The following is a 47,141-nucleotide window of genomic DNA, read 5'->3' on the forward strand; positions in this document are numbered from 1 at the left end:
TGTTAACTTCATTTCGTACTTCTGGAACTAAATCCTCAATATATCTTTTTATATTTAAGGCAGTACCTTCTCCTGTTATACAAACAGTTACTATGGTTTTAGGCAGCTTTTTAATATACTTTGTACCTTGCATTTTTCCTACATAGTTTTTGTTGTCAGATACTGCATTAATTATTTCATCTAAAGTATTTTCTTCAATACAAGCTCTTCTTACTACTTCTAGCGCTAAAACCGTATCAACTCTACCTATAGTTTTTGTTAAAATTCCTGTTCTTTTAGTTATAATTTCTCCAAATGTAATTAGTGAACCCATATCTATCAGTATAATGCAACCTTTTCCTTCATTAGTCTTCTCAACTAATTCTAAAGTCCTTTCAAGAGCTTTTTCAGGACTCTCATCTAATGCCATCTCTATACCTACTGCGTTATCAACACCTAAAAGTTTATTTGCTACTTCAGCAATTCCGCAAGCAACATGGCCATGTGTAAGTATAATCACTCTAACTCTTCCCGTACTACTATAATTTTCTTTACGAAAGGCACCTAGGTACATTGCTATAAAACCGATTTCATCCTTAGGTATTGCAATTTGTAAATCTGCACTTAATTGATTTGCTATAAGTTCTGCAACTTCATACTCAGTTTTACGCTCTCTTATTATCTTTCCTAATTGAGGATTGTTTATTATTCTTCCACTTTTTATTCTATAATAAGCTTCATTTAAATGAATTGCTAAAGAATAAAAAAGATTTTCTTGAATATTTCCTAGATGTTCTTTTGCAATAACTATTGACTTTTCCACGGTTTCTATAACAGCCTGATCAACTACTCCTTCTAATTCTGTTCTAGACATATAGCTATTTACTTTAAAACTTCTAGCAAATTTTTTTAATTCTATTTCTACTTGTTCTCCAACAATCTCATTTATTTCATCTTTCTTCAAACCTTCTCTTTCAAGCTCAATAAATTTTTTTTCAATAAACTGATATATCTTATTAGGCAGCATATATCTATCTTTTTTATAGAGTATTTTATTAAGATCATCTGGATTTACAACTAAGTCATGACCTATATACTCTTCTATTTCTGGACCTCTTTTTTTAATTTTAAGCAATTCATTTTTCACATGATTGGGTAAGTCAAAAACGTTTACTATAACATTTTTATTCTTATTATACATAGTGTTTAAAAAGCTTCTAGCACAAGCAACTTGAATATCACTTCTAAGTTGACCTATATTACCTGTACAATTATAAAGCATTAAACTTTTAATCACTTCTGACTTTACAACAATATTTCTATTAATCCTTGACGATTCTTTTGAAAAAAATTCTCTGATTATTTCATATCTTTCCGAAAGAGGCCTTTCCTCTAATGATGGTAACTCAATCAACATTGGTATTCTTCTTCTAAAAGTTATCAATAAACTAGATTCTGGAGCTTCGGTAGTGGCTCCTATTAACATTACGTTTACAGTTCTTGTATTCTGAGTCTCTCCAAGTCTTCTAAACTTTCCTCTATCAATTAATGAAAATAGTATTTCTTGTCCTTCTGGCGGTAATCTGTGTATTTCATCTAAAAAAAGTATTCCCTTATCTGCCTTTTCAACTAGCCCCTCCTTGTTAACCTCTGCACCAGTATACGCTCCTTTTACATAACCAAATAACTGTGCTAGCAAGAGATTTGCATTTTCTGCATAATCTGCACAATTAAATACAACAAAAGGTGCATCTTTAGCTTTCACTCCTGACTCTACAGCAAATTTATACATACATTCTGCTAGCTCACTCTTTCCTACCCCGGTTTCACCATAAATTAAAGTGTGCAATCCATTAGGAGGATATAAAATTGCTGCCTTAGCCTGTTCCATTTTAGGTCTTAAGCTTCCTTTTGATCCAATTAGCGTATCAAAAGATTCATGCTCTACCACATCCTCTTTATTGCTTACTTCAACTTCTTCTAAACTTTCTTCTTGAAAACTATCATTATTAAAGTTATCTAATCTTGTATCCTTTAAAAATCTTGATACAATGTTTCTCGATACCTTAAATCCTCTATTATTTAATTCTTCAGCTAAATTTCTTTCTGAAATTCTAGAATTATTTTCTAATATTTTTATAATTTCATCTTGCAATAAACTTTTTCTTCTCTCTCTAGAATCACCTATATTTAGAGACTTTCTTAAACTAATCACCTCACCTCTAGTTATATTTAACATTTTAGAAATTTCTTCATCAGTATAAGGATTTTTTTTGTCTTCTTTTTCGATTATTCTTTTTATTTTTTCCATAAACCTCACCTATTTATTGTGTTAGCAATTATTATACCACAAAACGGCATATTTTGTTCTAGTCTATGCTATAACTTAATATTATACACTAAATATTCCACTATTAATAATGATTATGTTGTTATCCTTCCTCTCTTAAAACACTTTATTCCAACTTATATTTGTTATCTTATCTACATGAATACCAAATGGATTATACAATAGATGAAACTGCACACATCGTAAAATATCTGTTGGTTTATAAAAAAGTTTGATCAAAAGATATGTATAAGCCTTTTATATGCTTATATAAAGAACTAAATTTTATATTGAAAACCACTAGCTATGCAGGTGTGTTCAGAAGAGCTTTAGCGATGAGTATGTAGAAAAAGACCACCTTTTGTTAAAATAGAAGTTTGTTTCGCCGACCAAATCTAATAACAAAAAGAGGTCATCAAAAAAGTAATAAATAGTCAAAAATTCACTTGCTATTTATGTATAAATTCACTAACTAATTGAGCTACATATGTACTTTTAGCAACTGGCAGCATATGCCTAACATTGGGAATCATAATTAATTCTGAATCTTTAATTCCTGAATGCATTTTATGCGAATATTCTGGTAACGTCAAGATATCATCACTGCCTGCCATAATAAGTGTTGGAACATTAATATTACTCATAACATTTTCTAAATCAAGCCTTATATCTATATCAAAATCTTTGATAATTACTTTTGATGGCTCAAAAGTTAAAAAATCCATCAATACATCTAAATTAGAGTAAGAACCAAGGCATTTAATAAGATAAAGCCAATTTACTTTTCGATTTTTAACCATATTATGAATTTTCTGATCTAATTTATCAAATTTAGCACCAGAACTTATAATAACATTTTTTTTAACTGTAGGTATAGACTTAGCTGCAACTCCTAAACATATAGTACCTCCTAAGGAGTGTCCTATTATTGTAACATTATCTAAAGTAGCTACAAATTCTGCAACTGCATCAACATAATCCTCTACCTTAGTGCAATTTCTATTATCTGATTTACCATGATCAGGTAGATCTATTAGATAGCAGTTAAAATCCTTTAATTTTTTAGCTAGTGGTCTTAAAAATTTATGGTTACAACCTGAACCATGAACAAATACTAGATTTTCTTTACTTGATGAATTTTCAATAAGCTCATAATTAATACCATTAATTTTGTTATACAATATATAGTTCCCCCAATACCCTTAAGTTTTATTTTTTAATAATTTTACATTTATATTAATATTTATACAAAATACCACAACAAGTTGTGCCAGCCCCTACAGACCAAAAAATCACATTATCCCCTATGTTAAGCTCATTATTCTCAACTGCTTTTGCATAAGCTAAAATTGGACTAGTGGTACCTGTATATCCAAATTCATTACCAACAAATACAAATTTTTCCATATCTTCTCCCAATTCATTGCATATCTGTTCCATACTTGCTTTAGCAAATTGTGAAACAAAATATTTTTTTATATCTTTTTTAGTAAGGCTATTTCTAAAAAGCAATTCTTCTATAGTAATTTTAGCACTAAAAAATGCACCATCAACATCAAAAGGCGTCCACTTAACTAATTTATCTTTTATTTCCAGTTCATTGTTGTGAATAGTAGAAGATAAACCTTTAGCAGGTAAAACAATTTTATCATGATTACTTGAATTTGTATAAAAATCTGAATCTATGAATCCCCTATCAGTATTTGATATATTTTCCAATATAATCGCACAAGCAGAATCACCAAAATTTGAATAAGGTATAGCTTCATCAAATCTTGAATATCTATTAAACTGGTCAGAACCAGCAATAAGTGCATACTTTATATTTAAGTTATTTCTCATAATTCTGCTAACTTGCTCTAAAGCAACAAGCATACCCACGCAACTAGCATTTATATCATATACTGCTGCTTTTTGACCAGCTCTTATTGAATCGTGAATCTTTATAGCATTACTAGGAGTAATGTATTCAGGTGTTCCCGAAGAAAAAGCTATTAAATTTAATTGAGATGGTTTAATTTTAGTTTTTTCTAAAACTTTGTTAACAGCATTAATACTCATAGTAAGTACTGTTTCATCAGTATCATTTGAAATATATCTACTCTCTCTTCCTGTAACTTTGAGTAAACCACTGATATCTTGACCTTGTTTTTGAAAATGTTCTAGAAAGTAGCTATTGTCTACGCTATTTTCAGGATGATAATAAGACACACCTTTAATAATTGCATTATGAAGTCTCATTTTTGTATACCTCCATCACTTAAAAAATTTAGATTATTAAATATAAAAGTTCTTTAGTTTCATATATTGAAGAATAGCATAATTATATTTTTTTTAGTTTGTTTTATGTTTTAAACTTCTTTTATGTTTTCATTTAATATTTTTGACAAATTACCAATTATATCTTGAACTTCATCCATGGATTTAACAATATTTTCAACTGAAGCTGCTTGTTCTTCTGTAGAAGCACTAACTTCTTCCGTAGATGATGCAGCTTGTTCAGAAATAGATGCTAACTTCTCCATGGATTCTAATAGGTTATCTTTTAACTCCTTTATATTCTTCAGTTCACTATTTAATACATTTATTATATTAATTACATCTTCCGAAGATAGTACAATATTTTTGAAGGAATTTACTGTAATATTTAATTTTTCATTCGATTCTTTTACAATGTTTTTATTATATTTCATAGTATTTTGTGTTTTTTCAATTATATTTATTATCTCAACTAAAATATTGTCTACCTTATGAGTTGAATCTGAGGATTGTTCAGCAAGTTTTCTTATTTCATCTGCTACCACTGCAAAACCACGTCCAGACTCTCCTGCTCTTGCAGCTTCTATAGCAGCATTTAATGCAAGTAAATTAGTCTGTTCTGCAATTCCATTAATTGTCTCTATTATGCTGCCTATTGAATTGGATTTTTCTGATAACTTATTTATTTCTTTAAATACATCTTCTGTAGCTTTTGTATTTTCACCAAATTTATTTGAAAGCTCTTCAATTGATGTCATTCCTAAATCATCATTTTGTTTTAAGTTATTCATACTTTCAACTGTTTTGTTAACTTTATTTTCTGCACTTATAATCTTTTCAGCTAATTCATTAAATATATCTAAGCTTCCTGTTGCTTCCTCTGTTTGAATGATTGAACCAGCAGCAATTTCCTGTGAAGATCTTGCAATTTGATGTGAGATTTCACTAAATTGATCTAATGATTTATAAATATTACCAGATGTACTTTTTAGTGTATTAAATACTTGTCTTACATTTTCCATTATTTTTTCTTGGTAATTAAATAACTGAGATGTTTCTTTTTCTTTTAATTCAACATTTTCAAATAATTTATAAGTTCTACTTGCTATGATAGTAGCTATCGTAGCTGCTAACATGAATTCAAACATAATAAATATCCATATTGGTATATCATCCATTAGTAAAAATTGTTTTGTGTATATTATTGCAAATACTAAATTAAAGGCTATCGTTATAACTGCATTTGCAATTACAACAGTTTTATCATAGTAAGCAATAGATAATATTAGTACAACAAAATAAGCTTGGGTCATTGCACTATAAAGTCCATCACCTGCGTATGCTATAGTTATTGCTCCTGCTATAGGCATAAATGATACATAAAAATATTTTGCATATTCTTTAAGTATTTTTTCGAATATCTTTACAAGCACACCACCTATTGCCATTAAGAAGACTATGGCATCTCTTGAGTTTCCACCTTCAAAAAATCTTACCCAAATAAATCCTAAAAGGGGTATTATAATATTTGCCCAAAACATAACAAAGTTCATTTGTTTTTCTTCACCTTTTAATACATCTAATTTCATAATAATCCTCCTTATATTTAATGTATCTAATGTATCTAATATATCCATATATAAAATTTATGTGAATTTTATATATACGTAGAATATAGTTACCATCCTTATTTTCATATTACATTTTATAGTATTCTACAAAATATTTTGAAATTCCTCTATAAATTGCATTATTATTTTGTTAACTTATATTAATTAATGTTAACATTTTATGTGTTTAATTTACAATTTCCCTTAATTTCCTTTGTTTTCCCCCCTATTAAAAGTATATTGGTTCGAATATTTTTCAATTATATCTGCAACATACCTTCTATTTTTTAATAATATTAAAATAGGTAAAACCTCCAGTGTTATAATAGTTGTCGTAGGAAGTAAAAAAATAAACGCTAAAAAATTACATTTTATGTACATATTAAAACATATACATAAAATGTAATTTTTAAATACTTGCTAGAATGCTTAATATAATGGTTTGTAATCTTTCATTATACTCTCAGCCGTTTTCAACCCATCTACAGCTGCTGATACTATACCACCAGCAAAGCCTGCTCCTTCACCAGCAGGATATAAGCCCTCTACACTAATACTTTGAAGCTTTTCATTTCTAGTTATTCTAACTGGAGCAGATGTTCTTGTCTCTATTCCAGTTAGAACGGTATCCTTTGCTGCAAATCCTTTTATTTTGTTATCAAAATTAATTAAGCCTTCTTTTATGGATTCAGTAATATAACTAGGCAAACACTGTCTTAAGTCTCTAAATTCATAACCCGGTGTATAACTTGGTTTTATGTTACCCAATTTAGAAGATACTCTGTCTTCTAGGAAATCACCAACTAATTGAATTGGTGCCTTATACCCTTCTCCTCCTAGCAAATACGCTAGCCTCTCGTAATGCCTTTGGAATTCCATACCTTTAAGTGGTGAGTTTCCTTCAAAATCTCCTTCTCCTACAGTTACTACTATAGCAGCATTAGCGTTATCTTTATCTCTGCTAAAATAGCTCATACCATTGGTTACAACTCTACCTTCTTCTGAAGCTGCCGCTACAACTTCCCCTCCTGGACACATACAGAAACTATATACAGCCCTTCCAGTGCTTTTGGTTGTATGTGTAAGCCTATAATCTGCTGCCTTAAGTCTTGGGTGCTCTGCATATTTTCCATATTGATTAAAATTAATCATCTTCTGAGAATGTTCAGCTCTTACACCTATAGCAAAAGCTTTAGGTTCCATAAATATATCTCTTTTGTATAACATCTCGTAGGTATCTCTTGAACTGTGCCCTATTGCTAGTATTAATGCTTCACAAGGGATTTCTTCTCCATTTACTATAATTCCTTTTAGCCTTTTATCCTTAACTACTATATCCTCCAGTCTAGAATTAAATCTTATCTCTCCTCCAAGCTCTATTATCTTTTCTCTTATATTTTTTACTACTTCTTTTAGTATGTCTGTTCCTACATGAGGCTTCCCGCTATACACAATTTCCTCAGGTGCTCCACTTTTTACAAGCTCATCTAGTACATAATCACATCTAATATCTTTTATTCTGGTTGTAAGTTTCCCATCAGAAAAGGTTCCAGCTCCACCTTCCCCAAATTGTACATTGGATTCAACATTTAGCTCTCCTGTATTCCAGAATTTATTTATTGTATTAGTTCTATCCTCAACTTTTTCTCCTCTTTCAACAATAAGTGGCTTATATCCTCGCTGAGCCATTAAAAGGCCTGCAAACATACCTGCAGGACCCATACCAATTATTACTGGTCTGAACTCCATCTTCTTAGTTCCAAATTTAAATTCCTCTTTAAGCTTTTCTTCTTCCAATCTTACATCTTTATCTTTTACTTTCTGAATAAGCTTTAATTCATTTTCGCATTCTATTTCCACCGTATAGTTATACTTTATACTATCTTTTTTCCTTGCATCTACAGATTCTTTTAATATCTTAAACTTTTTTATATTTTCTACTGGTAACCTTAGTTTTTTACCAACCTTTCTTTTTAAGTCTTCTACATTTTCTTCTATATCTATTACAACATTACTTATTCTAATTGACATTTTTATCCTCCAATAACTTTTTTGCTTATAGTTACTTTAATATTTGTAGGATCTTGTGCAACCTTTGTTACCCCGTCAGGAAGGTTAACAGTTACATTTACAGTATGATCACCTTCGTTTAACGATGATAAATCAACAAAACAAGTTATATCTTCTTGTTTAAGATTATTTATAACCTCTTCTGTTCCAGCAACAGTTATGTTAACTTTACTATTACTTAGACTTACATTATAGTTATCCCCAAGATTCTTTGTCTGTATATCTAGATTAAATTGTTTTTGAGTACCTTTATCAAAATTAATTTTAACTTTAATTATACTGTTATTATTTACAAGAATTACACCTTTAGGAACTATAATTTTAGACTCTACTGTATCTTTATCTACTAGCTTATTTAAATCTATAGGCTCTGTATCTAAACTTGCTATACCAGATATTACATCATCATCTCCAGCAATATCCACATATGCTATAGTAGGAACTATAGCTTTTATTTTTCCACCATTATTTAGAGTTCCCTTTGTTTTTACATTAATTGGCACGCTTTTCGTCTTTTTAATAGGTATTATCACCTCTACAGAATTTGGAACTATATTCACACCCTTTATGATATTCCCAGACTTATCCTCCGCATTAGGAATTAGCATACCGTTTATATCCTTAGACAATCCTGTTATGTCACATTTTACTATAACATCATTTACTGCAGATACTATATCTGCTGGTCCATTTACTTGAACTTCTGTAGTCTTTATAACTGGCTGAAGAGCAAAAAAACCTTGCTTAATCTTTCCATCTAAAGTTACCTTTACTGGAACCACCTTTTGTTTTAAATCTTCCAAAATTATGCTGACCCATAAGTTATCCGTATTTACAATTCTTATATTATTGGGACTCTTTTTAATTTCTACTGGTATTTTATTTTCACCTTTTCTAACTACATAAGCATTTAAATCTGATTGCAGTTGAAAATCTTCTGCTTTTATAGAGTATATATCTAAAGCGTTTCCTCTTATAGTAATACTTACATTTAATGCCTCAATACCTACTGGAACTAGTTTAGCTTGAGTCAGTACATCCTTATTTATAACCTGAACTGGTACAGTTATTTTCCGCTCTCTTATTGGATTCTCCACATTAAAGATATACAGCCATAAAACGAAGGAAGCTATTACACAACAAATTTTGATAATTAATTGTCGGTTTTTAGCCTTTTCTTCCACTCCATCACCCGCTCTCTAAAGGTTAGCTTTTTATGTTGTCTTCTTTTAATTATTCTAATTAAAATATCTTTTAGTCTATCCTTATTATAATTTCTTGTTAAAACTCCATTCACTGCAAGGGATACAATACCTGTTTCTTCTGACACAACTATTATTAATGCATCAGAATTTTCTGAGATACCTATAGCAGCTCTGTGTCTAGTACCAAGCTTTTTATTTAATTCTGTGTTATTAGTCAGAGGTAAAAAACAGCCTGCAGATATTATCCTATCATTTCTTATTACTGCAGCTCCATCATGTAGTGGAGTATTTACTACAAATATATTTTCTAACAATTCTGTGGAAACTAAAGCATCTAGTTTTGTGCCTGTGTTGATTATATCTCCAAGTCCAGTTAACTGTTCTACTATTATTAAAGCACCAGTTCTACTTTTTGATAGATTTTCAATAGAACTGACAATTTCAGTTACCACTCTTTCCATAGTTTCCTCATCTTCTAATATATGTTTATCACTAAATGCACTTCTTCCTAAATGTTCTAATACTCTACGAATTTCCGGTTGAAATATTATAATGAAAGACAGTACACCTATTGTTATCGTTTTTGTTAATATCCAATTAAGCATAGTTAAATTTAAAAAACTACTTACAGGAATAAGTAAAATAATAAGTATTATTCCCTTTAAAAGCTGTTCAGCTCTTGTTTCCTTTATCAACATGTAACTTTTGTAAAAAATATAAGATACCGCTAGTATATCCATTACAGAAGATATACTAATATTTTTTATAGAGTTAACTACTATGTCCAGTATTTCCACCCACTTCACCACCCTGAAAAATAATATCTATTTACAATTATACACTATTTAATATTGTTTATATCAAATGAAAATTTGATTTTATAAATTATTAAAAAATTTTTTATGTTTTGTATTATTTTTTCTTTAACGGGTATAATACCATTAGCCTAAGTTTTATTAAACGCGGGGAAACCAAGATTTTGGGGTGAATCGTTTTATACGTAGGTTATGCCTTTACCGAACCCGTCAGCTAACCCCGTAGGTAAAAGGAGAGGATTATATTGAAAAAAATTATTTTCTTTATAGGTTTTTTATTTACATTTTTATTTTTTTCTACAAATAAGGTAAATGCAAAAGACCCTAATACTGTTGACTCAACCTTGTTCAATCAACAAGACCAAATAGTTCAAGTTTTCAACTATTCTGGTCAGAAAATCTATGTTACTCAGGATGATATTCATTTAATGGCTAAAGTAGTTTATGCTGAAAGTAACTGTGAACCTTTTGAAGGTAAAGTAGCAGTAGCTTCAGTAATTCTAAATCGAGTGAGATATCCTGAGTTTCCTAAAACAATAGAAGGCGTAATAAAACAAAAAGGTGCTTTTTCATGTATAAGAAACGGTAACATAAACGTAACTGCTGATGAGAGTAGCTATAAAGCCGTATTTGAAGCTTTGAAAGGAGAAGACCCTACAGAAAAGGCAGTTTTCTTTTATAACCCAAGGATAGCAACATCTCAATGGATGAAAAACATAAATAAGAAAAATATTAAAACCATTGGAAATCATGTATTCTTTGTAGTTAACTAGACATATCCTTTCTTTAGCTAATATATAGCTAAGCACATATATAAATAACCCTATACACTAAAATTGGTGTATAGGGTTATTTATATTAATTCCAAAAGGTTTCAAATCAAAAATTTTACTTATTCATAGGGATATGTTACCAGTTGTGAAGGCACATTTAAATACTTTTTTAATGAGTCTTAGCTCAGATTTGAGAAAAAAACTTAGAACCTAGATATGTTTCAGCGAAGCGAGTTTATCTAGGTTCTTAGCTTTTTCTCAAATCTGAACTTTAGACTCATAAAAAGTATTTATAGTGCCGAATAACTGGTAACATATCCCGGGGGCATACGTAAAGTTTTGGGTTTATAACCGCTACATTATTCCAAAGAGTTTAAATACAGTACTGCATTTAGTGCTGCGGTTTGCCCTTGCCCTGCCGCTTTTAAATACTGATATGGCTTACTCACACAGTCCCCAGCTGCAAAACATCCCCGAATATTTGTATTCATATTTAAATCTACCTGGATATGTTCATCCTCCATTAATAGTCCTGGCACAAGTTGGCTTGGTGCTACACTATCCTTCAATACAAATATTCCATCTGTAATAATTTCACCATTTTTTAAAATTAATTTTTTAACCCTATCTTCTCCGTGTATTTCTGCTGGTTTATCCTTAACTATTTGTATACTAGTTCTTAAGTCATAAGTTCCATTATACATGGGTATATAATAAAGTTTATCAGTTAGCTCGCTTACATAGTTTGCTTCTTCTTCTGCTTCTTTATTATAACCTATAATTGTTACTATTTTTCCTCTATACAGTGGAGCATCACAAGTAGCACAGTATCCTACGCCTTTTCCTAGAAACTCTTCTTCACCTTTAATAGGTTTTGTGTACTCCATTCCTGTTGCTATAATAACTGCTTTTGCTTCATACATTTTATCGTTTACTGCTAGTGCAAAATATTCTCCCATGGCGTATACATTATTTACTCTTTCATAAGTAATGCTTATATTCATAGAATTTATGTGTTTTTCAAATTGTGCTTTCAGCTCATTACCAGTAACATCGTAAAAACCTAAATAATTATTTACTTTAGGTGCCTTTACAAGCTTGTTGCTTAGGTCTTTATATCCAAATATAATTATATTTTTATTTCTTATTTTTGCATTAATGGCAGCTGCTAATCCCGCTGGACCACTGCCAATTATAGCTATGTCATACCTGTTATTCAAAAATTTTCACACCTCTCATCAATTCTTGTAAATTTTATCCGATGACTACCCGCTCTAATACTCCCATCTTCTCCAAAGTGGGAGTAAAGAGCAACTACGTCCCTGTATTCATTCAACTAAGAATCAGGTGGGGTCAAAACCCCATCTGATTCAAGTTTCACTTTATTTAACTTTACATATATATAAAATGGCAAACTAATACAATACTAATTTGCCATCCTATCTCAATACATTTAGATATGTTTTTCTATCAAGCTCTTAATAGCCTCTTTTGGTCTAAACCCAACTAATGTCTCAGCTACTTTTCCATTTTTAAATACTATAATAGTAGGTATGCTTGACACTTTATACTGTGTTGAAGCTACAGGGTTCTCATCAACATTCAATTTGTAGAAATCTGCTTTGCCTTTAAGTTCATTTGATAGTTCTTCAAATATAGGAGCTAACATTTTACATGGTCCACACCAGGTAGCCCAAAAGTCAACAACTACAGGAGTTGATGAAGCATTAATTATTTCATGAAAACTTGTATCTTTTATTTCTTTCATAATTACTTTTACCTCCAAATATAATTATATGCAACACTATTAATTTTATATAATTTTAATTTATACTATATTATTCTAACAGTCAATTTTTTCATTAATATTATTATAATTTACAAAGAAAGTATATGTATTTAAGCTTTTAATTATTTATAATGCTTTTTACTACTGAATTATTATAAATAGAGTACGGATATAGCTGCACTAGCTTTTCGCCATATACTTTAGCTTTAGATTTATCTGTATTTTTATAAATCGTCACCAAATTATATAATACTTGCTCAGCATAACCACCACTAGGGAAAGCATTAATATACTCAGTATAATATCTTGCAGCGTTTTCCCTGTCTCCTGACAAATCATATGAGGTTCCAAACATATATACTATATGAGAACATAAATAACTCTGACTACCTATACTATATGCTCTCCCGAGATAATCCTTAGCATTTGAATAATTTGCATTATTAAGATAAATGCATCCATTATTATAAAAATAGTTAACGCCTTCATTTTGCAATACTTCATATGCTGTAGACAAAACTACTTTGTCATTGTCAGGTACTTCTTTATCTTTCCAACTCATATATAAATCATATATACCTTCATAGTTTCTACTTTGTACATATTTTTTTAGTGCTTCTGAATTAAAGTTTTGTTTTTCTGTTTTATTTGTTTCTGTTTTGTTATTTTTTTCATTATTATTAGTTGTCTTAACATCAGTTTTACTATTAGCTTTAGTTGCTTCTATATTTTGAGCTTGCTTGTTACTTTTACTAGCTTTAGATATACTTTTACTAATATTATACTTAATACTAGCATATGTATCTCTTATTTTTTTCCTATATATAAAAGTAGTCATAATTAATATAGCAATACAAGCCATGAGCATACAGCTATATGCAATGATCTTAAAATCTATATTTTTTTTGATAACACCGTATTTCTCTAAGGTTCTTCTATTTTCTTTTGCAGTGTCGTTTGTCTTATCTAGTTTTAATACATTTTCTATATGTTTTAATGCCTTATCATATTCCCCTATACTAATATAGCAGGAAGTAATATAATTATTAGTATTTATATAATTATAATCACTTTCCTCACATACTTTTAATAACCTTAATGCTTCATTTATTTTTAATCCCTCTACAAGCTGCACAGCTTGACTATAAATTTTTAATCTTTCTTTATCTTGCTTAGTATCATTTAAGTATTTTTCTGATACGCTATCTTTGTTAATTTGATAGTTCATTTTCCAAAGTTTTTGTGCACCATCTAAATCACCTTTGAGGTAATATAGCAATCCTTTAAGATTAATAGCTGCCGCATTGGTCATATCTATAGAAATACTTTTTTCACATAGCTGTATTGCATCATCTATATATCCATTATTATATTTATCTAAAGCCTTAATGTATATCTTTTTAGATTTATCCATAAATTAAGCTCCTGAGTCAACTTATTAATTACTATAATTAATTGTGAAGATAACTTTACCTTCTGAGTTTTTCACTTGCATCTTATTATTTAAGTTTATATTAAATGAGGACACTGTCCAATTTTCTGTATGCGATTTATTATAGTTGTTATCATCATAAACATTTACTTTTAATTTTAAACTGTCATTATTTTTTTCAACAGACATAATTTCCTGTTTTTTATCTGGTATTTCTAAAACCGTAAACATTTTACCACTATTAACATTAAGTAGATATAAATTTCCACCCTTAGATACAGTTCCATGTGCAGACCCTATTACAACTAATAAATTCTCCCCATCAGCCCATTGTATAAACTTAGGTGAAATTTTTTCGTTATCTTGAATTTTAAAACTAAATATATCTCCACTATTATTTTTTACAAATATCTGACCTACTCCTTCTTCTATGGCTTCAGGTCCTTTACCCTCTACACAGGCACTATATGTTCCAGAAGGACTACTTTTCCACGGTGTATTAAACCTTGCTTTTGATCCTTTTTCAAGCTGCTGCTTTACTATTTTAGGCACATTACTATTATTCATGTTAATAACATTAATTTCATTAGTTCCATTAGTTTCATTTTTTTCTTTATTAGACTCATTAGTAGTAGAATTATTATTACCACTGGTATTTTGTTGTTGAGATGTTGGTTCACTACTACTATTAGAAGTTGTTTTATTCTGAGATGCTGCACATGCAGTTAAAGCTAGAGTCATTATAATTGATATAGAACATAATGCATATACTCTTTTATTCTTAAAGTTTTTCATAATAAATTCCTCCTTAACCTATATAAACTTATCTAAATATTTAACTTAAATTTTATATATATATTTTATATTATATACTAAAATATATGTTTACAGTTGAATTTTTCTCAAATAAAAAACCTGAACCAAGATTTTACTTAGCTCAGGCTTTTGTATACTTTTTAGTTTTCCATTATTAATTGTTTTGCTCTTAACATGGAAGATGCACTCATTGAGAATTCATCTAATCCATATTCAACTAAAGTAGGAATAGCTTTTTCATCTCCAGCCATTTCTCCACACATTCCACACCATTTACCTTCTTTGTGTGCAGCTTCTATTGTCATCTTTATAAGCTTTAAAACTGCTGGATGCATTGGGTTATATAAATATGATATCTTTTCATTCATTCTATCTGCAGCTAAAGTGTATTGTATTAAATCATTTGTTCCTATACTGAAGAAATCAACATGCTTTGCAAGTTCATCAGCATAAACTGCAGCAGCTGGTATTTCTACCATTATTCCTGTTTCTAAATTTTCGTTAAAGTTTTTACCTTCTTTTCTTAGCTCTTCCATACAGGCTTTAAGTATTTCCTTAGCTTGTAGGAACTCTTCTAATGAAGCTATCATAGGGAACATTATCTTAATATTTCCAAAAGCTGATGCTCTAAGTAATGCTCTCAATTGAGTTTTAAATATATCTTCTCTATCAAGACAAAGTCTTATAGCTCTGTATCCTAGGAAAGGATTCATTTCTTCTGGTAATGGTAAATAAGGAAGTTTCTTATCTCCACCTATATCAAGTGTTCTTATAATAACAGGTCTTCCTTCCAATTTTTCAGCAGCATATTTATATGACTCGAACTGTTCTTCTTCACTTGGCATATCATCTCTATCCATGTATAAGAATTCTGTTCTGAAAAGTCCTACACCGTCTCCACCATTTTCTATTACTTGATGAACATCTTCTGGCTTTCCTATGTTTCCAACAACTTCTACACGCTTTCCAGCCTTAGTTACAGTCTTAACACTTATTAATTTCTTTAATTCTTCTCTTTCTTTTTCAAAAGCTTCTTTCTTTGCTTCATAAGCTTTTATTGTTTCTTCATCTGGATTTACTATTGCTATACCTTCAATACCATCTACTATTATAGTATCGCCATTCTTAACAGATGAGGTTATATCTTGTAGTCCAACTACAGCTGGTATTTCTAGAGTTCTAGCCATAATTGCACTATGAGAAGTTCTTCCACCTATGTTAGTTAAGAAAGCTACTACTTTACTTTTATCTAATTGTGCAGTGTCTGATGGTGTTAAATCATGAGCAACAACTACTGTGTTAGCTCCCAATTCATCTGAATCAGCAGATATTTTTCCTGCTAAGTTAGCAAGTATTCTCTTACCAACGTCCTTTACGTCTGCTCCTCTTTCTCTCATATATTCATCTTCCATTGCTGCAAATATTCCTGCATACATTTCTATAACATCTTGAAGAGCTTTTTCAGCATTTATACTGTTGCCTTCTATTCCCATTTCAACTGCACCAGTGAATTCTGGGTCATCTAATAACATTATATGGCTTTCGAAAACAGCAGCTTTGTCTGCTCCCATTTCTCTTGCCGCTTTTTCTTTAATTTGTGATAGCTGTTGTCTAGATGCCTCTACAGCCTGCCCAAATCTTGCCTTTTCACCTTGTATGTCTTCTATTTTCTTTTCTTCAACTTTTACTTCGCTGTCTTCCTTTATTACTACTGTACCTATTGAATATCCTTTTGAAGCTGCTATACCTTTTTTCATCTTATTATATCCTCCTTGAATTTTTTCATTATTAAAAGCTATATTAAAATTAAGCATTATTATCTATATTACATAAATATATTTTAGCAACTTCCATGCCAAAGTATAGATAAAGAAGATAACTTCATATAATTTATTAACTTTATGTTGCACAAAGCTTAATATTTCTAAACAAATTAAATGATTAATTTAAATTTTTATATTTTATAATCTAAAAATAAAATATTTTGTCGAAAGTATATTGATAAAAATTATCAGGGTACTTTTGTTTTTATGTACTGGCTTCTTACATTTTAATTTGTTACACTAGAATTATCAACAAATTTCATGTATTATAGTAATTGATACTTTTTATCATACTATTATTTATATTTGATATTTTTTATCAAACAGAGGTGAATTATGTATACAAATAGTATAATTGTTCCTATTCATAATGGAATTCATACACGAATTGCTGCAACTATAGTTCATAAAGCAACTGAACTTAAACATAAGTATGGTGTTAACCTTTATATTAAAAACTCATCAACTAAAGATCCTTTAGCTATTAGTATGCTAGCTTTGCTTTCTTTAAAAATAAAACAAGGTGAAATAATTGAAGTTTCTTGCAGAGAAGATTCAAATAAAGGCCAACATGCTGTTTTAGAGTTATGTAATCTCATAACTAAAGATATATCTAATAATAACTCTATTTTGTCAAAAATAGATGATATTATAGAAGAAAACACTATTGCATATGAGCAAATAGTTACTAATATTCCCGTAGGTATATTAGTAATAGATGTTAACGGATATATTACTGCAATGAATGATTATGCTCTGAAAATTGTTGGTAAAGAACTAAATGATGTAATAGGACTGTTTGTAAAGGATGTTATTCCAACTTCTGATTTACCTAACATAATTAAGTCAAAGGAACGTAAAGTTGGAGAAACCCAATATATAAATAATCATTTAGTTATTACAAATAGATCTCCTATTTTCTCTAACAATAGAATTATTGGAGCATTGGGAGTATTTCAAGACATATCAGAATTAGTAGGAATAAAAGAATTAAATGAAAAGTTTGAGAAAATACTGGAAGCCTCTCATGATTTAATATGCTTTGTAGATGAAAGAAGAATTATAAGCTATATAAATCCTTCCTACGAGAAATACTTTGGAATAAAAAGCTCTAACATTGTAGGAAAAGACTTATTAGAGGTGTCTCCTAATGGTTTAAGACTAAAAGTATTTAATACAAAAAAACCTGTAGAAAATGTAATAGTTAAAAATTATTTCAATATACTATCTACTGTAGAACCTATTTTTATAGATGGTGTATTTAAAGGCGTTATTTCCATTTCAAAGCCTATTAATGAGTTAAGGGATTTAGTTGAAAAATTGGAGCAATCTGAAGAAAGATTAAACTACTATAAAGAAGAACTTAATAGACATACAAAACTAAGTAGCTCCTTTAATTCAATAATAGGTTGCAGCAGTTCACTTAAGGATTGTCTTATTATAGCAGAAAAAGCATCTAAATCGACTTCTACAGTTCTTATTCGTGGTGAGAGTGGTACTGGTAAAGAGCTTATTGCACAGGCTATCCATAATAGTAGCGATAGGCAGGACAAGCCTTTTGTAAGAGTTAACTGTGCTGCTATTCCAGAAAATTTACTTGAGAGTGAGCTTTTTGGATACGAAAAGGGTGCTTTTACAGGAGCTGTAAAAAGTAAACCTGGTAAGTTCGCTATAGCTAATGGTGGTACCATATTTCTAGATGAAATAGGTGATATGCCAGCCTTAATGCAGGTTAAACTATTGAGAGTTCTTCAAGAAAAAGAATTTGAGAGTGTAGGTAGTGTTACTACTCAAAAGGTAGATGTAAGGATAATAGCAGCAACAAATAGGAACTTAGAAGAGATGATAAAAGAACAAAGCTTTAGGGAAGACTTATACTATAGGCTAAATGTTTTAAATATACTGCTTCCTCCTTTAAGGAACAGAAAACAGGACATAAATCTTTTAGTAGAACATTTTATTCATAAGATAAATAATAAAATAAATAAGAATATATCAGGTATAGATAAAAAATCCCTTATGTATCTTCAAGAATATCACTGGCCAGGCAACATAAGAGAACTTGAAAACATAATAGAGAGAGCCATAAATATGTGCGATGGAACTATAATAACTGAAAAAGATCTTCCTTTTTATATAAAAAATGAAGAATACGAAAGTGGGAACTTGGTAAAATTAAAAAATGGTGAACTTCTCACCCTTGAAGAATATGAAAAAGAGATCATAACCTTAGCAATGAAAAAATATGGCAGTTATAATAAATCTGCCAAGGCTTTAGGTGTTACTCATCGTACTATATCATTGAAATGTAAAAAGTATGATATAGAAGTTGATTAACAAGGTATAGGGTGCTCTTATAGCGCTTTATACCTTTTATTTTATCCATTGAACTACCAAATGATACTACTTGCTGAATTAATTCAATATAGATAATCATAACTTAAATTTAACTTATACGTAGGAATATGCTGCCAAAACTGATGACACTTTTAAAAACTTTTTTATTAGTCTTAGTGAAGTGTTTTTGAAAATCTTAGAAGCTTTGATATAGTTGAAAGCCTGAATGGCTTTCAACGAGCGACTTATCAATGGTAATTGATAAGTTGGTCCGGACTGAGGTACGAGTTTATCAAAACTTCTTATTTTATATGAAACTCCTCTTCCTTACGTCAGATGAGTAAGCGATTCGCACAAAATCACAGATTTTGGCTCTCTGCTTAAAACACGAACTTTAGACTAATTAAAAGTTTTTAACGTGCTGAAGTTTGGCAGCATATTCGGTCGTTTAAGTTAAATTTCGGGCGTGGTTATCTATAGACAAAACCACATTTCAATTAATTTCACTTTATTATATTCTGAAACTCCTGAGAATCTTTTACCGGATTAAAGTCTTCCTCTTGTTCAGCAATTATTTTAATATCTGGTGACATGTCAACAGCAGTTTTTAAATACTTTACAGTATTCTCTACATCACCTCGTCTTCCATAAATACTTGCTTTCCCGTAATAACTCCATATATAGTTCTCTATTTCTAAATCCTTATCGTACCAATTTAGAGCATCATCATAGTCACCATGAAGTTCATAAGCTAAGGCTTTATTAAATCTGGCATATCCAAAATCAGGTCTTATTTCCAATGCTTTATCTATATCTTTCATACCCTCTTCGTAGCTTTTACTATAACATAGTGCTATTCCTCTTATATTGTAAGCTTTATAAAAGCTGTTATCCTCTTCTAATATTTTGTTAGCAATATTTATTGCTTCTTCATACTTTTTATCGCTAAAGGCTTTGTAACTTTCTTCATATTTGTTTTCTAAGAGTTTATTTTTTTCTTCTTTTATAACTTGTTCTTCATTTTTTCTTATATTTATTTCTTTATGTTTGTTATCTTCTGGACTTAATATTGTTGGACTTTGCTGACTATTTATATTCTCGTTATTTTTTATAATACTGGTATTGATTTTTTCTTTATAAGCTATGCCAATTACTATAAGTGTTAACATACAGAATAGTATAAGCTTTTTTTTCAATGAAAACCTACCAAATAAGTAATTTGATAAATTATTATATCTATTTCTTAACCCCAATGTTACTCCTCCTATTGCTATTTAAATCTTTGTTAACTTTAATCCTTATAGTAACTAATTATACTATAGATAAATAAGAATTATAAACAATTTTATAAGTTTGTATAATATAGATAGTTAACTGTAAACCTAATCCTATCTAATTTACTAACTTAACAATAATATTAATATTCTAAATGTACGTTATATGCAAAAGTGGCAAATTAGCATTTGATAAATTAATTTTTAGAATTAACTTTCCATTTATGTAAACCATTGTATTTATTATATATAATATGTTACTAATAATACTAATATAATTATATAGAAAAAATGCTATTATTTATTAAGGAGGATGTCATGAATAAAAATAACCTTCCCAAAGTTGCTTATTTTTGTATGGAATATGGCTTAAACTCTGATTTTAAAACATATGCTGGCGGTCTAGGAATACTTGCTGGTGATCATCTTAAGGGTTCAAAAGATATGGACTTGCCTTTAATAGGAATCGGTATAAAGTGGAAACAAGGATATACAGATCAAGTCATCGATAAATCCGGCCAGCCTTATGATACTTATTATAACTATAAATATGACTTCTTAGAGGATACTGGAATTAAAGTTACAGTAAGAATAAGAAACGTTAATGTTGTATGTAAGGTATGGAAAAATGAAAAATTTAATAATAATCCTATCTATCTCTTAGATACAGACTTACCTGAAAATGAAGATGCTTGGATAACAGGACAACTATATGGTTGGTTTGGAGAGGAAAGAATAGCTCAAGAAATGGTACTTGGAATAGGTGGGATTAGAGCCATAAGAGAATTAAGTCTACCTATTGACGTATACCATTTCAATGAAGGACATGCTGATTTTGCGGCTCTAGAGCTTATAAGAGAAAAAATGAGCTCTGGATATAATTTTGAAGATGCTTGGAAAATTACCCGTGAAGAAGTTGTCTTTACAACACATACTCCAATAATACAAGGAAACGAATCTCATCCAATAGATAAGCTAGAATACATGGGTGCTTTTAATGGTTTATCCAGAGATCAAATGATACGCATAGGCGGAGATCCATTTAATATGACTGTGGCTGGATTAAGATTATCAAGAAAATCAAATGCAGTAGCACAGCTTCACGCTGATACTGCAAACAAGATGTGGAAGACTGTAGCCGGTAGAAGCGAAATAATAGGAATAACAAATGCTATACATACCCCAACCTGGGTTGATGAAAGAATTACTAAAGCTTTTAATGAAAATGGTGATCTGTGGTCTACCCATATGGAAATAAAAAATGAGCTTATTGATTTCATTTATAAAAGAAGTAACATTAAATTGAATATAGATAAACTATTAATAGGTTTCTCAAGAAGAGCAGCTCCATATAAAAGAAGTGATTTAATATTTACAAAACCTGAAACAATTGACCCTCTCTTAAATATTGGAATAGTACAGATAGTGTTTTCCGGTAAAGCTCATCCTCTTGATGATACAGGAAAAGCTATTGTAGCAAATTTAGTTTCAATGATGAAGAAGTATCCTAATAGCGTAGTATTCTTAGAGAATTATGATATGAATATTGGTAGAATACTTACAAGAGGCTCTGATGTATGGCTAAATAATCCGAGGAAGCCTTTGGAAGCTAGTGGTACTTCTGGCATGAAGGCAGCAATGAATGGCGTTCTTAATTGTTCTATATTAGACGGATGGTGGCCTGAAGCTTGTGAGGATGACATAAATGGTTGGCAATTCGGTGATGGAAAATCTGTGGAGGATTTCTCTACTTTAAGAGAATTAGATGAACATGATTGCAATGCACTTTACCATACTCTTTTAAATAGAGTTATTCCTACTTATTATAACAACAGAGATAAATGGGTAGCTATGATGAAAGAAAGCATAAGAACTACAAAGAAATATTTTGCTGTTGAAAGAATGCTTACTGAATACTATGAAAAATTATATATAAAGGAATCATAACAAATGTGATCACCTATACTTATTACACTTTTTTTAAGCATAGGTGATCATTATTTTTTACACAGCAAGTTTTTATATGTACAAAATTATTTTATAGAATTAAGATATGCGCTTTGACCTAATTCATAAAGATTATTACCTTGCGAATCAATAACTACTACAACAGGTAAGTCCTCTACTTCTAGTTTTCTTATAGCTTCAGATCCTAAATCTTCATATGCAATTAATTCTGAAGTTTTTATTGACTTACCCATTAATGCAGCTGCTCCTCCTATAGCTGCAAAATATACAGCATTATTTTTTTTCATTGACTCTACTACTTCCTTAGATCTAGATCCCTTTCCAATCATTCCTTTTAAACCTATATCTAACAAGCTTGGAGCATAGGAATCCATTCTATAACTTGTAGTAGGTCCTGCTGATCCTATAGGTTGCCCTGGTTTGGCTGGACTTGGTCCAACATAGTATATAATTGAGTCCTTAACATCTATAGGAAGACTTTCTCCCTTATCTAAAAGCTCTACAAGCCTTTTATGTGCAGCATCTCTTGCTGTATATATTATACCTGATATTAGCACACTATCTCCAGCTCTCAGATCTTTAACTTTATCTGAAGTTAGTGGGGTTGTTATTCTTTTATCCATGTACTATATACCTCCATCATTTAAATAAAAAACTAAAGTCATAACTACTAATATTAGATTTTCCGTCTACGAACCTAAGCATATATGTATTTTAGTATAAAATAATATCTTATAGCTCTACTTCTGCATGCCTTGTAACATGACAATTTATATTTACAGCAACTGGAAGCCCTGCTATGTGTGTAGGGTAAGTTTCAATATTTACTGCTAATGCTGTAGTTTTTCCACCAAACCCTTGTGGTCCTATACCCAGTGCATTAATTTTTTCTAGAAGTTCTTTCTCCAAATCTGAGTAAAAACTATTTTCGTTTCTTACTGTTAACGGTCTTAGTAATGCTTTTTTAGCTAAATATGCTACTTTATCAAAGGTTCCACCAATTCCAACACCAACAACTATTGGTGGACATGGATTGGGTCCAGCTTCCTTTACTGCATTAATTACAAACTCCTTTACTCCTTCCACTCCATCCGAAGGTTTTAACATTTTAAGTTTACTCATATTCTCTGACCCAAACCCCTTTGGTGCTAAGATTATCTTTAATTTATCTCCAGGAACTAAAGAATAATTTATAACTGCAGGAGTATTATCCTTTGTATTCACTCTATCTAGAGGATCTTTTACCACAGATTTTCTTAAATATCCTTCTAAATATCCTTGTCTTACGCCCTCATTTATAGCGTCCTCTATAGAACCACCTACTATATGAACATCTTGCCCTATCTCTACAAATACACAGGCCATACCAGTATCTTGGCATATTGGCATATCTTCATTTTTAGCTATGTCTACATTAGTAAGTATTTTATCTAAAATACCTTTTGCCATAGGCCAGCTTTCTTCCTCATACGCTTCTTCAATCTTTTTCTTTACATCACCAGAAAGATAATAATTAGAATATATACATAGTTTCTTTACTTTCTCTGTTATCTGTAGTGTATTTATTTCCTTCATAATTATATAGCTCTCCTTTTTTACAATTTTAATAGCAAAATTTAATACTGTTTTTATATGTTGTTTTTAACGAGATCCTAATATACTCAAAGCTATTAAATATATAAATATATAAATATATAAATATATCTAAAAAAACAGTATTAAATAAAACTATCTTTGCTATAAGTATTTTATTTCTTACAGTACGATTTATCAACAGATTATTTACAAACCTGCAATTCGTAATTTGAACTAATATAAAAGATTTTTAAACAGAACGATGCAGCTTCAGAGTAATTTTAAATATAATATTTATACAAAAGTTTATGAATATACAATATATATATTGTATATTACGAATTGCAGTTACAAACTACTTTTGATATTTTAATTCTATTAGCTTTGATTTTAGAGCTTTTATGGAGTTATCATCTAAACTGTATAAGAATCTATGTATTTCCTTATGGTTTAAAACATTTTCCTTTACATCATTATATCTGCCCGGTGAAACTATAATTACATCGGAGTTATTTATAATTTTTCTCAACTCATCCTTGTCCCAAGTATTAGTATATTGAATGTTTATATTACTAAGTCCAGCTTTTTCTAATGCTCCTCTAGCCTTAAACATAAATTCTTGCGAGATACATATAAATGCAAACCGTGCATCTTCAGGATATCTAGCTATTTTTACTATGGTTTGTAAATCTACATTAATAGCTACACCTATTACTTCCTTCTTGAAGGGCTTAGTTAACTTAACAACTTCATTTACATGATTAAATGTAGCTATAATAACTTGACAATTCTCTACTATATGTTTATTTTGGTTATTTATGTTTCTTATATCCTCTAAAGTAAATGGCACTACATTCATATTAGTGCTATCAGTTAACTGTTTACTGAACATTTTAGCCTGTTCTATGTTACACTCTACATATAGCGCTGTTATTTTACTCATAAGTTCTCTTTTTTCTTTTACTCTCTGAGCAACTATTTCTAAAAATTCATCTGCATCTATGCCAGTTTCAATAGCTTCTTCAAATCCTAAATCTATAAATTTAATTATTTTTTCTTTTATATTTTGAGCCTTCCAAGGATTAGCCTCTTCTGCTACAAATGTACCTCTGCCTTGATATGATTTTAATACACCTTCTTGCTCCAATTCATTATATGCAGTACTTACAGTATTCCTGCTAACCTTTAACTTCTCAGATAGCTCTCTCTCTGTGGGCATCTTATTCCCAACCTTCAATGTACCACCTTTAATAAAATCCATAATTTGCTTTTTAACTTGAAGATAAAGAGGTACTCCGCTTTCTTTGCTCACTTTAATATCTATAGTAATCACCTCAGAATTTAATTGGATTAATGGACTAATCCATTTATTCAACATAATGATAACACACTAAAAAGTAGACATCAATTATTTTTTTCCAGATAAATATCAGTAAAACTATGATAACTACGATAATGCTAAAAGATCTGTCTTAAAAGTAAAAACACATGCATGTTTTTTAATGGTCTTGATAATTATGCTCGATATAATAAAAACACTATCAGTTTATTAGAATTCAATAAACTGATAGTGTTAATCTTTAATTATAAAAGATTATTAATAAATCCTTAAGTAAAAATATATCTTGAGAAAGCCTTTTTATTTGTTACTGAGAATAATAAGCTTTTACAGATTTAACTATAGAATCTGCAATTTTATCTTGATATTCATCACTTTTTAATTTTCCTTCTTCCATAGGATTGGATAAAAAACCACATTCAACCAATACACTTGGCATTTCATCATTTACTCTCAATACCTTATATGAATCTAATGCTGGTTTTTCTTGCCTATTATTAGACATATCTAAATCTGCTTTAAGATTCTGTTGAACTATTTTGGCTAGTTTCTCACTATCCTTATTTCTGGAATACCATACTTGCGCACCATAGTATTTAGATTCTGGAAACATATTTAAATGTATACTTATAAACATATTACAACTAGATTCCTTCTTCATTTTAGATCTATTATTTAAATCTTCTATCTTTTTCTTTCTTATTTTTCCCTCATCTGTATAAAGACCTTTGTCTTCTTCTCTAGTTAACATTACCTTATAGCCTTCCTTTTGCAGTTTATCTCTAACCTTTAAACTTATTTTTAAATTTATGTCTTTTTCCATAATCCCACTAGGTGATACAGCTCCCCCGTCAATACCACCATGTCCTGGGTCTAGTAAAATAAGTATATCCTTAGTCTCGCTAAGACTAATCTTATTACCTAATGCAAATATAGAATATTTTACATTAGCATAAAATATAGAAGCTAAACTAAAAAATATAACACAAACTACAATTAACAATTTAGTATTTTTTAAATGCAACTTTCCCCCTCCTAAACAAAACTTCATATATATTTTATGCACCATTGTAGTATTTTAATAAATATATTTGTAACAAATAAAAAAAGAGAGGAATTTCCTCTCTTTTCTTTATCTCTTTGAGAATTGTGGAGCTCTTCTTGCTTTTTTAAGACCGTATTTCTTTCTTTCCTTCATTCTTGGATCTCTTGTTAAGAAACCAGCTTTCTTAAGCTCTGGTCTTAAATTTTCATCAGCTTTTAAAAGTGCTCTTGCTATTCCGTGTCTTATAGCGCCTGCCTGACCAGTATATCCGCCACCATGTACATTTACTAATACATCAAACTTTTCTTTAGTTCCAGTAAGAACTAATGGTTGATTAAGTATAACTCTTAAAGTTTCTAGTCCAAAGTAAGTTTCTGCATCTCTTTTATTTATTACAACTTTACCTTCACCAGGTACAAGTCTTACTCTAGCGATTGATTTTTTTCTTCTTCCTGTTCCAAAATACTGAACCTTAGCCATTTTTTATCCTCCTTCCAGCTTCCAATTAATACTTAAGTTCTAATACTTCTGGTTTTTGAGCTTGTTGATTGTGCTCAGCACCTCTGTATACTTTTAGTTTCTTAAGCATTTGTCTTCCTAATACTCCCTTTGGAAGCATTCTTCTAACTGCTTCTTCAAATACAAATTCAGGCTTTTTGCTTAAAGCTTCTCTGTATGGAGTTTCTTTTAAACCACCTGGATATAATGTATGGTGTCTTAACATTTTTTGATCTAATTTTTTACCAGTTAAAACAACCTTCTCTGCATTTATTATTATAACGAAATCTCCAGTGTCAACATGTGGTGTAAATGTTGGTTTATTTTTTCCTCTTAATATTGATGCAACTTGACTTGCTACTCTTCCTAGTGGTTTTCCAGCAGCATCAACTACATACCATTTTCTTTCAACTTCTTGTGGTTTTGCTATGTATGATTTCATCATTTTCCCTCCCTGAACTCATCTACATAAAATTCTTACGTTCTTCTATATAAAGACCCGGGGCTAGTGGATCTTCTATACTTTTTAATACAACGTTTATATTATAATACAACTTGCCTGGTGTGTCAATAAATTTAATTATTACAACTAATAATTTAGTTATTTTATAAAAACATATAATTTTTCCATATCATATTATACTTATAGTCCTCTAATAAAATACTTCTTCCAAACATAATCCACTAGCAGGTGCTGATTTACCTGCTTTTGCTCTATCTTTAGAACAAATTATCTCTGGAATATACTCTGGCTTAAACCTGCCTACTCCAACTTCTAGAAGTGTCCCAACTATTATTCTTACCATATTGTATAGAAAGCCATCTCCAATAATGCTGAAGCTAATAATATTGTTATTTTCCAGAACCTTCAACTCTTTTATTGTTCTAACAGAAGTCTTAACTGAACTACCCTTGTTTTTAAATGCCGAAAAATCATGGGTACCTATAAAATATTTTGCCGCTTCTCTCATTTTTTCAATGTCCAGTTTTCTATAAAAGTAGTGGACATAGTTTCTTCCAATGGCAGGTCTTTGAGGTCCATTAACTATAGTGTAAACATACCTTTTTGCTATACTATTATATCTAGCATGAAAAGCTACTGGTACTTCTTCGGAACTTAAGACAACTATATCTTGTGGTAAAAATCTATTAAGCGCTCTCTTGAAGTTTTCTCCGGGTATATTGCTTTCAGTAAAAAAGTTACATACAAATCCTTTTGCATGTACTCCAGCATCGGTTCTACTTGACCCTGTTACTTCTACTAAAGATCCTGTTATACTTTCTATTGCTTCTTCAACTTTTTCTTGAATAGTAGTAGCATTATTTTGTTTTTGCCACCCTGCATAATTTGTACCATCATATTCTATAATTAGCTTTATGTTTTTCATTAATGCCACATCCTGCTCCATATAGATACACCTACTAAAGCAAGCATGATGACTGATGCCGTAATATCCCTTGTTGTAAGTCTTAATTGCTTCATTCTTGTTCTACCTTCACCGCCCCTATAACATCTGGCCTCCATAGCCATAGCCAATTCATCTGCTCGTCTAAAGGAGCTTATGAATAAAGGCACAAGTATAGGAATTAGGTTCCTTGCCCTTTGCATAAGATTTCCTGATTCAAAGTCTGCTCCCCTAGCCATTTGTGCTTTCATTATCTTATCAGTTTCATCCATAAGAGTAGGAATAAATCTTAGTGCAATAGTCATCATCATTGCAAGTTCATGGGCAGGTATCCCTATTTTCTTAAATGGATTTAATAATCTTTCAATTCCATCCGTTAATTCTATAGGTGAAGTAGTTAATGTCAGTAAAGATGTGCCAACAATTAAAAAGATTAGTCTTAAGACCATAAACGCCGCCAAGGTTAACCCCTCTTTATATATGGTTATGAATTTCCAATGATAAAGAGGCTCTGAGCTTCCACCAGTCATAAGTACATTTATTAAAGCTGTTATTAATACTAAAATCAGTACAGGTTTAAGGCCCTTATATATATACGTAAACTGAACTTTAGAGATGATTATTGAAAGTAAAGTAAATGCCACTATAAATATGTACCCTTTAAAGCTATCTACTAGAAACAAATCTATTATATATATTAAAGATATTATTATTTTAGTTCTTGGATCTAGCTTGTGTACAAAAGATTCACCTGGTACATATTGTCCTATTGTAATATCTTTAATCATTTACTAACTCCCCTAACGTTTATTTAATATTTTTAATATTTCTTCTTTCGCCTGATCTATAGTAAATACACTATCAGGTATATTAAAACCTTTTTCTCTAAGGCTTCTTATGAGATATGTTACATGAGGTACTGCAAGACCAACACTTTCTAATGTATCTATCTCTTTAAACACTTGATTTGGTGCTCCATCAAGTATACATTTTCCTTTATTCATAACTAAAATTCTATCTGCAAGCTTTGCCACATCTTCCATACTATGTGATACCAGTATTATTGTCATTCTGTATTCTTTGTGTAACTCTTTTATTTTTCCTAGTATATCATCTCTTCCCTTTGGATCCAGACCTGCTGTTGGCTCATCTAGTATTAATACTCTAGGTTCCATAGCTACAACACCCGCTATTGCTACTCTTCTTTTTTGGCCTCCACTTAATTCAAATGGTGACTTATTCTTATAGCTGTCATAATCTAATCCAACTATATTCATAGCTCTTCTTACTCTTTTATTTATCTGTTCTTCATCTAATGCCAAATTTTTAGGTCCAAATGCAATATCTTTTTCAATAGTCTCTTCAAATAGCTGATATTCTGGATATTGAAATACAAGGCCTACTTTTTTCCTTATAGAATTTAGATTTGCTTTTTTCTGTGTTATATCAAAATCATCTATAACAATTTTCCCTGAATGTGGCTTTAAAAGCCCATTGATATGTTGAATAAGTGTGGATTTACCAGAACCAGTATGACCAATTAATGCTACAAATTCTCCATCATTTATAGTGATACTTACATCATCAAGTGCCTTTTTCTCAAAAGGTGAACCTTTCATATATATATGAGTTAAATTCTCTATCTTAATCGACATAATTCATCCACCATTTCATTTATAGTTAATATATTTTCATTAATACTGCTAATACCACTATTTTTTAATTCATAAGCCAGCTCTGTCATTTGTGGCACATCAAGTCCTATACTTTTCATCTTTCTAACTTGACTAAAAATATCTCTAGGTGTACCTTCCATCATGACCTTACCTTCATCCATAACAATAATTCTATGGGCTTCTGCTGCTTCTTCCATATAGTGAGTAATGAGTATTACTGTCATACCATACTTTTCATTTATTTCTTTTATAGTTTTTATTACTTCTTTTCTTCCTGACGGATCAAGCATAGCTGTAGATTCGTCAAATATTATACATTCTGGTCTCATAGCTAGTACTCCCGCTATAGCAACCCTCTGTTTTTGACCTCCTGATAGAAGGTGAGGAGCATGCCTTCTATAGTCATACATGTTTACTTTCTTAAGAGACTCATCCACTCTAGATTTAATTTCTAATGGTTCTATACCTAGATTTTCTGGACCGAACGCTACATCTTCCTCAACAATAGTTGCTACTATTTGGTTATCCGGGTTTTGAAACACCATACCTGCCTTATTCCTAATAACCCATGTATTATTTTCATCTGCTGTGTCTAGTTTACCTACATGAACTTTCCCACTGTTAGGAATGAGTAATGCGTTCATGTGCTTTGCTATAGTTGACTTACCTGACCCGTTTCTACCTAGTATAACAAGGAATTCCCCCTTGTTAACCTGAAGATTTATATCATTTAGAGCCAATCTAGTGTTATCTTGGTCACTATTTTCATACTTATAAATAACATTTTTGCACTGTATCATTATTTCTTTCATAGAAACACCCCGCTAACTTAACACATAAATACTATATAATTCATTAAGATAAGCGATTTTATTAGAGTTATACTTTATTTCATACTAATATAATTATTTGCTATAATATTATAGCAAAATGGGGATTAAGCTAGCCTTAATCCCCTTAATATTATACTAACTCTAGTATAACTACTTCAGCTCCATCGCCTCTTCTTGGACCTACTTTATATAGTCTTGTATATCCACCGTTTCTTTCAGCATATTTAGGAGCTACGTTATCAAATAAATTTCTTACTACTTCCTCTTCAGTTACAAAAGAAAGCACTTGTCTTCTAGCATGAAGATCTCCTCTTTTTGCAAGAGTGATCATTTTTTCAGCTAAATTTTTCGTTTCCTTTGCTCTAGTTTCTGTTGTTTCAATTTTTCCATGCTTTAAAAAACTAGTAACAAGGTTTCTAAGCATTGCTTTTCTTTGGTCAGTTGGACGACCTAATTTACGGTATCCTGCCATCTCTATACCTCCTTACTTTTGCTCTTGTTTAAGTATAACAAATACAAGTTATTACTCTTCACTTTGTTTTAGTGATAACCCTAATCCTTCAAGTTTTTGCTCAACTTCCTCTAAGGATTTCTTACCTAAGTTTCTAACTTTCATCATATCATCCATAGTTCTTTCAGTTAGTTCTTGAACAGTATTTATTCCTGCTCTCTTTAGGCAATTATAACTTCTAACAGAAAGATCCAGTTCTTCAATAGTCATCTCTAGAACTTTCTCCTTCTTATCTTCTTCCTTTTCAACCATTATTTCGACATTATTTGCATGATCAGTTAATGTCATAAATAACTTAAAGTGCTCTATTAATATTTTTGCTGATAAGCCTATGGCTTCATCTGGCATTATAGTGCCATTAGTCCATATCTCTAGAGATAGCTTATCATAATCGGTGATTTGACCAACTCTTGTGTTTTCTACCACAAAGTTAACTCTTTTTATTGGAGTATATATTGAATCTACTGGAATAGTACCTATTGGCATATCCTCAGATTTATTCTTAGTTTGAGAAACATATCCTCTGCCTCTATTAATAATTAATTCCATATATAACTTACCATCATCATCAAGGGTTGCTATATGTAAATCTTTATTAATTACTTCAACATCTCCGTCAGTCTTTATGTCTCCAGCTGTAACTTCTCCAGGTCCTTGAGCATCTATATATATAGTTTTAGGACCATCACCGTTCATCTTTAAAGCTAAGCCCTTTATGTTTAGGATTAGCTCTGCAACATCCTCTTTTACTCCACGAACTGTTGAAAACTCGTGAAGTACTCCATCTATTTTAATATGATTAGCAGCAACTCCAGGCAATGATGAGAGAAGAATTCTTCTCAATGCATTACCAAGAGTTGTTCCATAACCTCTTTCTAATGGTTCTACCACAAATTTCCCATAGGTACCATCTTCACTAACTTCAACACATTCTATTTTAGGCTTTTCTATCTCTAACATGAATATAACCCTCCTTCTATTTATCTATTAATTTATTTTGAGGGCAACTGATCCTATATCAATTATTTGCTATATAACTCAACGATTAGTGTTTCGTTAACAGGAATATCTATATCTTCTCTTGCAGGTTCTCTAAGAATCTTTGCTTCAAAAGCCTCTGTACTTCCCTCTAACCAAGCTGGTAGTGTTTTTGGATTTTCTGCAAAAACTTTAAACTTTTCTGATGCTCTGCTTTTTTCGCTAACAGATATAACATCTCCAGTTGATACTTTATATGAAGCAATATCTACCTTTTTACCATTTACTAAGAAATGTCCATGGTTTACTAATTGTCTTGATTCGCTTCTAGAACCACCGTATCCTAATCTGAATACTACGTTATCAAGTCTTAATTCAAGAAGTCTTAATAGGTTTTCACCTGTTATTCCTCTCACTCTTTCAGCTCTTTCATAGTATTTTCTGAATTGGCCTTCTAGTACTCCGTAAATTCTCTTAGCTTTTTGTTTTTCTCTTAATTGTAGGCCATAGTTAGATATCTTCTTTCTAGCCTGACCGTGTTGTCCTGGCGCATAGCCTCTTCTTGAAAATGAACATTTATCAGTATAACATCTATCCCCTTTAAGGAATAGTTTTAAACCTTCTCTTCTGCATAATCTGCATGCTGGTCCAGTATATCTTGCCATTAAAATTACACCTCCTATTACTAAACTCTTCTTCTTTTTGGTGGTCTACATCCATTGTGTGGTATTGGAGTAACATCTTTAATTAATGTAACTTCTAACCCAGCAGCTTGTAGTGATCTTATAGCCGCTTCTCTTCCTGATCCTGGTCCTTTAACATAAACTTCAACACTCTTTAAACCATGCTCCATAGCAGTTCTTGCTGCAGTTTCTGCTGCCATTTGTGCTGCAAATGGAGTGCTTTTTCTTGATCCTCTAAAGCCTAATCCACCTGCACTAGCCCATGATAAAGCATTTCCAGTAGCATCAGTTAGTGTTACTATTGAATTGTTAAAAGTTGATTTTATATGTGCACAACCGTGTTCAACGTTTTTTCTTTCTTTTTTTCTTCTTGTCTTTTTACCCTTTGCTCCAGCTGCCATCTTTTTCCCTCCTTATACTATAAGTTATTTCTTTTTCTTAGCTCCTACAGCCTTCTTAGGACCTTTTCTTGTTCTTGCATTTGTCTTAGTTTTTTGTCCTCTTACAGGAAGACTTCTTCTATGTCTTATTCCTCTGTAACAACCAATTTCTATTAATCTCTTTATGTTAAGAGCTATTTCTCTTCTTAGGTCACCTTCAACCTTAACGTTTTTATTTATATAATCTCTAAGTGCGTTAACTTCTTCTTCGCTTAGGTCTCTAACTCTAGCATCTGGATTTACTCCAGTAGCACTAAGAATTTCTTTAGCAGTTGGTAGTCCTATGCCGTATATATAAGTTAGACCTATTTCTACTCTTTTCTCTTTTGGTATATCTATACCTGCTATTCTTGCCATTAAAATTTACACCTCCTGAATATCTAATTGGTAAGAACTAAAGTAAAACATATTATAGTAAATATATCTTAATATAAAGTTTTAGGTCAATAGAAAATAATGTATTCTATTACAGCCGCGTCCCAAAACATTATTAACTTAAAAACCAATAAATTTTAAACTTCAATCTTCTATATTAACCTTGTTTTTGTTTATGTTTAGGATTTTCACAGATAACCATTACTCTTCCTTTTCTTCTTATAACTTTACATTTTTCGCATATAGGCTTAACTGATGGTCTTACTTTCATAGCAAACCCTCCTTAATTACTTTGCTCTCCAAGTGATTCTTCCACGCGTAAGATCGTATGGAGAAAGTTCTACTGTAACTTTATCACCTGGTAAAATTCTTATAAAGTTCATTCTTAACTTTCCTGATATATGTGCTAGTATCTTGTGTCCGCTTTCTAACTCTACTTCAAACATTGCATTAGGTAATGCTTCTACAACAGTACCCTGCATTTCAATAACATCATCTTTTGACATAAGGCAATCAAACCTCCTTACTATTGTCGTAAGACTGCAAGAACTTACTTATCATTACATTATTAATTTTTTCTCCAGATAGTAGCATATCTCTTACATCTTCAGCCACTGTCATGGTAAAGGTTAAATGCTTAACCTTTTTCTTCTTAGGTTTTTCTATAGTTCTAAGGTTTCCATCACAAACATTAACGTATTTATCATTTAATACGGATAATATCATTAGGACTCTACCCTTATCTCTTCCTGCTTTAGAATAAACTACTCTTCCTATGCAGTCATTATTGTGCAACAATATATTCACCTCTATTAAACTAAGGTTAGTATTTCAGGCCCATTGTCTAAAATAGCAACAGTATTTTCATAGTGAGCTGATAAACTTTCATCTTCAGTTACAACAGTCCATTTGTTAGGTTCTACTCTCACTTGATAATCACCAATATTAACCATTGGTTCAATGGCTAATACTATTCCTTTAGATAGTTTAGGCCCTCTACCTGGTCTTCCGAAGTTAGGTACTTCTGGATCTTCATGCATATCTTTGCCAATACCATGACCTACATAATCCCTTACAACAGAATAACCAAAACCTTCAACATAATTTTGAATAGCTGCGGATATATCAGTTAGTCTATTACCTACACTAGCCTTTTCAACACCCTTAAAAAAGCTTTCTTTTGTTACCTGAATAAGTTTTAAGGCTTCTTCTGAAACCTTACCTACAGTAAAAGTTCTTGCTGCGTCACCTTGATATCCATCCAATACAGCCCCACAATCAATGCTAATTATATCGCCTTCTTGTAAAACTGTTTGCTTAGATGGAATTCCGTGAACTACTTCCTTGTTAACTGAAGCACATATTGAGGCTGGAAAACCATGATATCCTTTAAAAGATGGCTTTGCACCATGTTTTAAAATATATTCTTCTGCAATTATATCCAATTCCTTAGTAGTTATTCCAGGTCTAATTGCCTCTTCAATCTTTAACAGGGTATTTCCAACAACTTTACCTGCACGTCTCATATACTCAATTTCCATATCAGTCTTAATTATAATCATTTAACAACTGCTCCTAGAATATTACTAATATTTTCAAAGACATCACTTATCTCACCAGTTCCTTGAACTTTGGAGAGTGCACCCTTTTCTGCATAGTAATTTATAAGAGGTTGTGTCTGTCTATCATATACATCTAGTCTTTCTTTCACAGTTTCCTCTGTATCATCTTTTCTCTGAATTAAAGAACCACCACAAATATCACATTTATTTTCAACTTTAGAAGGGTTGAATTTTATATGATAACTTGCACCACATGATATACAAACTCTTCTACCAGTCATTCTATCTAGTATAAATTCCCTAGGAACATCTATAAGTAGAGCAGTATCAATTTTAAGTCCAGTATCATTTAAAAATGAGTCTAGAGCTTCGGCCTGTTTCGCTGTTCTTGGAAATCCATCTAGTAGAAAACCACTTTTGCAATCATCCATACTTAGTCTATCTTTAACTATTCCTATAGTAACCTCGTCTGGTACTAATTGCCCGTTATCCATATATTTTTTAGCCTCAATTCCTAATGGAGTCTTTTCTGAAATATTCTTTCTAAAAATATCTCCAGTAGATATATGAGGTATATCATATTTTTCACTAATTAATTTAGCCTGTGTTCCTTTTCCAGCTCCTGGTGGACCTAGTAAGATTACTTCCAACTACATCATCTCCAAATACTTTTTTACCTCAAGAATCCTTGGTAATGACGCATTACTAATTGAGATTCGATTTGCCTTAACGTATCAAGCGCAACCCCTACCATAATTAGTAAACTCGTACCTCCAAAATAGATTCCCTTAAAATTCGTATATGTCTCAGCTATTATAGGTGTTATTGCAATTATTCCTGCAAAAGCTCCTCCAATTATAGCAATTCTACTAAGAACATTTTCTATATATACAGCAGTTGATTCTCCTGGCCTTATGCCAGGCACAAATCCAGAGGATTTATTCATATTCTCTGCCATTTCCTCCGGTTTAAAGGTAACTTGTGTATAAAACCAAGTGAAAAATATCGTTAATACGAAGTAAGTTAAAGCATATTGCCAGCTACCTTCTTTAAATAAACTAAACTTACTCATACTTATAAATTTGTAGAATGCTGAATTAGGCCAAAACTGACCTATTGTCATTGGAAATTGCATTACTGAAACTGCAAAAATAATCCCAATAACTGCAGATCCATTTACACTAATAGGAATATGCGTTGACTGGCCTTTATATACTTTGCCTCCAACAGTTTTTCCTGCATATTGAATAGGTATTCTTCTTTCAGCTAAACTCATAATTATAACTGCAATGAACAGTGCAACAGCAGCTATAGTAAATACAATTAATTCTATAAAGTTAACTGTTTCTGCTTGTTGAAGTGACATAATTTTATATAAAGTAGTAGGAAATGTAGAAATTATATTTACAAATATTAGTAAAGATATTCCGTTTCCAACTCCTCTTTCAGTAATTTTATCACCTACCCAAATTAGGAAGATTGATGCCGTTGTTAAAGTTAACATTATAACAAATACATCAAGCTTATTTGAAGAACCCTGCAATGCACCAGCTCTAGTTATAATAGCATAAGTACTAAATGACTGTATTAACCCTAAAGGTATGGCAGCATATCTCGTATACTGCTGTATCTTCTTCCTTCCATCCTCACCCTCTTTAGAAAGTTGTTCTAAACGAGGAACTGCAATTGTAAGTAATTGCATTATAATTGAAGCGTTGATGAATGGTATTACACCCATAGCAAAAATACTAAATCTGCTAAATGCACCACCGGAAATCAAATCATAAAAACCAAATAACGAACCACTTTGCGTTAAATTCGTAAGCTTCGTGGTATCAATTCCAGGAACAGGAATATGATTTCCCATCCTGAAAATTGCTATCATAAATAATGTAAATAATAATCTTTTTCTTAATTCAAGAACTTTCCAGGCATTACGTAAGGTTGATAGCACCTATATCACCTCTACTTTTCCTCCAGCTGCTTCTATCTTTTCAGCTGCAGATTTAGTAAACTTAGCTGCTTTTACTGTTAGTTGCTTTTGTAATTCGCCGTTTCCAAGAACTTTAACTCCGTCCTTAGCTTTCTTAACGATACCCTTTTCTAATAGTAATTCAGGTGTAACTTCTGCGCCATCCTCAAATATATTTAATCTTTCAACATTTATTTCAGCATATTGTTTTGCAAATATGTTAGTGAATCCTCTTTTTGGGAGTCTTCTGTATAGTGGGTTCTGACCTCCTTCAAAGCCTAGTCTTACTCCACCACCTGTTCTTGCTTTTTGTCCTTTTTCACCTTTACCAGCATTTCTACCTAGCCCTGAACCTGTACCTCTACCTACTCTTTTAGGAGATTTTCTTGCTCCTTCAGCTGGCTTTAACTCATGAAGTTTCATCTTTATTTACACCTCCTCTGTATTAAGCTTCTTCTACATCTAAAAGAAAGCTAACCTTATTTATCATACCTTTAATTTGAGGAGTATCCTCATGTTCAACAGTTTTTCCGATTTTCTTTAATCCAAGAGCTTTAACAGTAGCGATTTGAGCTTCTTTTCTTCCTATTAAACTCTTTTTTAAAGTTATTTTAAGTTTAGCCAAGGTCGTTCCCTCCTAACCTAAAATCTCTTCAACAGTCTTGCCTCTAAGAGCTGCAATATGTTCTGCAGTTCTTAAACTTGCTAAACCGTTTAGTGTAGCGTTAACCATGTTTCTTGGATTATTAGAACCTAATGATTTTGCTCTAACATCCTTTAGACCTGCAAGTTCAAGTACTGCTCTAGCAGGACCACCCGCTATAACTCCTGTACCTTCTGTTGCTGTCATAATAAGTACTCTACCAGTACCAAATTCTCCTACTATATCATGAGGTACTGTAGTACCTACTACTGGAACTTCAATTAAATTCTTTTTTGCATCTTCAATTGCTTTTCTGATTGCTTCAGGTATTTCTATAGATTTACCAGTTCCTACACCCACGTGTCCGTTTTCGTCTCCAACTACTACAAGTGCGCTAAATCTAAAGTTTCTACCACCTTTAACAACCTTAGCAACTCTATTTATGAATACTACTTTTTCCTTAAGATTCAACGTGCTAGGATCGATTCTCATTTATTTCCCTCCTTCTCTAGAATTGTAGACCAGCCTCTCTTGCGCCTTCTGCAAGATTCTGTATTCTTCCGTGGTATACATATCCACCTCTATCAAAAACTACTTCTGTAATTCCTTTTTCAATAGCTTTTTTAGCTACTAATTCCCCAACAACCTTTGCAGCTTCTTTGTTGCTTCCAACACCGTTAAAGTCTTTATCTAACGTTGAAGCAGCAACTAAAGTTACTCCATTAATATCATCTATTATTTGAGCATATATGTTCTTTTCACTTCTAAATACTGCAAGTCTTGGTCTTTCAGGTGTTCCAAAAACTTTCTTACGAACTCTAAGGTGACGTCTTACTCTAGCTTTGTTTTTGTCCTCCTTATTAAACATAGGGTTCACTCCTTTCTATTATTTCTTACCAGTTTTACCTTCCTTACGTCTTATAACTTCGTTATCGTATTTAATTCCTTTTCCCTTATATGGTTCAGGCTTTCTCCAACTTCTTACATCTGCTGCTACTGCACCAACTAATTCTTTGTCGATACCTCTAACAACAACTTTTGTTGCAGCTGGAGTTTCGAAAGCTATACCTTCAACTGGTTCTATTTCAACTGGATGTGAGTATCCAAGATTCATTACTAATTTCTTACCTTGTAACTGAGCTCTATAACCAACACCAATTAAATCAAGTGTTTTTGCATATCCTTCAGTTACACCTATAACCATATTATTTATTAAAGCTCTAGTTAATCCGTGTAGAGCCCTTATTTGTTTTTGTTCACTATCCCTAGTAACTACTACTGCATTATTTTCAACAGTTATATTTATATCTTTACTCATAGTCTTAACAAGTTGACCTTTTGGTCCTTTTGCAGTAACAACGTTGTCTGGTGTTACTGTTACAGTAGTACCACTTGGTATAGTTATTGGAAGTCTTCCAACTCTTGACATGATTACACCTCCTGTATTCGTGCATTTACTACTATTACCATATGTAGCAAAGTACTTCTCCGCCTACTCCAAGTTTTCTTGCTTCTCTATCTGTTACTATCCCTTTTGAAGTTGATACAACAGCAATTCCAAGTCCGTTCAATACTTTAGGAATTTCTTCTTTTCTACAATATACTCTTAATCCTGGCTTAGAAATTCTCTTAAGACCAGTTATAACTTTTTCTTTGTTTTGACCATATTTCATTGCAAGTCTTAACATTTTGACGGAACCATCAGTGTATTCCTCTACGTCTTTTATATATCCTTCTTGAAGCATTATATCTAATATAGCCTTCTTTATAGTCGAAGAAGGTACTTCTACTATTTCATGTTTAACAATATTTGCGTTTCTGATACGTGTAAGTAAGTCTGCTATCGGATCAGTCATTACCATTTATTGTGCCTCCTTTCATCAATAACTAAGATTACCAACTTGCTTTTCTACATCCAGGTATTTCACCTTTGTATGCAAGTTCTCTAAAACAAATACGGCATATACCGAATTTCTTTAATACAGAGTGTGGTCTTCCACATATTCTGCATCTTGTATAAGCTCTAGTTGAATACTTAGGTTCTTTCTTCCATTTTTCTATTAAAGCTTTACGTGCCACGTTTTTCCCTCCTTATTTTTGAGCAAATGGCATTCCAAGGAATCTTAATAATTCTCTTGCTTCTTCGTCAGTTTTTGCAGTTGTAACGAAAATTACATCCATACCTCTAACTTTATCAATTTTATCGTATTCTATTTCAGGGAATATTAATTGTTCTTTAAGTCCCAACGAATAGTTTCCTCTTCCATCAAAAGACTTATCTGAAATTCCAGAGAAGTCTCTAACTCTAGGTAATGCAACATTCATTAATTTATCAGCAAATTCATACATTGTGTTTTTTCTTAATGTAACTTTGCAACCTATTGCCATGTTTTCTCTTATTTTAAAATTTGCTATTGATTTTTTTGCTCTAGTTAGAACTGGCTTTTGTCCTGTAATGATACCTAAATCACTTACAGCTGCTTCTAAAGCCTTTGGATTGTCTTTAGCTTCTCCAACACCCATGTTAATAACTATTTTTTCAAGCTTTGGTACTTCCATTATGTTTTTATATGCAAATTTTTCCATCAACGCTGGAATAACTTCTTTTTCATACTTTTCCTGTAATCTTACGCTCATCTTTTGCCCTCCTTTCAAAGATTAGAATGTTTCTCCGCACTTTTTACATACTCTTACTTTAGTTCCGTCTTCTAAAACTTTATTACTTATTCTAGTAACTGATTTACATTTATCACAATATAACATTACTTTTGAACTATATATAGGCGCTTCTTTTTGGATTATTCCGCCCTGCATATTTGCTCTATTTGGTTTTTGATGTTTAGTTACTACGTTAACACCTTGAACAAGTACTTTTCCAGTTTTAGGTGATACAGCTAAAACTTCACCTGTTTTACCTTTATCTTTTCCGGATATAACCATAACTGTATCTTTCTTTCTTACATGTATCTTATTAACTGCCATTATAGCCACCTCCTTATCTTATAGAACTTCAGGTGCTAATGATAATATTTTTGTAAAATCTTTATCTCTTAGCTCTCTTGCAACTGGTCCAAAGATACGCGTTCCTTTTGGCTGTTTATCATCTTTTATTATAACAGCAGCATTTTCATCGAATCTTATGTATGAACCGTCTGCTCTTCTCAAACCTTTAACTGTTCTAACCACAACTGCTTTTACAACGTCACCTTTTTTAACAACACCGCCTGGTGTTGCACTTTTAACGCTAGCAACTATTATATCTCCAATGTTTCCATATTTTCTTTTGGAACCACCTAATACTCTAATACACATAATTTCCTTAGCACCGGAATTATCCGCAACTTTTAATAATGTCTGTTGCTGAATCATTGAAAATACCCTCCTTTCAGCTTTTTGGACTATTTAGCCTTTTCAACTATTTCAACAAGTCTCCATCTTTTATCCTTTGATAATGGTCTTGTTTCCATTATTAAAACTCTATCATTGATTTTAGCTTCACCATTTTCATCGTGAGCTTTAAACTTAGTAGTTCTGTTAACAGTTTTTCCATATAGCGGATGACGAACCTTTGTTTCTACTGCAACTACTATAGTTTTTTCCATCTTATCAGAAACGACTCTGCCTATTCTTGTCTTTCTATTTCCTCTTTCCACAGGACAAACCTCCTTTCAGCCTACTGTTCAAACGCCCTTAGTTCTTCTTCTCTAAGGATGGTTTTAATTTGGGCAATAGATTTTTTAACTTCTCTTATTCTCATTGGGTTTTCCAATTGACCTGTAGCTAATTGAAATCTTAAGTTAAATAATTCTCCTTTAAGATCAGTTAGCTTAGCTTGTAAATCCTGAGGGCTGCTCTCTCTTAAATCTTTTAGTTCTTTAGCCTTCATTGATTTCACCACCCACTTCTTCAAAATCTCTTCTTGTTACGAACTTAGTTTTAATAGGTAACTTATGTGACGCAAGCCTCATAGCTTCTCTTGCAACTGTTTCGTTAACACCTGATAATTCAAATAATACTCTACCTGGTTTAACAACTGCTACCCAATATTCAGGTGAACCTTTACCGGAACCCATACGAGTTTCAGCTGGCTTTTCAGTAACTGGTTTATCCGGGAAAATCTTTATCCAAAGTTTTCCTCCTCTTTTGATGTATCTATTTATAGCTATTCTGGCAGCTTCTATTTGGTTGCTTGTAATCCAACCACATTCAGTAGCCTGTATAGCGTAATCTCCGTATGCGATAAAATTACCTCTTGTAGCTTTACCCTTCATTCTACCACGCTGTACCTTACGATGTTTAACTCTTTTAGGCATTAACATGTCATATTCCTCCTTCCTTATGCGTTAGCTTCTTCCTTATTTTCAATAACTTTCTTTACAGGAAGAACTTCTCCTTTATATACCCAAACTTTAACTCCAATTTTACCATATGTTGTATCTGCTTCTGCGAATCCGTAATCTATATCAGCTCTTAGTGTTTGTAGTGGAATTGTTCCTTCATGATATGACTCAGTTCTTGCTATTTCAGCGCCGCCAAGTCTTCCTGAACATGCAGTTTTAACTCCTTTAACACCAGTTTTCATTGCTCTTTGTATTGTTTGTTTCATTGCTCTTCTGAAAGATATTCTTTTTTCAAGTTGTTGAGCTACATTTTCAGCCATAAGCTGTGCATCACCTTCAGCTGATTTAACTTCAACAATATTTATTAATATATTCTTATCACTAACCATTTTTTGGATTTCAGCTTTCAAAGCATCTATTCCTTGACCGCCTTTTCCTATAATCATACCTGGTTTAGCAGTATATATATTTAATTTAACTCTTTTAGCTGCTCTTTCAATTTGAATCTTTGAAACTCCAGCTGAAGCAGTTTTTGCTTTTACAAATTCTCTAATCTTGTTATCTTCAACTAGATTATCTGCAAAATTTTTGCTATCTGCATACCACTTAGCATCCCATTCTTTAATTACGCCAACTCTTAGGCCATGTGGATGTACTTTCTGTCCCATCAGTTTCCCTCCTTCTTAAGCTCTTTCCTTAACTATTAAAGTTATATGACTAGTTCTTTTCTTTATTCTAAAAGCTCTACCTTGAGCATGTGGTCTAAATCTTTTTAATGTTGGTCCTTGACCAGTATGAGCCTCTGCAACATATAAGCTATTTCTATCTAAGTCTAAGTTATTTTCTGCATTTGCTACAGCTGACTTTAAAACTTTGTTAACTACCTCAGCTGCATCTTTTGGCGTATACTTTAATATAGCAAAAGCCTCATTTACATTTTTTCCTCTTATTAAATCAAGAACGATTCCTATCTTCATTGGAGACATTCTTACATATTTAGCTATAGATTTAGCTTCCATTGTTTTTTACCTCCTTTCGGGTTTATCTACCGCTTGACTTTTCAGTCTTATCTTTGTGTCCTTTAAATGTTCTAGTTAAAACAAATTCTCCTAATTTGTGTCCTACCATATCTTCTGATATGTATACAGGAACGTGCTTTCTTCCATCGTGAACTGCTATAGTGTGACCGATCATTTGTGGAAATATTGTTGAGCTTCTTGACCAAGTTTTTACAACTTTCTTGTCACCATTTTTATTCATTTCGTTTATTTTATTTAAAAGTCCTTCATGAACAAAAGGTCCTTTTTTAATTGATCTACTCAAATTATTGGCCTCCCTTCACATAATCTGACTAATAGTTAGTGAAGAGAATAAAACTATTCTCTTCGCACTATTTATCATTTCTTCTTTTAATAATAAATCTATCTGAGTATTTTTTATGTTTTCTAGTTTTATATCCAAGTGCTGGTTTACCCCAAGGAGTAAGTGGACCTGGGTGTCCTATAGGTGATTTACCTTCACCACCACCGTGTGGATGGTCATTAGGATTCATTACAGAACCTCTAACTGTAGGTCTTACGCCCATATGTCTCTTTCTTCCTGCTTTACCTATGTTAACTATTTCATGTGTTAGGTTTGAAACAGTTCCTATAGTTGCTCTACACTCTATTCTAACATATCTCATTTCTCCACTTGGAAGTCTTAAAGTAGCATAATCTCCTTCTTTAGCCATAAGCTGTGCTGAAGATCCAGCAGCTCTTACAAGCTGTGCTCCTTTTCCTGCTTGTAACTCAACATTGTGAATTACTGTACCGACAGGTATGTTTTTTAACGGAAGACTGTTACCAACCTTTATATCTGAATCTGGTCCTGATACTACAACATCTCCAACTTTTAAACCAACTGGAGCTATTATATATCTCTTTTCACCATCAGCATAAACTACAAGAGCTATGTAAGCTGATCTGTTTGGATCATATTCTATTGTAGCTACTTTAGCTGGTATGCTATCTTTAGTTCTTTTAAAATCTATAATTCTATATTTTTGTTTTGCACCGCCACCAATATGACGAACTGTTATCTTACCTTGCGCATTTCTACCACCACTTCTCTTCTTAGCAACAAGAAGTGATTTCTCAGGCACATTTGTAGTTATTTCTTCAAAAGTGCTTACAGTCATCTCTCTTCTTGAAGGCGTGGTAGGATTAAAGCCTTTAACTGCCATTACAGTATTCCCTCCCTTTTCCAGCTTATCTGGTATCTAACCAATAACTGCTTTTATATTACATTCCTTCGAAGAATTCTATTGTTTTGCTATCTTCAGTTAGCGTAATAATAGCTTTCTTATAATCCGCTCTTTTTCCTACATGTACTCCAACTCTCTTAGTTTTTCCAATGTATCTAGCGGTTTTAACTTCTTCAACCTTTACTCCGAACACATCTTCTACAGCTCTTTTTATCATTGACTTATTAGCATGTATATCAACTATAAAGGTGTATTTTTTGTCGCCCATAGAAGCCATACTTTTTTCAGTTATAACTGGTCTTCTTATGATATCATAATTAGTTAGCTTCATTATGCATACACCTCCTCAATTTTTGATACAGCATCCTTAGTTATTACAAGATTGTCATACTTTAATAAATCATAGACATTTAAGTTGTTAACAGGTAAAACCGCTACCCCTTCAATGTTTCTTGCTGATTTGTATACATTCTCGTTTGATTCTGCTGTAACTATTAATGTCTTCTTTGCATTTAATGCATTTAACATTTTAACTATTTCTTTAGTCTTAGGAGCATCTAATTCAAGATTCTCTAAAACTAATATTTCGTTATCATTAACTTTGCTTGTAAGAGCAGACTTCATAGCTACTCTTCTCATTGATTTTGGAACTGATACTCTATAATCTCTTGGTTTTACTGCAAAAACCACACCACCATGTATCCATTGTGGTGCTCTTATAGAACCCTGTCTTGCTCTACCTGTTCCTTTTTGTCTCCAAGGCTTTATTCCACCTCCAGAAACTTCAGCTCTAGTTTTAGCTGATTGAGTTCCCTGTCTTTTATTTGCAAGTAGTGCAACAACTACTTGATGTAAAGCATATTGGTTTACTTCAACTCCAAATACGTTATCTGATAATTGAAAATCTCCAACCTTTTGACCTTCTTTGTTAAATAATCCTACTGTAGGCATCCTGCATCCTCCTTTCTACCAAAACTTAAGCTTTAACTGTATTTCTTATTACTACAAAGCCTTTGTTAGGTCCTGGTATTCCGCCTTTTATTAATATAATATTTTTTTCAGGCATAACCTTTGCAACTTGTAGGTTTAATACTGTTGTATTTTCGTGTCCCATGTGTCCTGGCATTTTCTTATTTTTGAAAGTTCTTGATGGATCTGATGATCCTCCCATGGAACCAACTGCTCTATGGAATTTTGAACCGTGAGTCATAGGACCTCTGTGTCCGTTCCATCTCTTTATTGTACCTTGGAATCCCTTACCTTTAGAAACTCCTGATACGTCCACTCTCTCTCCAGCAGCAAATACATCTGCTTTTATTTCTTGACCTACTTCATATGAAGCAGTATCTTGAAGTCTGAACTCCTTTAAAAATCTTTTTAAAGAAACTCCAGCCTTAGCAAAATGTCCTTTAACTGGCTTATTAAGAAGCTTTTCTCTTATATCAGCAAATCCTACCTGTATAGCATCATAACCATCTTTTTCTACAGTTTTCTTTTGAACAACTACACATGGACCTGCTTCAATAACTGTAACAGGAATCACTTTTCCGTTTTCATCAAATATTTGAGTCATACCTAGTTTCTTACCTAGTATAGCTTTTTTCATTCTGTACACCTCCTCAACATATTAGCGGATCACATTGCGATCATAATAGTTAGTAATAGTCTATCTATTACAATTAAAGTTTTATTTCAATATCAACACCAGCTGGTAAGTCAAGTCTCATTAAAGAATCGACTGTCTTTGGTGATGGACTTATTATATCTATAAGTCTTTTGTGAGTTCTTATTTCGAACTGCTCTCTTGAATCCTTATATTTATGTGGAGCTCTTAATATTGTAACAACATCTTTTTCTGTTGGTAGTGGTACTGGACCTGCCACCTTAGCTCCTGTTGATTTTGCTGTTTCTACGATCTTTTCAGCTGACTGATCTAATATGTTATGATCAAAAGCTTTTAATCTGATTCTTATTTTTTGTTTTGCCATTAATGTTTCCCTCCTTTTCATGCACGCTCTACTTCTTACGTACAACAGCGGATGTGTTCTGTAAACTGTTCCGGGTGTTGCATATTTTTTTACAAAACGCGGCAAACAGAACCACCGTCGCCCAGTTCAAGACTTAGGCATACTCAGTTAAGAATTACCCGGAAGTCCGGCAACCTCTTACCTCATCACTGTTATCACTTTACAACTTCTTAATTATACAATACTATTTTAAATTTGACAAGTATAAATTTAAATATCTATAAATTTTATTAAAAAAGGAAAGAGCGTCCTCTTTCCTTTCTTTATTAAAGGCCTTTAATTTTTTTAGTAACTACTACTCAACTATTGAAGAAACAACGCCTGAACCTACAGTTCTTCCGCCTTCTCTTATAGCGAATCTTAATCCTTCATCCATTGCTACTGGTGTGATTAATTCAACATTGATGTCTATGTGATCTCCTGGCATTACCATTTCCACTCCTTCTGGTAGTGCTAATGATCCTGTAACGTCTGTTGTTCTGAAGTAAAATTGTGGTCTGTATCCGTTAAAGAA

General features: G+C 31.8%; 58 protein-coding genes, 1 pseudogene and 1 riboswitch (1 of these 60 only partly in view). Of the genes and pseudogenes, 3 read left to right on the top strand and 56 right to left on the bottom strand.

Going from position 1 to position 47,141, the window contains the following annotated elements; all coding sequences use genetic code 11:
• The 7 genes from HGI79_RS04610 to cdaA form a co-directional block, all read right to left on the bottom strand.
• Positions 1 to 2,290 carry the 5' portion of a sigma 54-interacting transcriptional regulator gene (locus HGI79_RS04610; protein ID WP_185649489.1) on the bottom strand. The gene continues 641 nt to the left of window position 1, outside the view, so only the first 2,290 of its 2,931 coding nucleotides appear in the window; it begins with the start codon at positions 2,288 to 2,290; its stop codon lies beyond the left edge, outside the window.
• Positions 2,291 to 2,757: 467 nt separating this feature from the next.
• Positions 2,758 to 3,489, bottom strand: a complete 732-nt coding sequence (locus HGI79_RS04615; RefSeq protein WP_185649490.1) for an alpha/beta fold hydrolase — start codon at positions 3,487 to 3,489, stop codon at positions 2,758 to 2,760.
• A gap of 55 nt (positions 3,490 to 3,544) precedes the next feature.
• Complete coding sequence (locus HGI79_RS04620; RefSeq protein ID WP_185649491.1) at positions 3,545 to 4,549, bottom strand: ketoacyl-ACP synthase III; 1,005 nt, start codon at positions 4,547 to 4,549, stop codon at positions 3,545 to 3,547.
• 110 nt (positions 4,550 to 4,659) lie between these two features.
• Positions 4,660 to 6,156, bottom strand: a complete 1,497-nt coding sequence (locus HGI79_RS04625) for a methyl-accepting chemotaxis protein (RefSeq protein WP_185649492.1) — start codon at positions 6,154 to 6,156, stop codon at positions 4,660 to 4,662.
• A 450-nt stretch (positions 6,157 to 6,606) separates the two neighbouring features.
• Positions 6,607 to 8,208: an NAD(P)/FAD-dependent oxidoreductase gene (locus HGI79_RS04630; RefSeq protein WP_185649493.1), complete on the bottom strand. Its 1,602-nt coding sequence runs from the start codon at positions 8,206 to 8,208 to the stop codon at positions 6,607 to 6,609.
• 2 nt (positions 8,209 to 8,210) lie between these two features.
• Positions 8,211 to 9,344, bottom strand: coding sequence for a CdaR family protein (locus HGI79_RS04635; RefSeq protein WP_313885179.1), 1,134 nt, complete (start codon positions 9,342 to 9,344; stop codon positions 8,211 to 8,213).
• A gap of 56 nt (positions 9,345 to 9,400) precedes the next feature.
• The gene (cdaA, locus tag HGI79_RS04640) at positions 9,401 to 10,249 is read right to left on the bottom strand and encodes a diadenylate cyclase CdaA (RefSeq protein ID WP_185649495.1); all 849 of its coding nucleotides are present in this window, start codon (positions 10,247 to 10,249) and stop codon (positions 9,401 to 9,403) included.
• Positions 10,250 to 10,385: 136 nt separating this feature from the next.
• Positions 10,386 to 10,510: riboswitch (cyclic di-AMP (ydaO/yuaA leader) on the top strand.
• Positions 10,511 to 10,512: 2 nt separating this feature from the next.
• Here cdaA and HGI79_RS04645 point away from each other — a divergent pair.
• Entirely contained in the window at positions 10,513 to 11,040 is a 528-nt protein-coding gene (locus HGI79_RS04645; protein ID WP_207725705.1) for a cell wall hydrolase, read from the top strand.
• 359 nt (positions 11,041 to 11,399) lie between these two features.
• On the opposite strand, the gene HGI79_RS04650 is transcribed toward HGI79_RS04645, so the two are convergent.
• The 5 genes from HGI79_RS04650 to ptsP form a co-directional block, all read right to left on the bottom strand.
• Entirely contained in the window at positions 11,400 to 12,260 is an 861-nt protein-coding gene (locus HGI79_RS04650) for an NAD(P)/FAD-dependent oxidoreductase (RefSeq protein ID WP_185649496.1), read from the bottom strand.
• 233 nt (positions 12,261 to 12,493) lie between these two features.
• Positions 12,494 to 12,811, bottom strand: coding sequence for a thioredoxin (trxA, locus tag HGI79_RS04655; RefSeq protein WP_185649545.1), 318 nt, complete (start codon positions 12,809 to 12,811; stop codon positions 12,494 to 12,496).
• A 136-nt stretch (positions 12,812 to 12,947) separates the two neighbouring features.
• Positions 12,948 to 14,243: a hypothetical protein gene (locus HGI79_RS04660; RefSeq protein WP_185649497.1), complete on the bottom strand. Its 1,296-nt coding sequence runs from the start codon at positions 14,241 to 14,243 to the stop codon at positions 12,948 to 12,950.
• A 24-nt stretch (positions 14,244 to 14,267) separates the two neighbouring features.
• The gene (locus tag HGI79_RS04665) at positions 14,268 to 15,056 is read right to left on the bottom strand and encodes a DUF4652 domain-containing protein (RefSeq protein WP_185649498.1); all 789 of its coding nucleotides are present in this window, start codon (positions 15,054 to 15,056) and stop codon (positions 14,268 to 14,270) included.
• A 161-nt stretch (positions 15,057 to 15,217) separates the two neighbouring features.
• Complete coding sequence (gene ptsP, locus HGI79_RS04670; RefSeq protein WP_185649499.1) at positions 15,218 to 16,834, bottom strand: phosphoenolpyruvate--protein phosphotransferase; 1,617 nt, start codon at positions 16,832 to 16,834, stop codon at positions 15,218 to 15,220.
• Positions 16,835 to 17,236: 402 nt separating this feature from the next.
• Here ptsP and HGI79_RS04675 point away from each other — a divergent pair, with 402 nt between their 5' ends.
• Positions 17,237 to 19,237, top strand: a complete 2,001-nt coding sequence (locus HGI79_RS04675) for a sigma 54-interacting transcriptional regulator (protein WP_185649500.1) — start codon at positions 17,237 to 17,239, stop codon at positions 19,235 to 19,237.
• 503 nt (positions 19,238 to 19,740) lie between these two features.
• On the opposite strand, the gene HGI79_RS04680 is transcribed toward HGI79_RS04675, so the two are convergent.
• Complete coding sequence (locus tag HGI79_RS04680; RefSeq protein ID WP_395939507.1) at positions 19,741 to 20,490, bottom strand: tetratricopeptide repeat protein; 750 nt, start codon at positions 20,488 to 20,490, stop codon at positions 19,741 to 19,743.
• A 339-nt stretch (positions 20,491 to 20,829) separates the two neighbouring features.
• Here HGI79_RS04680 and glgP point away from each other — a divergent pair, with 339 nt between their 5' ends.
• Positions 20,830 to 22,458, top strand: coding sequence for an alpha-glucan family phosphorylase (gene glgP / locus HGI79_RS04685; RefSeq protein ID WP_185649501.1), 1,629 nt, complete (start codon positions 20,830 to 20,832; stop codon positions 22,456 to 22,458).
• An 86-nt stretch (positions 22,459 to 22,544) separates the two neighbouring features.
• Here the strand turns inward: glgP and HGI79_RS04690 are convergent, their stop codons facing one another.
• From HGI79_RS04690 to tuf, 43 genes and pseudogenes are all read right to left on the bottom strand, one after another.
• On the bottom strand, positions 22,545 to 23,102 hold the full coding sequence (locus HGI79_RS04690) for a Fe-S-containing hydro-lyase (RefSeq protein WP_185649502.1): 558 nt from the start codon (positions 23,100 to 23,102) through the stop codon (positions 22,545 to 22,547).
• A 109-nt stretch (positions 23,103 to 23,211) separates the two neighbouring features.
• Positions 23,212 to 24,054, bottom strand: coding sequence for a fumarate hydratase (locus HGI79_RS04695; RefSeq protein ID WP_185649503.1), 843 nt, complete (start codon positions 24,052 to 24,054; stop codon positions 23,212 to 23,214).
• A gap of 355 nt (positions 24,055 to 24,409) precedes the next feature.
• Positions 24,410 to 25,432: a GntR family transcriptional regulator gene (locus tag HGI79_RS04700; RefSeq protein WP_185649504.1), complete on the bottom strand. Its 1,023-nt coding sequence runs from the start codon at positions 25,430 to 25,432 to the stop codon at positions 24,410 to 24,412.
• A gap of 268 nt (positions 25,433 to 25,700) precedes the next feature.
• The gene (gene cwlD / locus HGI79_RS04705) at positions 25,701 to 26,417 is read right to left on the bottom strand and encodes an N-acetylmuramoyl-L-alanine amidase CwlD (protein ID WP_185649505.1); all 717 of its coding nucleotides are present in this window, start codon (positions 26,415 to 26,417) and stop codon (positions 25,701 to 25,703) included.
• Between the two features lie 108 nt (positions 26,418 to 26,525).
• Positions 26,526 to 26,918, bottom strand: coding sequence for a 30S ribosomal protein S9 (gene rpsI / locus HGI79_RS04710; RefSeq protein WP_185649506.1), 393 nt, complete (start codon positions 26,916 to 26,918; stop codon positions 26,526 to 26,528).
• Positions 26,919 to 26,943: 25 nt separating this feature from the next.
• Positions 26,944 to 27,378 carry a 50S ribosomal protein L13 gene (rplM, locus tag HGI79_RS04715; RefSeq protein WP_185649507.1) on the bottom strand — a complete coding sequence of 145 codons (435 nt, stop codon included), beginning with the start codon at positions 27,376 to 27,378 and terminating at the stop codon, positions 26,944 to 26,946.
• A 211-nt stretch (positions 27,379 to 27,589) separates the two neighbouring features.
• Positions 27,590 to 28,324, bottom strand: a complete 735-nt coding sequence (gene truA / locus HGI79_RS04720; RefSeq protein ID WP_185649547.1) for a tRNA pseudouridine(38-40) synthase TruA — start codon at positions 28,322 to 28,324, stop codon at positions 27,590 to 27,592.
• Positions 28,324 to 29,130 carry an energy-coupling factor transporter transmembrane protein EcfT gene (locus HGI79_RS04725; protein ID WP_185649508.1) on the bottom strand — a complete coding sequence of 269 codons (807 nt, stop codon included), beginning with the start codon at positions 29,128 to 29,130 and terminating at the stop codon, positions 28,324 to 28,326. Before HGI79_RS04725 ends, truA begins: the two co-directional genes overlap by 1 nt.
• 12 nt (positions 29,131 to 29,142) lie before the next feature.
• Positions 29,143 to 29,997: an energy-coupling factor transporter ATPase gene (locus tag HGI79_RS04730; RefSeq protein WP_185649509.1), complete on the bottom strand. Its 855-nt coding sequence runs from the start codon at positions 29,995 to 29,997 to the stop codon at positions 29,143 to 29,145.
• The gene (locus HGI79_RS04735; protein WP_185649510.1) at positions 29,982 to 30,830 is read right to left on the bottom strand and encodes an energy-coupling factor transporter ATPase; all 849 of its coding nucleotides are present in this window, start codon (positions 30,828 to 30,830) and stop codon (positions 29,982 to 29,984) included. The genes HGI79_RS04730 and HGI79_RS04735 overlap by 16 nt, the downstream gene beginning before the upstream one ends.
• Positions 30,831 to 30,981: 151 nt before the next feature.
• Positions 30,982 to 31,323, bottom strand: coding sequence for a 50S ribosomal protein L17 (rplQ, locus tag HGI79_RS04740; RefSeq protein ID WP_185649511.1), 342 nt, complete (start codon positions 31,321 to 31,323; stop codon positions 30,982 to 30,984).
• Between the two features lie 51 nt (positions 31,324 to 31,374).
• Complete coding sequence (locus tag HGI79_RS04745) at positions 31,375 to 32,322, bottom strand: DNA-directed RNA polymerase subunit alpha (protein WP_185649512.1); 948 nt, start codon at positions 32,320 to 32,322, stop codon at positions 31,375 to 31,377.
• Positions 32,323 to 32,384: 62 nt separating this feature from the next.
• Positions 32,385 to 33,005 carry a 30S ribosomal protein S4 gene (gene rpsD / locus HGI79_RS04750; RefSeq protein WP_185649513.1) on the bottom strand — a complete coding sequence of 207 codons (621 nt, stop codon included), beginning with the start codon at positions 33,003 to 33,005 and terminating at the stop codon, positions 32,385 to 32,387.
• Between the two features lie 20 nt (positions 33,006 to 33,025).
• The gene (gene rpsK, locus HGI79_RS04755) at positions 33,026 to 33,424 is read right to left on the bottom strand and encodes a 30S ribosomal protein S11 (RefSeq protein ID WP_185649514.1); all 399 of its coding nucleotides are present in this window, start codon (positions 33,422 to 33,424) and stop codon (positions 33,026 to 33,028) included.
• 24 nt (positions 33,425 to 33,448) lie between these two features.
• The gene (gene rpsM, locus HGI79_RS04760) at positions 33,449 to 33,820 is read right to left on the bottom strand and encodes a 30S ribosomal protein S13 (protein WP_185649515.1); all 372 of its coding nucleotides are present in this window, start codon (positions 33,818 to 33,820) and stop codon (positions 33,449 to 33,451) included.
• A 175-nt stretch (positions 33,821 to 33,995) separates the two neighbouring features.
• Positions 33,996 to 34,109 (bottom strand): 50S ribosomal protein L36, encoded by a 114-nt coding sequence (gene rpmJ, locus HGI79_RS04765; protein ID WP_039312872.1) that lies wholly within the window; start codon positions 34,107 to 34,109, stop codon positions 33,996 to 33,998.
• Positions 34,110 to 34,125: 16 nt separating this feature from the next.
• Entirely contained in the window at positions 34,126 to 34,344 is a 219-nt protein-coding gene (gene infA, locus HGI79_RS04770) for a translation initiation factor IF-1 (protein WP_185649516.1), read from the bottom strand.
• Positions 34,345 to 34,351: 7 nt separating this feature from the next.
• Positions 34,352 to 34,645 (bottom strand): RNA-binding protein, encoded by a 294-nt coding sequence (locus HGI79_RS04775; protein WP_395939508.1) that lies wholly within the window; start codon positions 34,643 to 34,645, stop codon positions 34,352 to 34,354.
• A 5-nt stretch (positions 34,646 to 34,650) separates the two neighbouring features.
• Positions 34,651 to 35,400 (bottom strand): type I methionyl aminopeptidase, encoded by a 750-nt coding sequence (map, locus tag HGI79_RS04780; protein ID WP_185649517.1) that lies wholly within the window; start codon positions 35,398 to 35,400, stop codon positions 34,651 to 34,653.
• Positions 35,397 to 36,050 (bottom strand): adenylate kinase, encoded by a 654-nt coding sequence (locus tag HGI79_RS04785; RefSeq protein WP_185649518.1) that lies wholly within the window; start codon positions 36,048 to 36,050, stop codon positions 35,397 to 35,399. Before HGI79_RS04785 ends, map begins: the two co-directional genes overlap by 4 nt.
• Before the next feature lie 23 nt (positions 36,051 to 36,073).
• A complete protein-coding gene (secY, locus tag HGI79_RS04790; RefSeq protein ID WP_185649519.1) occupies positions 36,074 to 37,354 on the bottom strand; it encodes a preprotein translocase subunit SecY in 1,281 nt (426 codons plus the stop codon).
• On the bottom strand, positions 37,355 to 37,795 hold the full coding sequence (rplO, locus tag HGI79_RS04795) for a 50S ribosomal protein L15 (protein ID WP_185649520.1): 441 nt from the start codon (positions 37,793 to 37,795) through the stop codon (positions 37,355 to 37,357).
• A gap of 22 nt (positions 37,796 to 37,817) precedes the next feature.
• Complete coding sequence (gene rpmD / locus HGI79_RS04800; RefSeq protein ID WP_185649521.1) at positions 37,818 to 37,997, bottom strand: 50S ribosomal protein L30; 180 nt, start codon at positions 37,995 to 37,997, stop codon at positions 37,818 to 37,820.
• A 12-nt stretch (positions 37,998 to 38,009) separates the two neighbouring features.
• Positions 38,010 to 38,507, bottom strand: a complete 498-nt coding sequence (gene rpsE / locus HGI79_RS04805) for a 30S ribosomal protein S5 (RefSeq protein ID WP_185649522.1) — start codon at positions 38,505 to 38,507, stop codon at positions 38,010 to 38,012.
• A gap of 16 nt (positions 38,508 to 38,523) precedes the next feature.
• Complete coding sequence (rplR, locus tag HGI79_RS04810; protein ID WP_185649523.1) at positions 38,524 to 38,883, bottom strand: 50S ribosomal protein L18; 360 nt, start codon at positions 38,881 to 38,883, stop codon at positions 38,524 to 38,526.
• Positions 38,884 to 38,901: 18 nt separating this feature from the next.
• Positions 38,902 to 39,444 (bottom strand): 50S ribosomal protein L6, encoded by a 543-nt coding sequence (rplF, locus tag HGI79_RS04815; RefSeq protein ID WP_185649524.1) that lies wholly within the window; start codon positions 39,442 to 39,444, stop codon positions 38,902 to 38,904.
• 34 nt (positions 39,445 to 39,478) lie between these two features.
• A complete protein-coding gene (gene rpsH, locus HGI79_RS04820) occupies positions 39,479 to 39,877 on the bottom strand; it encodes a 30S ribosomal protein S8 (protein ID WP_185649525.1) in 399 nt (132 codons plus the stop codon).
• Positions 39,878 to 39,908: 31 nt separating this feature from the next.
• Complete coding sequence (locus HGI79_RS04825; protein WP_185649526.1) at positions 39,909 to 40,094, bottom strand: type Z 30S ribosomal protein S14; 186 nt, start codon at positions 40,092 to 40,094, stop codon at positions 39,909 to 39,911.
• Positions 40,095 to 40,106: 12 nt separating this feature from the next.
• Positions 40,107 to 40,652: a 50S ribosomal protein L5 gene (gene rplE / locus HGI79_RS04830; RefSeq protein ID WP_185649527.1), complete on the bottom strand. Its 546-nt coding sequence runs from the start codon at positions 40,650 to 40,652 to the stop codon at positions 40,107 to 40,109.
• Between the two features lie 21 nt (positions 40,653 to 40,673).
• Positions 40,674 to 40,997: a 50S ribosomal protein L24 gene (rplX, locus tag HGI79_RS04835; protein ID WP_207725708.1), complete on the bottom strand. Its 324-nt coding sequence runs from the start codon at positions 40,995 to 40,997 to the stop codon at positions 40,674 to 40,676.
• An 18-nt stretch (positions 40,998 to 41,015) separates the two neighbouring features.
• The gene (gene rplN / locus HGI79_RS04840; protein WP_185649528.1) at positions 41,016 to 41,384 is read right to left on the bottom strand and encodes a 50S ribosomal protein L14; all 369 of its coding nucleotides are present in this window, start codon (positions 41,382 to 41,384) and stop codon (positions 41,016 to 41,018) included.
• A 29-nt stretch (positions 41,385 to 41,413) separates the two neighbouring features.
• Positions 41,414 to 41,668, bottom strand: a complete 255-nt coding sequence (gene rpsQ / locus HGI79_RS04845) for a 30S ribosomal protein S17 (protein ID WP_185649529.1) — start codon at positions 41,666 to 41,668, stop codon at positions 41,414 to 41,416.
• Positions 41,669 to 41,688: 20 nt separating this feature from the next.
• Positions 41,689 to 41,901: a 50S ribosomal protein L29 gene (gene rpmC / locus HGI79_RS04850; protein ID WP_185649530.1), complete on the bottom strand. Its 213-nt coding sequence runs from the start codon at positions 41,899 to 41,901 to the stop codon at positions 41,689 to 41,691.
• The gene (gene rplP / locus HGI79_RS04855; protein WP_185649531.1) at positions 41,891 to 42,334 is read right to left on the bottom strand and encodes a 50S ribosomal protein L16; all 444 of its coding nucleotides are present in this window, start codon (positions 42,332 to 42,334) and stop codon (positions 41,891 to 41,893) included. Before rplP ends, rpmC begins: the two co-directional genes overlap by 11 nt.
• Positions 42,335 to 42,351: 17 nt before the next feature.
• Positions 42,352 to 43,023, bottom strand: coding sequence for a 30S ribosomal protein S3 (gene rpsC, locus HGI79_RS04860; protein WP_185649532.1), 672 nt, complete (start codon positions 43,021 to 43,023; stop codon positions 42,352 to 42,354).
• Between the two features lie 15 nt (positions 43,024 to 43,038).
• Positions 43,039 to 43,374, bottom strand: a complete 336-nt coding sequence (rplV, locus tag HGI79_RS04865; protein ID WP_185649533.1) for a 50S ribosomal protein L22 — start codon at positions 43,372 to 43,374, stop codon at positions 43,039 to 43,041.
• Between the two features lie 22 nt (positions 43,375 to 43,396).
• The gene (gene rpsS / locus HGI79_RS04870) at positions 43,397 to 43,678 is read right to left on the bottom strand and encodes a 30S ribosomal protein S19 (protein ID WP_185649534.1); all 282 of its coding nucleotides are present in this window, start codon (positions 43,676 to 43,678) and stop codon (positions 43,397 to 43,399) included.
• A gap of 67 nt (positions 43,679 to 43,745) precedes the next feature.
• A complete protein-coding gene (rplB, locus tag HGI79_RS04875; RefSeq protein WP_185649535.1) occupies positions 43,746 to 44,579 on the bottom strand; it encodes a 50S ribosomal protein L2 in 834 nt (277 codons plus the stop codon).
• Positions 44,580 to 44,637: 58 nt separating this feature from the next.
• Positions 44,638 to 44,931 carry a 50S ribosomal protein L23 gene (gene rplW / locus HGI79_RS04880; RefSeq protein ID WP_185649536.1) on the bottom strand — a complete coding sequence of 98 codons (294 nt, stop codon included), beginning with the start codon at positions 44,929 to 44,931 and terminating at the stop codon, positions 44,638 to 44,640.
• Positions 44,931 to 45,551 (bottom strand): 50S ribosomal protein L4, encoded by a 621-nt coding sequence (rplD, locus tag HGI79_RS04885; RefSeq protein WP_185649537.1) that lies wholly within the window; start codon positions 45,549 to 45,551, stop codon positions 44,931 to 44,933. The genes rplW and rplD overlap by 1 nt, the downstream gene beginning before the upstream one ends.
• 25 nt (positions 45,552 to 45,576) lie before the next feature.
• Positions 45,577 to 46,206 (bottom strand): 50S ribosomal protein L3, encoded by a 630-nt coding sequence (rplC, locus tag HGI79_RS04890; protein ID WP_185649538.1) that lies wholly within the window; start codon positions 46,204 to 46,206, stop codon positions 45,577 to 45,579.
• Between the two features lie 73 nt (positions 46,207 to 46,279).
• Positions 46,280 to 46,588 (bottom strand): 30S ribosomal protein S10, encoded by a 309-nt coding sequence (rpsJ, locus tag HGI79_RS04895; protein ID WP_185649539.1) that lies wholly within the window; start codon positions 46,586 to 46,588, stop codon positions 46,280 to 46,282.
• A 334-nt stretch (positions 46,589 to 46,922) separates the two neighbouring features.
• A pseudogene (gene tuf, locus HGI79_RS04900) lies at positions 46,923 to 47,141 on the bottom strand (elongation factor Tu); the annotation flags it as partial.

This window comes from Clostridium sp. DJ247 (genome assembly GCF_014231265.1).

What these genes read in the sequence shown, in the direction of transcription:
- rpmJ (WP_039312872.1), bottom strand. Translation starts at nt 34,109, where the DNA reads ATGAAAGTAAGACCATCAGTTAAGCCTATATGCGAAAAATGTAAAGTT.
- HGI79_RS04690 (WP_185649502.1), bottom strand. Translation starts at nt 23,102, where the DNA reads ATGGATAAAAGAATAACAACCCCACTAACTTCAGATAAAGTTAAAGAT.
- HGI79_RS04630 (WP_185649493.1), bottom strand. Translation starts at nt 8,208, where the DNA reads ATGTCAATTAGAATAAGTAATGTTGTAATAGATATAGAAGAAAATGTA.
- rpsD (WP_185649513.1), bottom strand. Translation starts at nt 33,005, where the DNA reads ATGGCAAGATATACTGGACCAGCATGCAGATTATGCAGAAGAGAAGGT.
- rpsE (WP_185649522.1), bottom strand. Translation starts at nt 38,507, where the DNA reads ATGAGAATCGATCCTAGCACGTTGAATCTTAAGGAAAAAGTAGTATTC.
- rplM (WP_185649507.1), bottom strand. Translation starts at nt 27,378, where the DNA reads ATGAAATCATACATAGCAAAACCACAAGAAGTTGAAAGAAAATGGTAT.
- rpsK (WP_185649514.1), bottom strand. Translation starts at nt 33,424, where the DNA reads ATGGCAGCTGGAGCAAAGGGTAAAAAGACAAGAAGAAAAAAAGAAAGA.
- HGI79_RS04730 (WP_185649509.1), bottom strand. Translation starts at nt 29,997, where the DNA reads ATGTCGATTAAGATAGAGAATTTAACTCATATATATATGAAAGGTTCA.
- HGI79_RS04700 (WP_185649504.1), bottom strand. Translation starts at nt 25,432, where the DNA reads ATGTTGAATAAATGGATTAGTCCATTAATCCAATTAAATTCTGAGGTG.
- rplW (WP_185649536.1), bottom strand. Translation starts at nt 44,931, where the DNA reads ATGAAGCTAACTAATTATGATATCATAAGAAGACCAGTTATAACTGAA.
- rplQ (WP_185649511.1), bottom strand. Translation starts at nt 31,323, where the DNA reads ATGGCAGGATACCGTAAATTAGGTCGTCCAACTGACCAAAGAAAAGCA.
- HGI79_RS04675 (WP_185649500.1), top strand. Translation starts at nt 17,237, where the DNA reads ATGTATACAAATAGTATAATTGTTCCTATTCATAATGGAATTCATACA.
- rplV (WP_185649533.1), bottom strand. Translation starts at nt 43,374, where the DNA reads ATGGAAGCTAAATCTATAGCTAAATATGTAAGAATGTCTCCAATGAAG.
- rplR (WP_185649523.1), bottom strand. Translation starts at nt 38,883, where the DNA reads ATGTTTAATAAGGAGGACAAAAACAAAGCTAGAGTAAGACGTCACCTT.
- rpsC (WP_185649532.1), bottom strand. Translation starts at nt 43,023, where the DNA reads ATGGGACAGAAAGTACATCCACATGGCCTAAGAGTTGGCGTAATTAAA.
- HGI79_RS04625 (WP_185649492.1), bottom strand. Translation starts at nt 6,156, where the DNA reads ATGAAATTAGATGTATTAAAAGGTGAAGAAAAACAAATGAACTTTGTT.
- HGI79_RS04620 (WP_185649491.1), bottom strand. Translation starts at nt 4,549, where the DNA reads ATGAGACTTCATAATGCAATTATTAAAGGTGTGTCTTATTATCATCCT.
- HGI79_RS04725 (WP_185649508.1), bottom strand. Translation starts at nt 29,130, where the DNA reads ATGATTAAAGATATTACAATAGGACAATATGTACCAGGTGAATCTTTT.
- glgP (WP_185649501.1), top strand. Translation starts at nt 20,830, where the DNA reads ATGAATAAAAATAACCTTCCCAAAGTTGCTTATTTTTGTATGGAATAT.
- ptsP (WP_185649499.1), bottom strand. Translation starts at nt 16,834, where the DNA reads ATGAAAAAAGGTATAGCAGCTTCAAAAGGATATTCAATAGGTACAGTA.
- HGI79_RS04735 (WP_185649510.1), bottom strand. Translation starts at nt 30,830, where the DNA reads ATGAAAGAAATAATGATACAGTGCAAAAATGTTATTTATAAGTATGAA.
- rpsM (WP_185649515.1), bottom strand. Translation starts at nt 33,820, where the DNA reads ATGGCAAGAATAGCAGGTATAGATATACCAAAAGAGAAAAGAGTAGAA.
- rpsI (WP_185649506.1), bottom strand. Translation starts at nt 26,918, where the DNA reads ATGGCTAAGGTTCAGTATTTTGGAACAGGAAGAAGAAAAAAATCAATC.
- HGI79_RS04745 (WP_185649512.1), bottom strand. Translation starts at nt 32,322, where the DNA reads ATGTTAGAGATAGAAAAGCCTAAAATAGAATGTGTTGAAGTTAGTGAA.
- rplX (WP_207725708.1), bottom strand. Translation starts at nt 40,997, where the DNA reads ATGGCAGTTAATAAGATACATGTAAGAAAGAAAGATACAGTTATGGTT.
- infA (WP_185649516.1), bottom strand. Translation starts at nt 34,344, where the DNA reads ATGTCAAAAGATGATGTTATTGAAATGCAGGGTACTGTTGTAGAAGCA.
- rplD (WP_185649537.1), bottom strand. Translation starts at nt 45,551, where the DNA reads ATGCCTACAGTAGGATTATTTAACAAAGAAGGTCAAAAGGTTGGAGAT.
- rplP (WP_185649531.1), bottom strand. Translation starts at nt 42,334, where the DNA reads ATGTTAATGCCTAAAAGAGTTAAACATCGTAAGGTACAGCGTGGTAGA.
- rplO (WP_185649520.1), bottom strand. Translation starts at nt 37,795, where the DNA reads ATGAAACTTCATGAGTTAAAGCCAGCTGAAGGAGCAAGAAAATCTCCT.
- rplF (WP_185649524.1), bottom strand. Translation starts at nt 39,444, where the DNA reads ATGTCAAGAGTTGGAAGACTTCCAATAACTATACCAAGTGGTACTACT.
- HGI79_RS04665 (WP_185649498.1), bottom strand. Translation starts at nt 15,056, where the DNA reads ATGAAAAACTTTAAGAATAAAAGAGTATATGCATTATGTTCTATATCA.
- HGI79_RS04695 (WP_185649503.1), bottom strand. Translation starts at nt 24,054, where the DNA reads ATGAAGGAAATAAATACACTACAGATAACAGAGAAAGTAAAGAAACTA.
- rpsH (WP_185649525.1), bottom strand. Translation starts at nt 39,877, where the DNA reads ATGGTAATGACTGATCCGATAGCAGACTTACTTACACGTATCAGAAAC.
- HGI79_RS04660 (WP_185649497.1), bottom strand. Translation starts at nt 14,243, where the DNA reads ATGGATAAATCTAAAAAGATATACATTAAGGCTTTAGATAAATATAAT.
- map (WP_185649517.1), bottom strand. Translation starts at nt 35,400, where the DNA reads ATGATTATAATTAAGACTGATATGGAAATTGAGTATATGAGACGTGCA.
- rplN (WP_185649528.1), bottom strand. Translation starts at nt 41,384, where the DNA reads ATGATTCAGCAACAGACATTATTAAAAGTTGCGGATAATTCCGGTGCT.
- rpsJ (WP_185649539.1), bottom strand. Translation starts at nt 46,588, where the DNA reads ATGGCAAAACAAAAAATAAGAATCAGATTAAAAGCTTTTGATCATAAC.
- rplB (WP_185649535.1), bottom strand. Translation starts at nt 44,579, where the DNA reads ATGGCAGTTAAAGGCTTTAATCCTACCACGCCTTCAAGAAGAGAGATG.
- rplC (WP_185649538.1), bottom strand. Translation starts at nt 46,206, where the DNA reads ATGAAAAAAGCTATACTAGGTAAGAAACTAGGTATGACTCAAATATTT.
- truA (WP_185649547.1), bottom strand. Translation starts at nt 28,324, where the DNA reads ATGAAAAACATAAAGCTAATTATAGAATATGATGGTACAAATTATGCA.
- rplE (WP_185649527.1), bottom strand. Translation starts at nt 40,652, where the DNA reads ATGAGCGTAAGATTACAGGAAAAGTATGAAAAAGAAGTTATTCCAGCG.
- rpmC (WP_185649530.1), bottom strand. Translation starts at nt 41,901, where the DNA reads ATGAAGGCTAAAGAACTAAAAGATTTAAGAGAGAGCAGCCCTCAGGAT.